The organism is Enterobacter cloacae, assembly GCF_013375935.1.
GTDB lineage: Bacteria > Pseudomonadota > Gammaproteobacteria > Enterobacterales > Enterobacteriaceae > Enterobacter > Enterobacter pasteurii.
Map to the genome: position 1 here is coordinate 2,065,096 of NZ_CP056117.1, position 55,784 is coordinate 2,120,879.

The following is a 55,784-nucleotide window of genomic DNA, read 5'->3' on the forward strand; positions in this document are numbered from 1 at the left end:
GCACGAAGACGCCGAGCTGGGCGTGGCCGCGCACTGGAAGTATAAAGAGGGCACCTCCGGCGGCGCTCGCACTGGTCACGAGGATCGTATCGCCTGGCTGCGTAAGCTGATTGCGTGGCAGGAAGAGATGGCCGACTCCGGCGAAATGCTCGACGAAGTGCGCAGCCAGGTCTTCGACGATCGCGTCTACGTCTTTACTCCGAAAGGGGACGTGGTTGACCTGCCGGCTGGCTCCACGCCGCTTGATTTTGCTTACCACATCCACAGCGACGTGGGGCACCGCTGCATCGGCGCGAAAATTGGCGGGCGCATCGTCCCGTTCACTTACCAGCTGCAGATGGGCGACCAGATTGAAATTATCACCCAGAAGCAGCCGAACCCAAGCCGCGACTGGCTTAACCCGAACCTGGGCTATGTCACCACCAGCCGCGGGCGCTCCAAAATTCACGCCTGGTTCCGTAAGCAGGATCGGGACAAAAATATCCTCGCCGGTCGCCAGATCCTGGACGACGAGCTGGAGCATATCGGGATTAGCCTGAAAGAGGCGGAGAAATTCCTGCTGCCGCGCTACAACTTCAACGAGCTGGACGAGCTGTTGGCGGCGATTGGCGGTGGTGATATCCGGCTGAATCAGATGGTGAACTTCCTGCAGGCGCAGTTCAACAAGCCAAGCGCGGCAGAGCAGGACGCGGCCGCGCTGAAGCAGCTGCAGCAAAAAACCTACGCCCCACAGCAGCGCAGCAAGGACAATGGCCGCGTGGTGGTCGAAGGGGTCGGAAACCTGATGCACCATATCGCCCGCTGCTGCCAGCCGATTCCGGGTGACGATATTGTCGGCTTTATCACTCAGGGGCGCGGGATCTCGATACACCGCTCCGACTGCGATCAGCTTGCCGAACTGCAGTCGCACGCGCCGGAACGCATCGTGGAAGCGGTCTGGGGGGAGAGCTACTCTGCCGGCTACTCGCTGGTGGTCCGCGTCACTGCCAACGACCGCAGCGGTCTGCTGCGCGACATCACGACCATTCTCGCCAACGAAAAGGTCAACGTGCTGGGCGTAGCCAGCCGCAGCGATACCCGCGAGCAGCTTGCCACCATCGATATGACCATCGAAATTTATAACCTGCAGGTGCTGGGCCGCGTGCTCGGCAAGCTGAACCAGGTGCCGGATGTGATTGACGCGCGCCGTCTGCACGGCGGTTAATCCCACGCTTCTGTAGGCCGGGTAAGGCGAGGCCGCCGCCCGGCATTTTTTTATCAGGACAGAACTATGACTCAAATCGACCGCCTGCTTGGCATCATGAAACGTCTTCGGAACCCGGAAAACGGCTGCCCGTGGGACAAAGAGCAAACTTTTGCCACCATCGCCCCGTATACCCTTGAAGAAACCTATGAGGTGCTGGACGCGATTTCCCGCGAAGATTTCGACGACCTGCGCGGGGAGCTGGGCGATCTGCTGTTCCAGGTAGTGTTCTACGCGCAGATGGCGCAGGAAGAGGGCCGCTTTAACTTTGACGATATCTGCGCCGCCATCAGCGACAAGCTGGAACGGCGTCATCCGCATATCTTTGGCGATGCCACCGCTGGCAACAGTACCGAAGTGCTGGCGCGCTGGGAGCAGATCAAAAGCGCCGAGCGCGCGGAAAAATCCCAGCACTCGGCGCTGGACGATATTCCCCTGAACCTGCCCGCGCTGATGCGCGCGCATAAAATTCAAAAGCGCTGTTCGGCGGTAGGGTTTGACTGGACCTCCCTCGGCCCGGTGCTGGAAAAAGTGCATGAAGAGATCGACGAAGTGATGCACGAAGCGCAGCAGGCCGTGGTGGATGAAGCAAAACTGGAAGAGGAGATGGGCGATCTGCTGTTTGCGACCGTCAACCTTTCGCGCCATCTCGGCGTAAAAGCGGAAACCGCGCTGCAAAAAGCGAACGTGAAATTCGAACGACGCTTCCGTGAAGTGGAGCGGATTGTGGCCTCGCGCGGCCTCGAAATGAGCGGCATTGACCTCGATGCAATGGAAGAAGTGTGGAAGGAAGTAAAACGCCAGGAACATGATCTCTAACGGAATTTTGCGATCAAGCGCAATTTGTGTGATTTTTTAAATGACAAGCGCTTGATTTGCGTCAAAAACATTTACCCAAAAGGGGCTATTTTCTCACTCCTTATGTTTGTCATGGCCTGGGAAGGAGACGGAGAATGAAAGTTTGTGGCGCTCGCCGTGTTCGGGTATACTACTTTCCCGTCCTGGTTATTCCATCGTTTCACCCTAACTTCTCAGGTTCAGCATGACAACGAACTATATTTTTGTGACCGGCGGGGTCGTATCCTCTCTGGGTAAAGGCATTGCCGCAGCCTCCCTCGCAGCCATTCTTGAAGCCCGTGGCCTCAATGTGACCATGATGAAACTGGATCCGTATATTAACGTCGATCCTGGCACCATGAGCCCAACCCAACACGGGGAAGTGTTCGTTACTGAAGACGGCGCTGAAACCGATCTGGATCTTGGCCACTACGAGCGTTTCATCCGTACCAAAATGACCCGTCGTAACAACTTTACGACTGGCCGTATCTACTCTGACGTTCTGCGTAAAGAGCGCCGTGGTGACTACCTGGGCGCAACCGTGCAGGTTATCCCCCACATCACCAACGCCATTAAAGAACGTGTTCTTGCCGGTGGCGAAGGGCATGACGTTGTGCTGGTTGAAATCGGCGGTACCGTTGGGGATATCGAATCCCTGCCGTTCCTCGAAGCGATTCGTCAGCTGGCGGTAGATATTGGTCGTGAGCACGCGCTGTTCATGCACCTGACGCTGGTGCCTTACATGGCGGCAGCGGGTGAAGTGAAAACCAAACCGACCCAGCACTCTGTTAAAGAGCTGCTTTCCATCGGTATTCAGCCTGACATCCTGGTTTGCCGTTCCGATCGCGCGATTCCGGCGAACGAACGTGCGAAAATTGCATTGTTCTGTAACGTGCCTGAAAAAGCCGTTATTTCAATGAAAGATGTCGATTCCATTTATAAAATCCCGGGCCTGTTGAAATCACAGGGTCTGGACGATTATATTTGTAAACGATTCAGCTTGAACTGTCCGGAAGCTAACCTGTCTGAATGGGAACAGGTGATTTACGAAGAAGCCAATCCGGGCGGTGAAGTGACTATCGGTATGGTCGGTAAGTACATTGAACTGCCGGACGCCTATAAGTCAGTTATCGAAGCGCTGAAGCACGGTGGTCTGAAGAATCGCGTCTCCGTTAACATCAAGCTGATTGATTCGCAGGATGTTGAAACGCGCGGCGTCGAAATTCTGAAAGATCTGGACGCTATTCTCATCCCTGGCGGCTTCGGCTACCGTGGTGTTGAGGGCAAGATCGCCACTGCACGCTATGCGCGTGAAAACAATATTCCATACCTCGGGATCTGCCTGGGTATGCAGGTTGCGCTGATTGAATTTGCGCGCAACGTAGCGGGAATGGAAAACGCGAACTCTACGGAATTTGTGCCAGACTGTAAGTACCCTGTAGTGGCGCTGATTACGGAATGGCGCGACGAAGACGGTAACGTCGAAGTCCGTACCGAGAAGAGCGATCTGGGTGGCACCATGCGTCTTGGCGCACAGGCCTGCCAGCTGTCCGACGATAGCGTGGTTCGCAAGCTTTACGGCGAGCCGGTCATCACCGAGCGCCATCGTCACCGCTATGAAGTCAACAACATGTTGTTGAAACAAATTGAAGCGGCGGGTCTGCGTGTTGCTGGCCGCTCCGGGGACGATCAGTTAGTCGAGATCATCGAGGTGCCTAACCATCCGTGGTTCGTTGCCTGCCAATTCCACCCGGAATTTACTTCAACGCCGCGTGACGGACATCCGCTGTTTGCAGGCTTCGTGAAAGCCGCCAGCGAGTACCAGAAGCGCCAGGCGAAGTAAAAAAAGTTAGAACGGCAACGCGTACCCCTGGTACGCGTTGTTTGTCTGGAGTTTTAGTTTAACTTGTACTGAGGAAAATCTAATGTCCAAAATCGTTAAAGTCATCGGTCGTGAAATCATCGACTCCCGTGGTAACCCGACCGTTGAAGCCGAAGTTCATCTGGAAGGTGGTTTCGTCGGTATGGCAGCTGCTCCATCAGGTGCTTCTACTGGTTCCCGCGAAGCGCTGGAACTGCGTGACGGCGACAAATCCCGTTTCATGGGCAAAGGCGTACTGAAAGCGGTTGGCGCTGTTAACGGTCCTATTGCTCAGGCTATCGTTGGCAAAGATGCCAAAGATCAGGCTGGCATCGACAAGATCATGATCGATCTGGACGGTACTGAAAACAAATCTAACTTCGGTGCGAACGCAATCCTGGCGGTTTCCCTGGCGAACGCCAAAGCAGCAGCGGCTGCTAAAGGTATGCCACTGTTCGAGCACATCGCTGAACTGAACGGCACCCCAGGCAAATACTCCATGCCTGTACCAATGATGAACATCATCAACGGTGGTGAGCACGCAGACAACAACGTTGATATTCAGGAATTCATGATTCAGCCAGTTGGCGCGAAAACCCTGAAAGAAGCAGTACGTATGGGTTCTGAAGTGTTCCACAACCTGGCTAAAGTTCTGAAAGCTAAAGGCATGAACACTGCCGTTGGTGACGAAGGTGGCTACGCGCCAAACCTGGGTTCTAACGCAGAAGCACTGGCTGTTATCGCTGAAGCGGTTAAAGCAGCAGGCTACGAGCTGGGCAAAGACATCACTCTGGCGATGGACTGCGCAGCATCTGAATTCTACAAAGACGGTAAATACGTTCTGGCTGGCGAAGGCAACAAAGCGTTCACCTCCGAAGAGTTCACTCACTTCCTGGAAGACCTGACCAAACAGTACCCAATCGTTTCTATCGAAGACGGTCTGGACGAGTCTGACTGGGATGGTTTCGCATACCAGACCAAAGTACTGGGCGACAAAATCCAGCTGGTTGGTGACGATCTGTTCGTAACCAACACCAAGATCCTGAAAGAAGGCATCGAGAAAGGCATCGTTAACTCCATCCTGATCAAATTCAACCAGATCGGTTCTCTGACCGAAACCCTGGCTGCGATCAAAATGGCGAAAGACGCTGGCTACACCGCTGTTATCTCTCACCGTTCTGGCGAAACTGAAGATGCAACCATCGCTGACCTGGCTGTAGGTACCGCAGCAGGCCAGATCAAAACTGGTTCTATGAGCCGTTCTGACCGCGTTGCTAAATACAACCAGCTGATTCGTATCGAAGAAGCGCTGGGCGAAAAAGCACCATACAACGGTCGTAAAGAGATCAAAGGTCAGGCATAAGCCTGAGCTTTCGTTTCAATAAAAAAACCCGCTTCGGCGGGTTTTTTGTTTTCTATAACAGAAGCGGCAGCGTCGCGCTGGCCGTTTGCTGACTCACCTCGCCGTAACGGCCGTCAATGGCAATAAGGGAGGTGGTAAGCAGCTCGATCAGCAGCATGACCCCAACTTTGGCATTGAGCGCGCCCGCGCTCAGCGGCCCCTCTGGTTTTGCCGCAACCAGCTGCATATCGCTCAGGGAAGCCAGCGGGCTGCGCGGCGTATTGCTGAGCGCCAGCACCTGCACGCCGCGCTTGCGGGCAAGCTTCACGACGTGGAGTAAATCGCGGGTTGAGCCCGAACTTGAGATAGCGACCACCAGCGTCTCGTCTGAGAGCGTTGCCGCATTCATGGCCGCGCGATGCATATCGCTGAACAGCTGCGCGGGTTTGCCCAGCCGCAACAGCTTGTAATGCAGATACTCACCAAGGATCGCGCTGGCGGCCACCCCGTAAATCTGTACCGACCGCGCCTGATGCAGCGCCTGCGCGGCCTTTTCCAGCAGCGCTCTGTCGAGCAGCCGGGCCGTATCCTGCAGGGCCTGCACCGACTCATCCACTACGTTATCAATTTCATCCCCGGCCTGACGAGCGGGCTGGCCCTGCTGAATATCCAGCGCCAGCGCCATTTTAAATTCGTTATATCCCTTACAGCCGAGCGTCCGGCACAGGCGCGTCACGCTGGCCTCGCTGGTCTGACTTTCGCGCGCCAGCTCGGTGATCGTCAGGTACAGCACACGGGCAGGATCGCTGAGAACAAACTCCCCCAGTTTCTGTTGCGTAGGGCTATACCCGGAAGCCTCCTGGCGTAACTTCAGCAGCAGGTTTTCATGGTCTGACATGCTAGATCCTTAATGCGTTTCTCTGCCGACTAGTGTGGCGGAAAGCAGGGGAGGGATGCCAGTGATTTCGAAAAAGTATGATCCTCCCCCTGTTTTTTGATGATAATTTTCACTTTATATTATTTATATGGTAAAAATTTTCATCATTACACCAGGGGATGAAAAAAATGATGCAAATGTTCAGCGGAGCTTCTTCCGGCGGATGGTTTGAAAAAGCGCAGCGCTTCGGCAAATCCTTTATGTTGCCCATCGCCGTTTTGCCGGCGGCGGGGCTTTTACTGGGAATTGGCGGAGCGTTGTCAAATCCCAATACCCTTACGGCCTATCCCTTCTTAAACGTTGGCTGGCTTCAGGCCATCTTCACCATCATGAGCAGTGCGGGGTCGATTGTGTTTGCGAACCTTTCCGTGCTGTTCGCCGTTGGGGTTGCCGTCGGGTTAGCTAAAAATGATAAAGGCACGGCGGGTCTGGCGGCTCTGCTCGCGTTTCTGGTAATGAACGCCACCATCAACGCCCTGCTGATCCTGACCGGAAAGCTGGCCCCGGAAAATCCGGGGGCCGTGGGGCAGGGGATGACGCTGGGCATTCAGACGCTGGAAACCGGCGTGTTTGGCGGCGTGGTGATTGGCCTTGTGACCTGCGCGCTGCACCATCGGTTTAACAAAATCGCGCTTCCGCAATTTCTGGGCTTCTTTGGCGGCTCGCGCTTTGTGCCGATTATCAGCTCGCTGGCGGCGATACTCGTCGGGGCCCTCATGACCGTCGTCTGGCCGCATTTCCAGAAGCTGATCTTTGGCCTCGGCGGACTGGTAGATGCCACCGGCTATCTGGGCACCCTGCTGTACGGCTTCATCCTGCGCATGCTTGGCCCGTTTGGCCTGCACCACATCTTTTATTTGCCGTTCTGGACCACCGCGCTCGGCGGCAGTGAAATCGTCAACGGCCATCTGGTAGAGGGCACGCAGCGGATCTTCTTCGCCCAGCTCGCCGACCCGAGCACGCAGCACTTCTATGAGGGCACGTCGCGCTTCATGTCCGGGCGCTTTATTACGATGATGTTTGGCCTGCTCGGTGCCTGCCTTGCGATGTACCACACGGCAAAACCAGAGAATAAAAAGCGCGTAGCGGGGCTGCTGCTTTCAGCGGCGTTAACCTCTTTCCTGACGGGCATTACCGAACCCATCGAGTTCTCATTCCTGTTTATCGCGCCGGTGCTTTACGTCATTCATGCGCTGTTTGACGGTCTGGCATTTATGCTGACGCACGTGCTGCACATCACCATCGGACAGACGTTCTCCGGCGGCTTCATTGACTTCGTGCTGTTCGGCATTCTTCAGGGGGAGGCTAAAACCAACTGGATGTTCGTCCCGCTGGTGGGCGTGCCGTGGTTCTTCCTTTACTACTTCACCTTCCGCTATCTGATCAACCGCTTTGATTTCGCCACGCCGGGCCGTGAAAAGGAGGCGGTGGCTGACGCGAATACCTTGCCGCAAAGCGAGCGCGCCGCGGCGGTGATAGCCGGGCTTGGCGGCAGAGAAAACCTGGATGACGTTGATTGCTGCGCCACGCGCCTTCGCGTCACGGTAAGGGATGGTAGCAAAGTCAGTGAAGCGGTACTGAAGGCAACCGGCGCGCGCGGCGTCATCGTGCGCGGTAACGGGGTTCAGGTCATTTATGGCCCGCACGTCACAATTATCAAAAACGAAGTGGAAGAGATTTTATCGTAATGAAAACCGTACTGGATACCCTGAAGGGAAAGCTGGTCGTCTCCTGTCAGGCGCTGGAAAACGAACCCTTACACAGCCCGTTTATTATGTCCCGAATGGCGCTGGCGGCGGCGCAGGGCGGTGCCGCCGGGATCCGCGCCAACAGCGTGGTGGACATCGAGGCCATCAAAGGGCTGGTCTCGCTGCCGGTCATCGGCATTATCAAGCGGGACTACCCGGGGAGCGAGGTGTTTATCACCGCGACGATGAAGGAGGTGGATGAGCTGATGGCGGTCGCGCCGGAGCTCATCGCGCTGGATGCCACCGCCCGCAGGCGTCCCGGCGGGGAGTCTCTGGAAGCGCTGATCGCGCAGGTTCGCGACCGTTACCCTTCGCTGCTGCTGATGGCAGATATTTCCTCCGTGCAGGAGGCCGTGACCGCGCAGGCGCTTGGGTTTGACTGCATCGGGACCACGCTTTACGGCTATACGGCGGAAACGGCGGGCCATTCGCTTCCGGAGAATGACTGCGCGTTCCTGAAAGCGGTGCTGGCAGCCGTTTCGGTTCCGGTGATTGCCGAAGGCAACGTGGACACCCCCGAGCGTGCGGCAAGATGCCTGGCGCTAGGGGCGCATACGGTCGTTGTCGGGGGCGCGATCACCCGGCCACAGCAAATTACCGGGCGTTTTATGGCGGCGATAGGCGCGCAAAGCACCGATGGAGCATGACCATCCGGCAGGGATCTGCGATACTTATCGTTTATCCCCTTAACTGAGATGACTATGCAGTACCCGATTAACGAGATGTTCCAGACCCTGCAAGGCGAGGGTTACTTTACCGGCGTTCCCGCTATTTTCATTCGCCTGCAGGGATGCCCGGTTGGCTGTGCCTGGTGTGACACCAAACATACGTGGGATAAACTCGCCGATCGGGAAGTGTCGCTGTTTAGTATCCTGGCGAAAACCAAAGAGAGCGATAAGTGGGGCGCGGGCAGTGCAGAAGATCTGCTTGCCATTATTGGTCGCCAGGGCTGGACGGCGCGTCACGTGGTGATCACCGGTGGTGAACCGTGCATTCACGATCTGATGCCGCTTACCGACCTGCTCGAAAAAAACGGCTATAGCTGCCAGATCGAAACCAGCGGCACCCATGAAGTGCGCTGCTCCCACTCAACCTGGGTAACGGTGTCGCCAAAGGTTAACATGCGCGGCGGCTATGACGTGCTGTCTCAGGCGCTGGAGCGTGCTGATGAGATTAAGCATCCCGTGGGGCGCGTGCGCGATATCGAAGCGCTGGATGAACTGCTGGCGACGCTGAAGGACGAAAAGCAGCGGGTTATCGCTTTACAGCCGATCAGCCAGAAAGACGATGCAACCCGCCTGTGCATTGAAACCTGCATCGCCCGCAACTGGCGGCTGTCGATGCAGACGCACAAATATCTGAACATTGCCTGATACTGCCGTGGCCCCGCCTATCGCGGGGCTTTTGATGGTGGCAGTAAGGCCCAGGTCACTACGGCCGACCCAAGGCAAATCGCACTGTTGAACAGTAAGGCATACTGCGCGGCGCTGGCCGTTCCCACCGGCAGCCATAGCGCGTACAGCGATGCGGTGACCGCGATCCCCATCGCTCCGCCCAGGGAACTGCCCATCTTATAGATCCCAGAAGCCACACCCACCTTGTTTTCAGGGGCATTCATCACCGCCGTGTCCGTTGAGGGCGTGGCGTAACACCCGAGCCCCAGCCCGAATAAAATATTGCTCAGAAAAACGGTGACAATGTAGACCTCTTTGCTTAAGAAGGTGCATGAAATCAGCGTAATACCCGTTGCGGTCAGCAGCGGTCCAGTCATCATCGGCAGCCTGGCGCCATAGCGCTGAAGCAGTTTTTCACCCACCCGGATCATCGCCAGCACGGTTACCAGATACCCCAGCGTCATCATGCCGGTCTGTAGCGGTGACAGATGATGGCCGTGCTGCAGCCAGATGCTGGCGATCATCATGGTGCCAATGCAGCCGTTGAGCAGGAAATTTGAGAATACCGAGGCGCTGTAGGCCCGGTTTTTAAACAGGGCAAAGTCGATCAGCGCCGCATCGCCTTTGCGTCGTCCGGTAATGACAAAGCACATCAACGCAGTCACGGCTCCACACAGCACGAGAAGCGATAAGCTACTGCTCCACCCCCAGGCGTGTCCTTTGCTTATAAACAGATTGAATAGCACCAGCATAAGGACAAAGCTGGCCAGGCCGCTGATATCCAGCTTGTGTTGACCTGCATCGGGACTGCGGCTTTCCGGGGTGGCGCGGATAAGCAATAGCGCGGCCAGGGCTACCGCCATCGATAAAATAAAAATCCAGCGCCAGCCCAGCGTGGTAGCGATGGCGCCTCCGACAAACGCGCTCAGGCCGCTCCCGCCCCATGAACCGATAACCCAGAAGCTGATGGCGCGCTGGCGTGCTTTACCTTCATACCAGGTCTTAATTAGCGCCAGCGTGGCGGGCATGATGCAGGCCGCTGACAGGCCCTGAATTGCCCTTCCCAGCAGAAACAGGACGGGCTCCCAGGAAATGAACAGCAGGCCGCTCCCAATAATGCTCAGGATCAGGCCAATTACGGTCAGGCGCATGCGGCCAAACTTATCGGCAAACCCACCGCAGGCCACGACAAAACAGCCGCTGAACAGCGCGCTCAGGCTGACGGCCAGCGTAAGGGTTTCGAGGGCAATATCGAGGCTATTCTGCATGGCCGGAACAACGTTGATAACCGACTGGGCAAACAGCCAGAATGTCAGAACGCTCATGACGATACCCGCCAGCAGCCGATCGTTACCGGCGTAGGCGGATGTGCCTGTCAGGGAAACGGTACTCATAATGCAGCCCTCCCGGGAAGGTGCGAATCAGCGCAGATAGCGTTCGGTCAGTGCGGCCCAAAGCGCCGCGCCGGTAAGGAGAATCGTGTCGTTAAAGTCGTAGCCCGGGTTATGTACCATGCAGCGGTCAGGCTCATCCCCGGCGCCAAGGGTGAAATAGCATCCGTTTGGATTTTTCTCGAGCATAAAGGCAAAGTCCTCGCTGCCCATAAACGCGTTAACCTCCGCGACCGCATCCTGACCGAACAGATCGGTGGCGACGCTGCGCACCATCTCATTGGCTTGCGGATTGTTTTTCAGCACCGGGCTGCCGTTAACGTGACGGATGGTGGCCGTCGCATTGAAGCTTTCCGCCTGTGCAACGGCAATATCATGGATGCGCTGTAGCACGGTCTGCCGCACGCTTTCGTCCAGCGTGCGCACGGTCAGCTTCATCAATACTTTGTCGTTGATAATGTTGGGCGCGTGCCCGGCCTGAATGCTGCCTACGGTAACGACGGCAGGCTGAAAAGGGGTGATATTGCGTGAAACAATTGACTGCAAAGCGATGGTGATATGACAGGCAACCAGGGTAGCGTCAACCGTATGTTCCGGCACCGCACCGTGACCACCCACGCCGTTAACCTCAATATGAAGGGTGTCGGAAGAGGCCATCATGGCGCCATCGCGCAGACCAATTTTTCCGAGGGGCTGTGACGGCATATTGTGCAGGCCAAAAATATGGTCGCAGGGGAACAGGTCAAACAGACCGTCCTCTACCATAACGCGTCCACCATACAGAAGCTCCTCCGCGGGCTGAAAAATAAGGTGTAGCGTGCCGTTAAAATTGCGGGTGCGTGCCAGGTACTCCGCTGCATACAGCAGCGTAGTGGTGTGGCCATCATGGCCGCAGCCGTGGAATTTACCCTCAACGGTACTGCTCCATGCCTTGCCGCTGTTTTCCTGCATTGGCAGTGCATCCATATCGGCACGCAGGCCCAGGCGCCCGTGTCCGTTCCCCACCTTCAGCGTGCCGACCACGCCGGTTTTCGTCAGGCCGCGATGGACCTCATACCCCCATTCCTGGAGCAGCGCCGCAACGCGATCGCTGGTGTTATGCTCCTCAAAACCCGTTTCAGGGTGCTGATGAAAATAGCGGCGTAATTCCGTGAACCTGGCTTCGTTGCCACGCAGGGCTTCAATAATTGGATGTGTCATTTTTGTTATCCTTTTTCTGCCAAACGGTGATAATTTCGAGTCTATGACGATCGTACCGCCTGAAAATGCACTTTTTTGTTGTAAAGCGACGGTTTTGTTTTGATTGTTTTTCATACAATTCAGTTATGACAAAAAAGAGCAGGTCATTATTTGTCTTTGGTGAGGGATAAGATGGAGCAGCGGGGAGATGAATTTTGGGTAGAGATTCAGGACATTCGCCACTGCGTGGTGGATGAAGGCGATACGCTAACGCTGCTCTGGGTGCTGGAAGGGCGGGCAGAGCTGAGCACCGATGCGGGACGTGAAGTGCTGGAGGCCAATTCCCTTACCATCATAAACCGTCACCGGCGCTGGCAGTTTACGAGCGAAACGGCAAACGTCACCCTGCGCGTAACCCTTTCCGGGCGCTGGGTCGTCCAGCTCTGCAAAGATTTTTTTGCCCATGATTATGCGGTACCGGTTGAAGCCGGAGGCGTCTGGCCCCAGTGCGATGCGCTTCGCGATCTGTTGCGCCAGCTTCTTGTGGTCACGCTCATCAACGATCCGCGCCGCTACCGGCTGGAGGCGTACCGCTGGCTGAGCGAGATTTTGCTGCTGCTGACCAGCCGCTTTCAGCAGCCCGCCCGTTTGGCGCCCCGTGAACGTTCCACCGCGCACAGCAGGCGCATCGCCCGGGTAATAGAGCGGATCGATGCCAGCTATTCCCGCCGTATTACGCTTGCGGAAATCGCCGCGAGTGAATACGTCTCTGAAGCCTGGCTCTCTCGTCTCTTTCGAAAGGAGGTGGGGATCGGCTTCATGCAGTACATCACCACCCTGCGGCTGGAAAAGGCGGCTGACGCCCTCCGTCTGACGAATCGGCCGCTGCACCAGATTGCGCTTGAGCAGGGTTTCGCCAGCACGCGTATGATGAGCGATCGGTTTCGGCGCGTTCACAATATGTCCCCGGGCGAGTTTCGTAAGACCCGACGCCAGCACCCGGAGGCCGCGCGCGCACGTGCGGACGGGCGTGAGCAGCGCTATCCGGTGGCGGTGGATAAGCTGTTTAGCCTGCTCAATGACCCGGTGACGCGCGGCTGGGGAGCCTCGCCGCTCGTCGTTCATCCGCAGCAGGAGCAGAGGCTGGATCTTGAGCAGCTTAAACCTCTCTCCACCTCGCTGCGCCGTATGCGGGTGGTCATTACCCTGCGTGAGCTCGACGATTTGCTGCGTGAGGACGTTCGTCATAGTCTTGAGGAGATAAACAAGGCCATTCCCATTGAGGGAATTGATATCGCCGAGCCTTTTCTAAGCAGCCGTCTGTTTGCCACCGGCTGGGATGACCCGCAGATGGCGGGCTACGCCTGCTGGTACAATCTGCATCAGCTCTTCACCTGGCTGGCAAAAAAGCGGTGGACGGTGCTGCTGCACACCGGCGTAACGACCCGTCGCGATCTTCTTACCCGCTTTTTACAACAGTCAGTCAATCATTTTTCGCCAGAGATCGCCGCGGGCTGGCACTTCGTCATGCACTGGTCATCACAGGCGAGTGAGGAGACCCGGGAGCAGGTCTGGCTGGCGCAGCGTGAGGTAATACAAACCTTTCTTCCGCAGGCAAAGTTTGGCTTATGGCACCGGTTTGCCCCCGTCAGCGCGGGCGTGGGCGACGACCCCCTGTTCCGTTCAGCCATCCTGATGCAGGCCGATTTTCTTGCCTGTTCCGCCGATGCCAACGAGCTTCTCGATCCCGCGCAGCCGGAGCCTGCCGATCTCTCCTCGACGGAAAATTACCCGATACTGAAGATCCGCCAGATCCTCGCCGCCCTTCGCCTGCACAAACGTTCGCTTCCAGTCTGGCTTCTCTCCTGGAATACCCTCACCGGAAGCACGCGGGCGACAAACGGCTGGTTTTTTCGGGGGGCGCTGCTGATGCAGAACCTGCTCGGGCTTTCGGAGCTGGTCTGGCTGGCGGGATTCTGGCTAAATTCGGGTCTTCAGGGGGAAGCCCGTGCGAACAACACCATCGATACATCAAGCCTGGCGCTACAGTATAACCACGGCCTGCCGCGTCCGGTTTACTGGGTGCTCTGGCTCTGGCAGCGCCTGCGGGGCGAGGTGCTGGTCAATGACGGGCGAGTTCTGCTTACGCGACATCTGAATGGCTACCAGCTGTTGCTGCGTAACGTGGTGGTTTTTAATCCGCTGCTTTCCAGTGAAGAAGCCTTCATCCAGCGTTTTCGCCAGCAGTATCATTTACACCTGAAGGGAATGCGCGGGAAATGGCGCATTAAATGCCATCTTTTCGATCGGTATAACGGGGCGCTCTATCCTTTGCTTGAAGGCGTCGGCAGCGAAAGCGGCCCTGACGAAGAGGTGTGGTGCTGGATAGGGCATAAAGCGCGTCCAACGCTTTCCGTACGCGATGAACGCCTTTATGACGGCTGGCAGCTGACTGAATTACTGGAGAGTAACGCGCTGGTGCTCTACGAGTTTACGCCGATCGTGTCTCGTGAAGACGACGCGGAGGAGATTCACTCCCCGTGGTAGATGCAGCCTGCCGTGCAGGTCTCTTTGATCATCACCGCGCTCAGCAGCGGCACCAGCGGCTTCATCTGATCCCAGATCCATTTCGCCAGCACTTCGCTGGTCGGATTTTCAAGGCCCGGGATCTCATTCAGATAGAAGTGGTCAAGACGATCGTAGGTTGGCTTAAACGCGGCTTTCAGTTCGGCGAAGTCCATGATCCAACCGGTATGGGGATCGACTTCACCCGTAATCTCAAGACGCACCATGAACGAGTGCCCATGCAGGCGGCCACATTTATGCCCGGCAGGAACGTGCGGAAGGTGGTGTGCGGCTTCGAAGGTGAAATCTTTAAACAGTGTGGTGGACATCATAGCTCTCAGGAATGCGGAAAAAACCGCCGCATAGTACCGGAAAGCACAATTTTTATCATTAACTAAAACGGCTCTGAACGTCTCGCGCACCGTATTCAGAGCGTTTATGGATGTTTTTTGTTGTATATCATGCAGTTATTTAATCACTTTTATCGTTAAGAACGATAGCTAAAACAGGTTAGTCCATTTGGTTATTTATTATTTCCAACCCTTCTTTAATTGTTATTATCCCCGCCGTTAACCTTATCTTCAGTTTGGATTTATTCGCTTAAAGTCCGCTTTGCTACTGGAACATAACGACGCATGACAACACAGGCCCCACCTTCAAATTTGCTTCCCCTGAACCCGGAGCAGCTGGCGCGCCTACAGGCCGCGACATCCGATTTTTCACCTACCCAGCTCGCCTGGGTCTCCGGCTATTTCTGGGGAATGCTAAACCAGCAGCCGGGCGCCGTGGCTGGCGTACCGCCAGCTGCCGTTGAAATTCCTGCCATCACGCTTATCTCTGCTTCGCAGACGGGTAATGCCCGCCGCGTGGCCGAAGCGCTGCGTGATGACCTGCTCGCCGCGAAGCTGAACGTAAACCTGGTGAACGCCGGGGATTATAAATTCAAACAAATCGCGTCAGAAAAGCTGCTGGTGGTGGTTGCCTCGACGCAGGGAGAAGGTGAGCCTGCGGAAGAGGCCGTCGCGCTGCATAAGTTCCTGTTCTCGAAAAAAGCGCCAAAGCTTGAAGGCACCGCGTTTGCCGTGTTTGGCCTCGGCGATACGTCCTATGAATTTTTCTGCCAGTCCGGTAAAGACTTCGACAGCAGGCTGGCGGAGCTGGGCGCTGAACGCCTGCTGGACCGCGTGGACGCTGATGTGGAATACCAGGCTGCCGCCGCTGAATGGCGCGCGCGCATCGTTGAGGTGCTGAAAGCCCGCGTGCCGAAAGAGACCCCGGCGCAGGCCGCCGTTACCGCAGCCGGCACCGTCAACGCGATCCACTCCAGCCCATACACCAAAGAGGCACCGCTGACGGCGAGCCTGTCGGTGAACCAGAAAATCACGGGCCGCGATTCGGAAAAAGACGTGCGCCATATCGAAATCGATCTCGGCGAGTCCGGCCTGCGTTACCAGCCCGGCGATGCGCTGGGCGTCTGGTATCAGAACGATCCGGCGCTGGTGCAAGAACTGGTCGAGCTGCTGTGGCTGAAAGGCACGGAGCCGGTTCAGGTGGAGGGCAAAACGCTGCCGCTCTCCGAAGCGCTCCAGTGGCATTTTGAACTGACGGTGAACACCGCCAACATCGTTGAAAACTACGCCACCCTAACCCGCAGCGAGTCCCTCCTGCCGCTGGTTGGGGATAAGGCGAAGCTGCAGCATTACGCGGCGACAACGCCGATTGTCGACATGGTGCGTTTCTCTCCGGCACAGCTGGACGCCGACGCGCTGATCGGCCTGCTGCGCCCGCTCACGCCGCGCCTTTATTCCATCGCCTCCTCGCAGGCTGAAGTGGAAAACGAAGTCCACGTCACCGTCGGGGTGGTGCGTTACGATATCGAAGGCCGCGCGCGTGCGGGTGGGGCATCGAGCTTCCTGGCCGACCGCGTGGAAGAAGAGGGCGACGTGCGCGTCTTTATCGAGCATAACGATAACTTCCGCCTGCCGGCGAACCCGGAAACGCCGGTCATTATGATTGGCCCCGGCACCGGCATTGCACCGTTCCGCGCCTTTATGCAGCAGCGTGCGGCAGACGAGGCGCCGGGCAAGAACTGGCTGTTCTTCGGCAACCCGCACTTTACGGAAGATTTCCTCTACCAGGTTGAGTGGCAGCGCTATGTGAAAGAGGGCGTGCTGACCCGCATCGATCTGGCCTGGTCCCGCGATCAGAAAGAAAAAGTATACGTACAAGACAAACTGCGCGAACAGGGCGCAGAGCTGTGGCGCTGGATCAATGACGGTGCCCACATTTATGTCTGCGGCGACGCCAGTCGTATGGCGAAGGACGTCGAGCAGGCGTTGCTGGAAGTGATTGCCGAATTCGGCGGTATGGATGCCGAAGCGGCGGATGAATTTTTAAGTGAGCTGCGCGTAGAGCGCCGTTATCAGCGAGATGTCTACTAATGAGCGAAAAACACCCTGGCCCACTGGTGGTCGAAGGCAAACTGTCTGATGCCGAGCGCATGAAGGTAGAGAGCAACTACCTGCGCGGTACCATTGCCGAAGATTTAAATGACGGTCTGACCGGCGGCTTTAAAGGCGACAACTTCCTGCTGATCCGCTTCCACGGCATGTATCAGCAGGACGACCGCGATATCCGCGCCGAACGTGCTGAACAGAAGCTGGAGCCGCGTCACGCGATGCTGCTGCGCTGCCGTCTGCCGGGTGGGGTCATCACCACGACACAGTGGCAGGCGATCGACAGGTTTGCCCAGGACAATACCATTTACGGCAGCATACGTCTGACCAACCGTCAGACCTTCCAGTTCCACGGCATTCTGAAGAAGAACGTGAAGCCGGTTCACCAGATGCTGCACTCCGTTGGCCTGGACGCGCTGGCGACCGCCAACGACATGAACCGTAACGTGCTGTGCACCTCGAACCCGTACGAGTCCGAGCTTCACGCGCAAGCCTATGAGTGGGCGAAGAAGATCTCCGAGCACCTGCTGCCGCGCACCCGCGCCTATGCGGAGATCTGGCTCGATCAGGAGAAAGTCGCGACCACGGACGAAGAGCCGATCCTCGGCCAGACCTACCTGCCGCGTAAGTTTAAAACTACGGTGGTGATCCCGCCGCAGAACGATATCGATCTGCACGCCAACGACATGAACTTCGTGGCGATTGCCGAAAACGGCAAGCTCATCGGCTTTAACCTGCTGGTGGGCGGCGGCCTGTCCATCGAGCACGGTAACAAGAAGACCTACGCCCGTACCGCGAGCGAATTCGGCTTCCTGCCGCTGGAGCACACGCTGGCCGTGGCGGAAGCGGTGGTTACTACCCAGCGCGACTGGGGGAACCGTGCCGACCGTAAAAACGCGAAAACCAAGTACACGCTTGAGCGCGTGGGCGTAGAGACCTTCAAGGAAGAAGTGGAGCGTCGCGCGGGGATCAAGTTTGAGCCGATCCGCCCTTACGAATTCACCGGTCGCGGCGATCGCATTGGCTGGGTGAAAGGCATCGATAATAACTGGCACCTGACGCTGTTTATCGAAAACGGACGTATTCTGGATTACCCGGGCCGTCCGCTGAAAACCGGCCTGCTGGAAATCGCGAAGATCCACAAAGGCGAATTCCGCATTACCGCTAACCAGAACCTGATCGTGGCCAGCGTGCCGGAAAGCGAAAAGGCGAAAATTGAGGCGCTGGCGCTCGAGCACGGGCTGATGAATGCGGTGAAGCCGCAGCGTGAAAACTCGATGGCCTGCGTCTCGTTCCCGACCTGCCCGCTGGCGATGGCCGAAGCAGAGCGTTTCCTGCCGTCGTTCACCGATAAGGTGGAGGCGATTCTGGAAAAACACGGCATTCCGGACGAGCATATTGTTATGCGCGTTACCGGCTGTCCAAACGGCTGCGGGCGCGCGATGCTCGCCGAGCTGGGGCTGGTGGGGAAAGCGCCGGGTCGCTACAACCTGCATCTGGGCGGCAACCGCATCGGCACGCGTATTCCGCGTATGTTCCGCGAGAACATCACCGAGCCGGAAATTCTCGATTCCATCGACGTGCTTGTCGGGCGCTGGGCAAAAGAGCGCGAAGCGGGTGAAGGCTTCGGCGACTTTACGGTGCGTGCGGGCATTATTCGCCCGGTGCTCGATCCTGCAAGGGATTTCTGGGAGTAACCACGAGAGGTAATTATGTCCGTACTCGATCTAAACGCCCTTAATGAACTGCCAAAAGTCGAACGTATTCTGGCACTGGCAGAAACCAACGCCCGGCTGGAAAAGCTCGACGCCGAAGGGCGCGTGGCCTGGGCGCTGGAAAACCTGCCGGGTGACTATGTGCTCTCCTCGAGCTTTGGCATTCAGGCGGCGGTAAGCCTGCATCTGGTGAATCAGATCCGTCCGGACATACCGGTGATCCTCACCGATACCGGCTACCTGTTCCCGGAAACCTACCAGTTTATCGACGAGCTGACGGACAGGCTCGGGCTGAACCTGAAGGTCTACCGCGCGACGGAAAGCGCGGCCTGGCAGGAGGCGCGTTACGGCAAGCTGTGGGAGCAGGGTGTTGAGGGCATTGAGAAATACAATGAGATCAACAAAGTCGAGCCGATGAACCGCGCGCTGAAAGAGCTGAACGCCCAGACCTGGTTTGCCGGCCTTCGCCGCGAGCAGTCCGGAAGCCGCGCGACGCTACCGGTGCTGGCGGTGCAGCGCGGCGTGTTTAAAGTGTTGCCGATTATCGACTGGGACAACCGGACGGTGTATCAGTACCTGCAAAAACACGGTCTGAAATACCATCCGCTGTGGGATCAGGGCTATTTGTCGGTCGGTGATACCCACACCACGCGTAAATGGGAACCGGGGATGGCGGAAGAAGAGACGCGATTCTTTGGGCTCAAGCGCGAGTGCGGGCTGCACGAAGGGTAATTCCTTATCCACCCCCTCACCCTAACCCTCTCCCCAAAGGGGAGAGGGGATCGCCCGGAGCCGTCTTTTCTCCCTCGCCCCTTTGGGGAGAGGGTTGGGGTGAGGGGAAAATACCGCTCTACGCTTTCCCCGCTTTCGCCAGCTCCTTCACCAGCGGCAGCATTACTTTCACCACGTCGCGGCTGCGGTGTTCAATCCGCTGCGGCAGCGCGCTGTCTATATGCTGTTGATTATCCAGCCTCACATCATGCCAGCTGGTTCCGTCCGGGAACGCTTTTGATTTGCTGCGCTGCTGATAGCCATCTTTTTTGCCCAGCGCCCAGTTGGTCGCCTCGACGTAAAGCACCGGAATACCGGCTTTATCAAACACTTCCCCGTCATTACAGCAGCCAGTGCCTTTTGGATAATCCGGATTACCGCCCGGGTTTGTCGCGGCATAAACGCCGTGCGCACGGGCAAGCGCCAGCGCGCGGTCGCGGGTGAGTTTACGCACGCTGCTCGGCGTGCTCTGTCCGCTGTTAAAATAGAGCTTATCGCCGACGATCAGATTATCGAGGTTAATCACCAGCAGCGTATTTTTCTTCTCCTCAGCGCTCATGCGTTTAAGGAGATTCTCAGCACCGAGTTTGCCCTCTTCTTCGCCGCTGGTTGCCACAAAGCGGATACCGTATTTCGTCGGGATATTCTTCAGACGTTCGGCCAGCTCAAGCATCACCCCCAGCCCCGCCGCATTGTCGTCCAGCCCCTGTAGCGTCAGCCCGCCGAGGTTATTATCGCTGTCGGCATCGCTCAGCGGGGCGTAGGTATCAAGGTGCGCCATAATAATAATCTGCTCAGCCGCTTTCCCTTCGTGCGCCGCAATCACCGTGCTGCCGGTCACGTTGTGCCAGTTCTGCGTATTATTGCGTGAGGTATAGATATAGCGGCTATGGAAAGTGCGAATATCGCTCTGATAGCCCATCAGAGCAAACTGCTGGCGAATATAGTCTGCGGAGAGCATTTCGGCAGGCGTGCCGGTCATGCGGCCCGGAAAGACCGTCGCAATATGCCGCGCCTGCATACTGGCTATTTCACCGTAAGACTGATTTTTTGCCTGAGCCGGAAGAATAAAGCAAACGCCGAGCGCCAGGGCTGCACATCGGTGGCGCATTGCGGAAAACATAGTGAGCCCTTAAAAAACAGAGCAAAATTTTAACCCGCTTAGTATGAAACTGTGACCGGGCAGACACAATTTGAATTGCTCTTAAATGCCCGAAATTTCGCGTGTTAAGCACTTTTTGATATTTGCTTTTTCACGGCGTTATTCCATTGAGTAACTACTCATTCCAATTCGTAATTTCATTCGATCTAAGCCGCCCCCTATAGTCCCCTTATTCCTGATTGTTAGTGAGTTGTTGCCTGTGGACTATCTCCCCCTTTTTGCCGCCCTGAAAGACCGACCGGTACTGGTTGTCGGTACGGGCGAAATTGCCGATCGCAAAATCGCGTTTCTGCAACGCGCCGGGGCGCAGGTGCTGAATGTTGAAGAGGCGGACTTTGACGAGTCTCAAATCGACGGCGTGGTGCTGGTTATTGCGGCAACCGAAAATCGTCAGCTTAACCAGCGCATCTCCGGTGCCGCACAGGCCCGTCACCGTCTGGTGAACGTGGTGGACGACCAGCCGCTGTGCTCGTTTATCTTCCCGTCGATTGTTGACCGCTCGCCGCTGCTGGTGGCGATCTCCTCCGGCGGCACTGCGCCGGTGCTGGCGCGGGTGCTGCGGGAAAAAATTGAAGCGCTGCTGCCGACCAGCCTCGGCCGCATGGCGGAGAAAGCCAGCTACTGGCGCAACCATCTGAAAACGCGTCTGACCAGCGTGACGGAGCGCCGTCGCTTCTGGGAACGTATGTTCCGCGGCCGCTTTGCCAGCCTGATGCATGCCGGTAACGAGACGGCGGCGCAGCAAATTCTCGAGGACGAACTGGATAACCCCGGCAGCGGCGGCGGGGAGATCGTTCTGGTAGGTGCCGGGCCGGGCGATGCCGGGCTGCTGACCCTGCGCGGGTTGCAGGTATTGCAGGATGCGGACGTGGTGTTTTACGACCACCTGGTTACCGACGGCGTGCGCGAGCTGATCCGCCGGGATGCGGAGCAAATTTGCGTCGGCAAACGCGCCGGGGAGCACTCCGTGGCGCAGCACGATACCAACCAGATGCTGATTGCCGCTGCGAAAGCGGGCAAGACCGTGGTGCGCCTGAAAGGGGGGCGACCCGTTTATTTTCGGTCGCGGAGGCGAAGAACTCCAGGCGGCCGCCGAGGCGGGCGTGCCGTTCCAGGTGGTGCCCGGCATCACGGCGGCGTCAGCCGTGACGGCCTACGCGGGTATTCCGCTGACCCACCGCGATTACGCCCAGAGCGTCACCTTTGTGACCGGGCACTACAAAGCCGACAGCACGCCGTTTGACTGGTCGCATCTTGCCCAGAGCCGACAAACCCTGGCGATTTATATGGGCACGATGAAAGCGGCGGATATCAGCGAACAGCTTATTCAGCACGGTCGCGAAGCGACGACGCCGGTTGCCGTCATCTCTCGCGGCACGCGCGTCGATCAGCACGTCGCCATCGGCACGTTACAAAACCTTGCAATCCTGGCGAAAGATGCCCCTATGCCCGCCCTGATCGTGGTGGGAGAGGTGGTGCAGCTGCACGACACCCTCGCCTGGTTCCAACACACAACCGATACGGAAGGCTTTGGTTCTTCTGTTATAAATTTGGCTTAAGGAACGGTTATGGACCAAAAACGACTTACTCACCTGCGGCAGCTCGAAGCGGAAAGTATCCATATTATCCGCGAAGTGGCCGCCGAGTTCTCTAACCCGGTGATGATGTACTCCATCGGTAAAGATTCCAGCGTCATGCTGCACCTGGCGCGTAAAGCGTTTTACCCGGGTACGCTGCCGTTCCCGCTGCTGCACGTGGATACCGGCTGGAAATTCCGCGAGATGTATGAATTCCGCGACCGTACCGCCAAAGCCTACGGCTGCGAGCTGCTGGTGCATAAAAACCCGGAAGGGGTGGCGATGGGCATTAACCCGTTCGTGCACGGCAGCGCCAAGCATACCGACATCATGAAAACCGAAGGGCTGAAGCAGGCGCTGAATAAATACGGTTTTGATGCCGCCTTCGGCGGCGCGCGCCGCGACGAAGAGAAATCCCGTGCGAAAGAGCGTATCTACTCCTTCCGCGACCGCTTCCACCGCTGGGACCCAAAAAACCAGCGTCCGGAGCTGTGGCACAACTACAACGGCCAGATCAACAAGGGCGAAAGCATCCGCGTCTTCCCGCTCTCCAACTGGACCGAGCTGGATATCTGGCAATACATCTATCTGGAAAATATTGAGATCGTTCCGCTGTATCTGGCCGCCGAGCGCCCGGTGCTGGAGCGCGACGGCATGCTGATGATGATCGACGACGATCGCATTGATTTACAGCCGGGCGAGGTAATCAAAAAACAGATGGTCCGTTTCCGTACCCTCGGCTGCTGGCCGCTGACCGGCGCGGTGGAGTCCAGCGCGCAGACGCTGCCGGAAATTATCGAAGAGATGCTGGTGTCGACCACCAGCGAGCGACAGGGGCGCGTGATTGACCGCGACCAGGCCGGCTCCATGGAGCTGAAGAAACGTCAGGGTTATTTCTAAGGAGCCGCCATGAACACGACTATTGCCCAACAAATTGCCGATGAAGGCGGCGTGGAAGCTTATCTGCACGCCCAACAGTACAAAAGCCTGCTGCGTTTTCTGACCTGCGGCAGCGTTGACGACGGCAAAAGCACCCTTATTGGCCGCCTGCTGCACGACACGCGTCAGATTTACGAAGATCAGCTCTCTTCCCTGCACAACGACAGCAAGCGTCACGGTACTCAGGGCGAAAAGCTGGACCTGGCGCTGCTGGTGGACGGCCTGCAGGCGGAGCGCGAGCAGGGCATCACCATCGATGTGGCCTATCGCTACTTCTCTACCGAGAAGCGCAAATTTATTATCGCCGACACGCCGGGGCACGAGCAGTACACCCGCAACATGGCGACCGGCGCGTCCACCTGCGACCTGGCGATCCTGCTGATCGACGCGCGCAAGGGCGTGCTGGATCAAACCCGTCGTCACAGCTTTATCTCCACGCTGCTGGGGATCAAACACCTGGTGGTGGCGGTGAACAAAATGGATCTGGTGGACTACAGCGAAGCGCGGTTCGACGAGATCCGCCAGAGCTACCTGACCTTTGCCGAACAGCTGCCGGGCAGCCTGGATATCCGCTTCGTGCCGCTGTCGGCGCTGGAAGGGGATAACGTTGCCTCCCAGAGCGCAAACCTGCCCTGGTACAGCGGTCCGACGCTGTTGGATGTGCTGGAGACCGTTGAGATCCAGCGCGTGGTGGATACTCAGCCGATGCGCTTCCCGGTGCAGTACGTTAACCGTCCTAACCTCGATTTCCGCGGCTTCTCGGGCACCCTTGCCTCCGGCTCGGTGAAGGTGGGGCAGCGCGTGAAGGTGCTGCCGTCCGGCGTGGAATCGGCCATTGCCCGTATCGTCACCTTTGACGGCGATCTGGAAGAGGCCGGGGCAGGCGAAGCGGTGACCCTGGTACTGAAGGACGAGATTGATATCAGCCGCGGCGATCTGCTGGTCGACGCGCGGGAGACGCTGGCGGCAGTGCAGGGCGCGGCCGTGGATGTGGTATGGATGGCAGAACAGCCGCTGACCGCAGGCCAGAGCTACGACATCAAAATCGCCGGCAAGAAAACCCGCGCCCGCGTTGACGGCATTCAGTTCCAGGTGGACATCAACAACCTGACCCAGCGCGAGGTGAGCGAACTGCCGCTGAACGGCATTGGGCTGGTGGATCTCACCTTCGACGAACCGCTGGTGCTGGATCGGTATCAGCAGAATCCGGTAACGGGCGGGATGATCTTTATCGACCGCCTGACGAACGTCACCGTCGGTGCCGGGATGGTTCGTGAGCCAAACGCGCAGGCTACCGTGGCCTCTGAGTTCAGTGCCTTTGAGCTTGAGCTGAACGCGCTGGTGCGTAAGCACTTCCCGCACTGGGGCGCACGCGATCTGCTGGGAGGCAAGTAATGGCCGCCCATGATGAGAACGTCGTCTGGCATCCTCATCCGGTCACCGTCGCCCAGCGCGAACAGCTCCACGGCCACCGTGGGGTTGTGCTGTGGTTTACCGGGCTGTCCGGCTCCGGTAAATCGACGGTGGCGGGCGCGCTGGAAGAGGCGCTGCATCAGCAGGGCGTGAGCACCTACCTGCTGGATGGTGACAACGTGCGCCACGGCCTGTGCAGCGATTTGGGCTTCAGCGATCAAGACCGTAAAGAGAATATCCGTCGCGTAGGGGAGGTGGCCAGCCTGATGGCGGAGGCCGGGCTGGTGGTGCTGACGGCGTTTATCTCGCCGCACCGCGCCGAGCGCCGGATGGTGCGCGAGCGCGTCGGCCAGGAGCGCTTTATCGAAGTGTTTGTCGATACGCCGCTGGAGATCTGCGAAGCGCGCGATCCGAAAGGGTTGTACAAAAAAGCCCGCGCGGGGGAACTGCGAAACTTCACCGGCATCGACTCGGTTTACGAAGCGCCTGAATCCCCTGAGATTCATCTGGAAGGTCAACAATTGGTAACAAATTTAGTAAGCCAATTATTAGACCTGCTCAGACGGGACGATATTATCAGATCCTGAGACGGTATCGTTCGGGAGCTGTCTTCCCGAACGATGAGTCACGGTCACAGGATTAGCTATGCGCAACAGTGAAAACTACATGATTACCACCGGGTCGGAGCCGTTATCCGCCGACGACGAGACGACCTGGTCCTTCCCCGGGGCGATTGTCGGCTTCGCGGCGTGGTTAATGGCGCTGGGCATCCCGTTTTTACTCTACGGTGGTAACACCCTCTTCTTCTTCCTCTATACCTGGCCCTTCTTCCTGGCGCTGATGCCCGTTGCGGTCGTGGTAGGCGTTGCGCTGCACTCCCTGTTTAACGGCAGGCTCCTGTATAGTACGGTTATCACTATCGCCACCGTTGTGGTCATCTTCGGCCTGCTGTTTTTATGGCTGATGGGCTAACTTACGACATAATTAAAACCCCGCAGTAGAGTCCAGCGGAAAGTTATGGGATGATGATGCCGTTTTTTCAGGGGGCAGGATGGGTAAACTAACGCTGCTGTTGCTGGCTTTGCTGGTCTGGCTGCAATATTCGCTGTGGTTCGGTAAGAACGGGCTCCACGACTATAGCCGGGTAAGCGATGACGTCGCGGCACAGCAGGCAACAAACGCCAAACTTAAGGCGCGTAACGATCAACTTTTTGCTGAAATTGATGACCTCAATGGCGGCCAGGAGGCGATTGAGGAGCGCGCACGCAACGAACTCAGTATGACTAAGCCGGGCGAAACGTTTTATCGTCTGGTTCCGGATGCGTCTAAACGCAATCAGGGCTCCGCACAAAACAATCGATAATCAGGCCCAGGATTACGACATGGCAGCAACTTTTTCGGACGTCTGTGCCGTGGTGCCGGCCGCAGGTTTTGGCCGGCGCATGCAGACAGAATGTCCAAAGCAGTATCTCTCAATCGGTGATAAAACGATCCTCGAGCACGCCGTGGCGACGCTGCTGGCGCATTCTCGGGTGAAGCACGTTGTTATTGCCATCAGCCCCGGCGACGTGCGTTTTGCGCAGCTTCCGCTGGCAAACCATCCTCAGATTACGGTTGTTGACGGCGGTACCGAGCGGGCCGACTCCGTCCTGGCGGGCATTCAGGCTGCCGGAAACGCGCAGTGGGTGCTGGTTCACGATGCCGCGCGCCCCTGTCTGCATCATGACGATCTGTCGCGTCTGCTGGCGCTGAGCGAAACCAGCAAAGTGGGCGGCATTCTGGCGGCCCCGGTGCGTGACACCATGAAGCGTGGCGAACCGGGCAAGCCGGCGATCGCGCATACCGTCGAGCGCGTCGATTTATGGCACGCGCTGACGCCACAATTTTTCCCCCGCGAATTACTCCACGACTGCTTAACGCGTGCGCTTAAAGAAGGTGCGACCATTACGGACGAAGCCTCGGCGCTGGAGTATTGCGGTTTTCACCCCGAACTGGTTGAAGGGCGCGCTGATAATATAAAAGTGACGCGCCCGGAAGATTTACGGCTCGCGGAATTTTATCTTACCCGTACGACCCATCAGGAGAAGGCATAATGCGTATTGGACACGGTTTTGATGTACACGCCTTTGGAGGCGAAGGCCCAATTATCATTGGCGGCGTGCGCATTCCTTACGAAAAAGGTCTGCTGGCGCATTCTGATGGCGACGTAGCGCTGCATGCGCTCACCGACGCGCTGCTGGGCGCCGCCGCGCTGGGCGACATCGGCAAGCTGTTCCCGGACACCGATCCCGCTTTTAAGGGCGCGGACAGCCGCGAACTGCTGCGCGAAGCCTGGCGCCGTATTCAGGCCAAAGGCTACACCCTCGGCAACGTTGACGTGACGATTATCGCCCAGGCGCCGAAAATGCTGCCGCATATTCCGCAGATGCGCGTGTTTATCGCCGAAGATCTGGGCTGCCATATGGACGCCGTTAACGTTAAAGCGACCACCACGGAGAAGCTGGGCTTTACCGGCCGCGGTGAAGGCATCGCCTGTGAAGCCGTGGCGCTGCTGGTAAAGGCGGCCAAATGACGGATTTCGACAATCTGACGTACCTGCACGGTAAGCCGCAGGGCAATGGCCTGCTGAAGGCCAGCCCGGAAGATTTCGTGGTGGTGGAAGACCTTGGATTTGAGCCAGACGGCGAAGGCGAGCACATCCTGGTGCGGATCCTGAAAAACGGCTGCAACACCCGATTCGTGGCCGATGCGCTGGCAAAATTCCTCAAAATCCATGCTCGCGAGGTGAGCTTCGCCGGGCAGAAAGATAAGCACGCCGTCACCGAACAGTGGCTCTGCGCCCGCGTGCCCGGCAACGGGATGCCCGATTTAAGCCAGTTTGAGCTTGAGGGCTGTAAGGTGCTGGAGTACGCCCGCCACAAGCGCAAGCTGCGCCTGGGCGCCCTGAAAGGCAACGCGTTTACCCTGGTGCTGCGCGAAGTAACCGACCGCGAAGACGTTGAAAAACGCCTGAAGGCTATCGGTGAACGCGGCGTGCCGAACTACTTTGGCGCGCAGCGCTTCGGCATCGCTGGCAGCAATTTGCAGGGCGCGCTGCGCTGGGCGCAAAGCGATGCGCCGGTGCGCGACAGGAATAAACGCAGTTTTTGGTTGTCGGCGGCCCGCAGCGCGTTGTTTAATCAGATGGTGAGCGAACGGCTGAAAAAACCGGACGCGAATCAAGTTGTTGTCGGCGATGCGCTACAATTAGCGGGACGCGGAAGCTGGTTTGTGGCAACGGCCGAAGAGATGGCCGATGTCCAGTCGCGCGTGGACGCTAAAGCGCTGATGATTACCGCAGCCCTGCCGGGCTCCGGCGACTGGGGAACCCAGGGCGAGGCGCTTGCCGCCGAGCAGTCAGCGGTGGCGGATGCGCCGGAATTACAATCCTTGCTGGTGCGGGAAAAGGTTGAGGCGGCACGCCGTGCGATGCTGCTCTACCCGCAACAGCTGAGCTGGAACTGGTGGGATGACGTAACCGTCGAGTTACGCTTCTGGCTGCCGGCAGGTAGCTTTGCCACCAGTGTTGTCAGGGAACTTATCAACACGTCGGGTGATTATGCGAATATTGCTGAGTAACGATGACGGGATCCACGCGCCAGGTATTCAGACGCTGGCGAAACACCTCCGCGACTTTGCGGACGTGCAGGTCGTGGCTCCCGATCGTAACCGCAGCGGCGCGTCTAACTCATTGACGCTGGAGTCTTCACTTCGCACCTTTACCTTTGAGAATGGCGATATTGCCGTGCAGATGGGGACGCCGACCGACTGCGTATTTCTGGGCGTGAATGCGCTGATGCGCCCGCGACCGGATGTTGTGGTCTCCGGCATCAATGCCGGGCCAAATCTTGGCGATGATGTGATTTACTCCGGTACCGTGGCCGCGGCGATGGAAGGCCGTCACCTGGGGTTCCCGGCGCTGGCGGTCTCGCTAAACGGCCACACGCACTATGACACCGCCGCCGCGGTGACCTGCTCAATTCTCCGCGCGCTTGGCCGCGAGCCGCTGCGTACCGGACGCATCCTCAATATCAACGTGCCGGATCTCCCCCTGAATGAAATTAAGGGGATCCGCGTCACGCGCTGCGGCAGCCGCCATCCCGCCGATCAGGTCATTCCGCAGCAGGATCCGCGGGGCAACACCCTGTACTGGATCGGCCCTCCGGGAGATAAATGCGATGCGGGGCCAGACACTGACTTCGCCGCGGTGGACGAAGGCTACGTTTCCGTTACGCCACTGCACGTGGATTTAACCGCCTATAGCGCGCATGATGTGGTGTCGGACTGGTTAGATCGGGTCGGAGTGAACGCGCAATGGTAAGTAAACGTGTACAAACTCTTCTGGAACAACTACGCGCTCAGGGGATCGCGAATGAGCAGGTGCTGAACGCGCTCGCTCAGGTTCCCCGTGAGAAGTTTGTAGATGAGGCGTTTGAACACAAAGCGTGGGAAAACGTGGCGCTGCCCATCGGGCAAGGCCAGACGATTTCGCAGCCCTACATGGTGGCGCGCATGACGGAGCTTCTGGAGCTAACGCCGGAATCCCGCGTGCTGGAAATTGGCACCGGTTCAGGCTATCAAACCGCGATCCTGGCCCATCTTGTGCACCATGTCTGTTCCGTTGAGCGGATTAAAGGCCTGCAGTGGCAGGCGCGTCGTCGCCTGAAACAGCTTGATTTACATAATGTATCGACACGTCACGGTGATGGATGGCAAGGTTGGCAGGCTCGCGCCCCGTTTGATGCCATCATCGTAACGGCTGCCCCACCTGAAATTCCCGTGGCGCTTCTGTCGCAGCTGGATGAAGGGGGGATCCTTGTTTTGCCCGTGGGGGATGAGCAGCAGCTTTTAAAGCGCGTTCGTCGACGCGGCGGCGAGTTTATTATCGATACCGTAGAAGCCGTGCGCTTTGTGCCCCTGGTTAAGGGCGAACTGGCCTGAGACTCGGATTTTTCCAGGGTTATTAAGGCAAATTCAGCGTATGGTGTGGCGCGATAGGTTCGTGCCATCACGGTTATTTTTAAGTCACTGGTAGTTAACACATTCCTGGGGGATAAATGAGCGCGGGAAGCCCAAAATTCACCATCAGCCGTGTTGCGGCATTATCACTGGTTTCGCTCTGGCTGGCAGGCTGCACAAGTTCTAATAACGCGCCTGCGCCCGTCAGTTCCGTCAATGGAACCAGCGGCTCGGGTAACACGTCCAGCGGAATGTTGATCACGCCTCCGCCTAAAATGGGGACGTCGGCGGCGCAGCAAACACCACAGATCCAGCCAGTTCAGCGTCCGGTCACGCAGCCTACACAGATTCAGCCAGTGGAACAGCCTGTTCAGACCGAAAATGGCCGCATAGTGTATAACCGCAAGTATGGGAACATTCCGAAAGGTAGCTATACCGGCGGCAGCACCTATACCGTGAAGCGCGGCGATACGCTGTTCTATATCGCCTGGATCACCGGGAACGATTTCCGCGATCTGGCACAGCGAAACAACGTCCAGGCCCCGTATGCTCTGGAAGTCGGGCAAACGCTTCAGGTTGGCAACGCAACGGGTACACCGCTCACGCCAGGGAACACCGTTTCGGCCGCTGACGTGACCGCGCAAAATAACAGCGTTACTCCTGCACAAAAAACCACCACGGCAGTTGCTTCACAACCTGTAATTACGTATTCTGAGGATTCAGGTGATCAGACTGCTAACAAAATGTTGCCGAATAATAAAGGTACTGCGACTGTTGTCACAGCACCGACTACGGCACCTGTGGTTAGCTCTACTGTACCGACTGCAAGCAGTCAGAATGCCAGCTCGTCAATCAACACCTGGCGCTGGCCAACTGACGGCAAGATTATCGAGAACTTCGCTACCTCTGAGGGTGGGAACAAAGGGATCGATATCGCAGGCAGTAAAGGACAGGCAATCATCGCGACCGCTGACGGACGCGTTGTCTATGCCGGTAACGCACTGCGCGGTTACGGTAATCTTATTATCATCAAACATAATGATGATTACCTGAGTGCCTACGCCCATAACGACACGATGCTGGTCCGGGAACAACAAGAAGTTAAGGCGGGGCAAAAAATCGCTACCATGGGTAGCACCGGAACCAGTTCTACACGCTTGCATTTTGAAATTCGTTACAAGGGGAAATCCGTAAACCCGCTGCAGTATTTACCGCAGCGATAAATTGACGGGGCATGCCAGCCAGGGTGTCTCGTTCAGGGATCACGGGTAGGAGCCACCTTATGAGTCAGAATACGCTGAAAGTTCATGATTTAAATGAAGACGCGGAATTTGATGAGAACGGAGCAGAGGCTTTTGACGAAAAAGCCTTAGTAGAAGAGGAACCCAGTGATAACGATTTAGCTGAAGAAGAGCTGTTATCGCAGGGTGCCACACAGCGTGTGCTGGACGCGACTCAGCTTTACCTTGGGGAGATTGGTTACTCCCCACTGCTAACGGCCGAAGAAGAAGTCTATTTCGCACGTCGTGCTTTGCGTGGTGATGTTGCCTCGCGTCGTCGCATGATCGAAAGTAACCTGCGACTGGTCGTGAAAATTGCCCGCCGTTACGGCAATCGTGGTCTGGCTCTGCTGGATCTGATTGAAGAGGGCAACTTAGGTCTCATCCGCGCAGTTGAGAAGTTTGACCCGGAACGCGGGTTCCGTTTCTCAACCTACGCGACCTGGTGGATTCGTCAGACCATCGAACGGGCAATTATGAACCAGACCCGTACGATTCGACTGCCGATTCACATCATCAAAGAGTTGAATGTTTATCTGCGTACCGCGCGCGAGTTGTCCCATAAGCTGGACCACGAGCCAAGCGCGGAAGAGATTGCAGAGCAACTCGACAAACCGGTTGATGACGTAAGCCGCATGCTGCGTCTCAACGAGCGCATTACCTCCGTTGACACCCCGCTGGGTGGCGACTCCGAAAAAGCGCTGCTGGACATCCTGGCCGATGAAAAAGACAACGGCCCGGAAGACACCACGCAGGACGATGACATGAAACAGAGCATCGTCAAATGGCTGTTCGAACTGAACGCCAAACAGCGTGAAGTGCTGGCACGTCGTTTCGGTTTACTGGGGTATGAAGCTGCGACACTGGAAGACGTCGGCCGCGAAATTGGCCTGACCCGTGAACGTGTTCGTCAGATTCAGGTAGAAGGTCTGCGTCGCCTGCGTGAAATTTTGCAGGGGCAAGGTCTGAATATCGAAGCGCTGTTCCGCGAATAAGCAACCTTTCGTCAAAAAAGGCCCGTCGTGAGACGGGCCTTTTTCTTATGCGCTACGGCTGCGCCGTTTCATGCAGCAGACGCCAGGTTATCACCGCGCCTTCCTGATTAAGCACGGCGGTTGACCAGCGCACGTTTACCGGCTGATCCGGGCGGGTCTGCGTTTCACGGTAATGAAGTACCGCGCCGTTGTCCCAGGTTTGTCGCGTGGTAAGCTCGTCAATCACGATCTTCAGGCCGGGGCGGCTACCGCCCTGGCTCGTAAAGAAAGCCGTCAGCCCCGCGTAGTCCAGGTGAGCGCCGCCTGGGGTAACCATTAAAAAATCCTGCCGGAAACGGGCAAGCAGGGCGTCATAATCCCCTTCGCTGCGGCTTAACCAGCTTTCTATTGCGACGTGCGCGTCGATAATCTCTTTCTCAAAGTGGGTCACGGTTTCTCCTTCGTCATCATTTTGCCGATCAGGGCCGCAAACTGCTTGCGTTCATCAGCCGTCAGCCGTCCCAGGAACGCTTCATCCACGCCGTAACTTACCGGTTGGGAGCGTTCAAGCAGCGCCTCGCCTTCAGGGGTCAGAAAGACAAACCGGCGGCGTTTGTCCGCGGGATCGTGCTCGCGTTTTACCAGCCCACGCTTCTCCATGCGGCTAAGCATTTCCGCCAGCGTCGCTTTCGTGCTGACCGCCACTTCGGTTAACGCCACCTGTTCAATGCCCGGGTGCTCGGCAATTGAGCGCATAACCGCGTACTGCGGCTTGGTCAGCTCCGGTAAGGCATGCTGCCACTGCGCGGTATGCTGTTGAAAAAGCTGACGTAACAGGTGAAACGCTTCTTGTCTCAGTTCCATGAACGCTCCGGTGGAAAAATTCTCCCTCTATGATAGCCCCTATTGCGCTGGATTATAACGCGGCGATTTTTAGCAATTAGTGTGATCGTGTACGAACAATCTTGTCAGAAAAACGTTGGGGGAGTACTTTAATGATAATGTTCGTGTACGAACAAATTCATTGAGGTGCTGAATGCGATTAATAGTGGGAATGACGGGGGCGACGGGCGCGCCGCTGGGCGTGGCGTTGCTGCAGGCGCTGCGGGAAATGCCGGAGGTCGAAACCCATCTGGTGATGTCGAAGTGGGCAAAAACAACCATTGAGCTGGAAACGCCGTTTACCGCGCAGGATGTTGCTGCCCTGGCAGACGTTGTCCACAGCCCGGCCGATCAGGCTGCCACCATTTCTTCCGGCTCGTTTCGCACCGACGGCATGATCGTTATCCCGTGCAGCATGAAAACGCTGGCGGGGATCCGCGCGGGCTATGCCGAAGGGCTGGTAGGCCGTGCGGCAGACGTTGTGCTGAAAGAGGGACGCAGGCTGGTGCTGGTTCCCCGCGAAACGCCGCTTAGCACTATTCATCTGGAGAATATGCTCGCGCTTTCCCGCATGGGCGTGGCGATGGTGCCGCCCATGCCTGCCTATTACAACCACCCGCAAACCGCTGATGACATCACCCAGCACATCGTGACCCGCGTTCTGGACCAGTTTGGTCTGGAACACAAAAAGGCGCGCCGCTGGAACGGTCTGCGGGAGGCAAAACATTTTTCACAGGAGAATCACGATGGCATTTGATGATTTGAGAAGCTTTCTGCAGGCCCTCGACGCGCAAGGGCAACTGCTGAAAATTGAGGAACAGGTGAACGCCGAGCCGGATCTGGCGGCAGCCGCCAACGCGACCGGACGCATTGGCGACGGGGCTCCCGCGCTGTGGTTTGACAATATCCGCGGGTTCACCGATGCCCGGGTAGTGATGAATACCATCGGCTCCTGGCAAAACCACGCCATCTCTCTGGGGCTGCCCCCAAACACGCCGGTGAAAAAGCAGATTGATGAATTTATCCAGCGCTGGGATAAATTCCCCGTTACGCCTGAGCGGCGCGCGAATCCGGCATGGGCGGAAAATACGGTGGACGGTGAAGATATCAACCTGTTCGATATTTTACCCCTGTTCCGTCTGAACGACGGCGACGGCGGTTTTTATCTCGATAAAGCGTGCGTTGTCTCGCGCGATCCGCTCGACCCGGATAACTTCGGCAAGCAGAACGTCGGGATCTACCGCATGGAAGTGAAGGGCAAGCGCAAGCTCGGCCTGCAGCCGGTGCCGATGCACGATATCGCGCTGCATCTGCACAAGGCGGAAGAACGGGGCGAAGATCTGCCCATTGCCATTACCCTGGGTAACGATCCGATCATCACCCTGATGGGCGCCACGCCGCTGAAATACGATCAGTCCGAGTACGAAATGGCCGGCGCGTTACGCCAAAGCCCGTATCCGATTGCCACCGCGCCGCTCACCGGGTTCGACGTGCCGTGGGGGTCGGAAGTGATCCTGGAAGGAGTGATTGAGAGCAGAAAACGTGAAATTGAAGGGCCGTTCGGCGAGTTTACCGGGCACTATTCTGGTGGACGCAACATGACGGTCGTGCGCATTGATAAAGTCTCCTATCGCACCAAACCCATTTTCGAATCTCTCTACCTGGGGATGCCGTGGACCGAGATTGACTATCTGATGGGGCCGGCCACCTGCGTGCCGCTCTACCAGCAGCTGAAGGCGGAATTCCCGGAAGTGCAGGCGGTGAACGCCATGTACACCCACGGGCTGCTGGCGATCATCTCCACTAAAAAGCGTTACGGCGGGTTTGCCCGCGCCGTCGGGTTACGCGCCATGACCACCCCACACGGCCTGGGCTACGTGAAAATGGTGATCATGGTGGATGAAGATGTCGATCCGTTCAACCTGCCGCAGGTGATGTGGGCGCTGTCATCGAAGGTGAACCCGGCAGGGGATCTGGTGCAGTTGCCGAACATGTCGGTGCTGGAGCTTGACCCCGGATCCAGCCCGGCGGGGATCACTGACAAACTGATCGTTGATGCCACCACGCCCGTTGCCCCGGACAACCGTGGCCACTACAGCCAGCCGGTACAGGATCTCCCTGAAACCAAAGCCTGGGCCGAGAAGCTGACCGCGATGCTGGCGGCACGTCAATAAGGAGGAAAAGATGATTTGTCCACGTTGTGCCGATGAGCATATTGAAGTGATGGCAACATCACCGGTGAAGGGTGTCTGGACGGTATACCAGTGCCAGCACTGTCTTTATACCTGGCGCGATACCGAGCCGCTGCGCCGCACCAGCCGGGAGCACTATCCCGAAGCGTTCCGCATGACGCAGAAGGATATTGACGAGGCGCCGCAGGTGCCAACGGTTCCACCGTTGCTATAAGCAAAACGGCAACTTACGTTGCCGTTTTCGTGCTTACACCCTCTTCCGTGGAAGAGGGATGGGTAATGGCGTCAGCGGAGCCTTAAACCAGGCTCTTCAGCCGATAAATCCACTCCAGCGCCTGGCGCGGGGTGAGTGAATCCGGATCGAGGTTCTCCAGCGCTTCAACGGCCGGAGAGGTCTCTTCTGGCTGCGCCAGCAGCGACATCTGCGTGCCATCGATCTGCGTTGCCGCCGCATTCGGTGACAAGCTTTCCAGCTCGCGCAGCTTCTGACGCGCGCGTTTAATAACCTCTTTCGGCACGCCCGCCAGCGCGGCAACGGCCAGACCATAACTCTTGCTTGCCGCACCGTCCTGCACCGTGTGCATAAAGGCAATCGTATCGCCGTGCTCCAGCGCATCAAGGTGGACGTTAGCCACGCCTTCCATTTTCTCCGGAAGCTGCGTCAGTTCGAAGTAGTGGGTGGCGAAGAGGGTCAACGCTTTGATCTTATTCGCCAGACTTTCCGCACAGGCCCAGGCCAGAGACAGGCCGTCATAGGTGGAGGTACCGCGTCCCACTTCGTCCATCAGCACCAGGCTGTTCTCTGTCGCGTTATGCAGGATGTTGGCGGTTTCGGTCATCTCCACCATAAAGGTTGAGCGACCGCTTGCCAGATCGTCCGCCGCCCCCACGCGGGTGAAGATACGATCGATTGGCCTAATCTCCACCTTCTGTGCCGGAACGTAGCTGCCGATATAGGCGAGCAGGGCGATAAGCGCCGTCTGGCGCATATAGGTACTTTTACCGCCCATGTTAGGGCCGGTAATGATCAGCATTCTTCGCTGCGGTGAAAGGTTAAGCGGATTGGCAATGAACGGTTCATCCAGTACCTGTTCAACCACCGGGTGTCGGCCTTCGGTAATGCGAATCCCGGGTTTGTCGGTAAAGGTCGGACAGGCGTAATTCAGCGTCTCGGCGCGTTCGGCCAGGTTCACCAGAACATCCAGCTCCGCCAGCGCGGCGGCACTAAGCTGCAGGTCCGCCAGGTGCGGCATCAGCATGTCGAACAGCTCGTCATACAGCTGTTTTTCCAGCGCCAGCGCTTTCCCTTTCGAGGTAAGCACTTTGTCCTCGTACTCTTTCAGTTCGGGGATAATGTAGCGCTCGGCATTTTTCAGCGTCTGGCGACGAACGTAGTGAATAGGCGCCAGGTGGCTCTGCCCGCGGCTGATTTGAATATAGTAGCCGTGCACCGCGTTATAGCCCACCTTCAGGGTGTCGAGCCCCAGACGCTCACGTTCGCGGATTTCCAGCTTATCCAGATAGTCCGTTGCGCCATCGGCCAGCGCGCGCCATTCGTCCAGCTCTTCGTTGTAGCCCGGAGCGATGACGCCGCCATCGCGTACCAGAACCGGAGGCGCGTCTATGATAGCGCGTTCAAGCAGTTCGCGAAGCTCGGTAAACTCGCCCATCGTCTCGCGCAGCTTCTGCACCGGCGCGCTGTCGACCTCGCCCAGCTGAGCGCGCAGTTCCGGCAGCTGCTGGAAAGCGTGGCGCATACGGGCCAGATCGCGCGGGCGCGCGGTGCGCAGCGCCAGGCGCGCCAGGATACGCTCAAGATCGCCCACCTGGCGCAGCACCGGCTGCAGCTCGGTATAACGATCCTGTAAAGCGGCGATGGTTTGCTGACGGCTGATAAGCGTTTCGGTATTGCGAACCGGCATATGCAGCCAGCGCTTGAGCATACGGCTGCCCATCGGGGTAACCGTGCTGTCGAGAACCGACGCCAGCGTGTTTTCCACGCCGCCAGCGAGGTTTTGCGTGATCTCAAGGTTACGGCGCGTGGCGGCATCCATGATGATGCTGTCCTGCTGGCGCTCCATGGTAATCGAACGGATATGGGGCAGGGCGGTACGCTGCGTATCTTTGACATACTGCAACAGGCAGCCCGCCGCACACAGCCCGCGCGGCGCGTTTTCTACGCCAAAGCCAATCAGGTCCCGCGTGCCGAATTGCAGGTTCAGCTGCTGGCGCGCGGTATCAATTTCGAACTCCCACAGCGGACGGCGGCGCAGGCCGCGGCGGCCTTCAATCAGAGCCATTTCCGCGAAATCCTCGGCATATAGCAGCTCTGCCGGGTTGGTGCGCTGAAGTTCGGCCGCCATGGTCTCACGGTCGGCAGGTTCACTCAGGCGAAAACGACCGGAGCTGATGTCCAGCGTGGCGTAGCCAAAGCCTTTACCATCCTGCCAGAGCGCCGCCAGCAGGTTATCCTGGCGCTCCTGCAACAGGGCTTCATCGCTGATGGTACCCGGCGTGACGATGCGCACCACTTTGCGCTCGACCGGCCCTTTCGAGGTCGCCGGGTCGCCAATTTGTTCGCAGATAGCGACGGACTCGCCCTGGTTAACCAGCTTCGCCAGGTAGTTTTCAACCGCGTGATGCGGAATGCCCGCCATGGGTATCGGCTCGCCTGCCGACGCACCGCGTTTCGTCAGGGAAATGTCGAGCAGCTGAGACGCACGTTTCGCATCGTCATAAAACAGCTCGTAAAAATCGCCCATGCGGTAAAAGAGCAGGATTTCCGGATGCTGCGCTTTCAGCTTCAGGTACTGCTGCATCATTGGCGTGTGGGCGTCGAAATTCTCAAGTGTGCTCATAAAATCCTGGTGTCCATGTTCTTAAATTTCAATGAGTTGTATTTTTTGTTGTCTGGTTACATATCCGCTCATTGGAACTCATGAATCCTGCGTTTCATTCATCGATGTATGGCGACCATGATAACGAAGTCTGTATGGCAGGAAAACAGCAGGGAAGGGCTCATTCTGTAAAATGCGTACCTCATTCCATCCTTGTAGCTAATCCGGCACTCAAGGTGCTGTCGCGCTGTACAGCGTTAATCCACGCATACATCGCATTTAGCGTCCGTTTCTCGTTATTACGTTCATCCCGCGGGTGAATATACTTTAAAAAGAGACCCGACTATTAAATATTGCGATTTACTGTAAATCAGGTCCTTATCCGCGTCATTAATGTTCTGTCGGGAACAGGTAAATGCGGAAGGAAAAAGTGATAACCCCCTGCTTTGACAAGGGTTGACTGCAGAGTATAATTACACTTCACCCCGGCAGTTAACAATTCTGTTTATCGTAAGCGAGCGGCATATGTTCTGGATAATTAACGATAAAATTAAATTTTGTCCAGAGAGAAATTTGCTGATTTCGTTGACCCGTCCTGACTTAAATGTAATTCTGACAACCCCTGCCAGCCGTTGTCTTAACCTTCTTTTAGAATCATTTCCAGAAGTCGTTACGCAGAAATACTTCTTTGATAAAGTCTGGGGCGAGGACGGCATGCTGGTTCCGGCAAATACGCTTTATCAGAATATCTCTATAATTCGACGCGGGCTCCGGACCACAGGAGAGACGGACGATACGCTGGTGGCGACGGTGCCGAGAAAAGGATTCCAGATAGAGAAAAATGTCAGGGTAACCCGCGTTGACACGGACTGTGTTGATGACGGAAAAAAAGCGGCAGCGACGATAGTGGAAACCTCTCCGGTTGAAACAAAGGATAAACCTGTCGAAAATATTTCCGTTATGCCGGGTGGAAAGAAAAAACAGCGTCAATTACGCCAGTATATTTTCCCGACAGCTTTAATGGTAATCGCGTTTTGCGCCGGTTTCTTTGCGTTTCAATACCTTTTACATGATAACCCGGAAAAAGATTTTTTCAGGGATTATCCAATTACTCTTACACAGAACGGCTGTCATTTTTCATCGCAAAACGATGATATTCGTGGCGTCGGCAACTTCAGGCGATTTATAAAAATCATTTTAGACACGGGGCTTGATTGTAAAAAATATCCGTGGGTCTATTTTTCCTCATCCAGCCATGCTCCGGCGCTTTCCGTTCTTGCTTGCAGAAAACCCTTTGAAATAAAAGCAAATGCCGGATGTATTTCGCTCTATTTTAGAGGACATCTCTGATGACCAAAAAGGCAACCGTTCTGTTGTTTCTGGTATTCTTCCTCGCTGGCGCACTGGCCGCATGGCTATACCGTCTACACCAGCAAAACAGTGAAAATACGGAGGCCTGTTCAGCGTCAATCGTCGTCTATCATGAGGATGTTCGTGCTAACCTGACGATGGACTTCATGTACACGATGAAGAAGCAGACTGGCGTCATTGCGCTAAGCGGAGCCTATTATAAAAATGACAAGCTTGCTGGCGTTATCCGCAGAGATGTCTCCTATGTATGGACAGAAAATAAAGACTCATTCCATTTTACATCGGTAAATATACATGACATTAATGGTCAGCAAACCGCGCCAAATGAGATTATGAATGAAATTCTCCCTGACTTCTTTCTGTATCCAAAGAAAAACCTGAATTATTCCATTACGCAGCAGGGGCCCCGTGGGTTTATGTTTTCTGTCGGAAAACGCCCTATTTTTTACTGCTCTCGCTGAACGACATGGCCGGGATGTCCATCATCCGACTCTTTAATGAGTTCGATAATTATCTTACCCGGCCCGACCTCCACCCGAACCTGCGAATGGGTTAAAAAGCCTGCTTTTTCGAGCCAGTCCCCTTTCAGATTCAGGGCTGCGTGTACGCTGTAACGCGTTGGGATCTTGGTTTTACGATCTTCATGACGCTTTCTGAAATAACCCACTTTTAAGTGGCGATACGGTTTGGTGATAGCCATTCCTTGCATAGATCCTCCGGTAACTGTTGGCAACGTGTGTTCAGACTGCCTGTATAAAATAACAGTAAAAACGCGTCAGGAAAGAGCGAAGACTGGAAGGCGCCTTCAGAAAACAGAATGCAACGACTGAAATCCCATTCTTAAAATGGTATTCTGAATGCGTGTTATTGAGGGGGGATGAAAATGGCGGGGAAACGCATTGCGCGCGAAAAAGAGACGATCGCGAAAATGATCGCCCTGTATGAAAAAAACTGTCTGCAGGCGGTAAAGGATGAGGGCCATTATCAGGCGCTGAATGCCTATGCGGATAAGCGCCTGGATAAATGCGTCTTTGGTGAGGAAAAACCCGCCTGCAAACAGTGCCCGGTGCACTGCTATCAGCCCGCCAGACGTGAGGAGATGAAGCAGGTGATGCGCTGGGCGGGGCCACGAATGCTATGGCGTCATCCGATTCTGACTCTTCGCCACCTTATTGACGATCGCCGTCCGGTTCCGGAACTGCCTGAAAAGTATCGACCCAAAAAATAGGCGCTTCAGCGCCGCAGCGGGCGGCAAATCACGCTCAGCGCGACCGCGCTGCACAGTGGAAACACCGCCAGCAGCAGCCACGGGTAAATGGCCTCCGTCGAGGGCACCAGCGCCTTGTCCAGCAGGCTGCCTAAACCTAAATTCCCCACCAGCACCGCGATGCCGCCGGCGGTTGAGAGTGCGCCATAGTGCGCTCCAAGCGTTGACTCCTCGGCAAAGCGCGGGATCAAATCTTTAGCCGACGGCACCAGCAGCATTTGTCCGAGCGTCAGCAGCGTGACAAGGCTTGCAGAGGGCAGCAGGCGCAGCCAGCCTTCCGGTGGCTCCGTCGCGGCAAAGAGCGCCACGCTTGCAAACGAGGCGGAAAGCAGCAAAAAGCCCACCGGTAAGATCCGGACCGCGCCGACGTTTCGGGCGAAACGGGCAAGGGGCAACTGCAGAACAATAATCAGCACCGAGGCCAGCATAAACAGCGGCCCCAGATCTTTTTCGTTCCCGCCGGCGCGCTGGATCTCCACCGGCAGCGCCAGATAGAGCTGGTTATAGCTTAACAGCCACGAACTGTAGGCGATGATAAAGGCGACGAAACGCGGCTGGCGGAACGTCGTCCACCAGGGCAGAATTTTCAGCGGCTTCGTGCTGCGGTGCGCCGCGGGCAGGCAGAAAAAGAGCACCACGAGCGCAACGATAAATATTCCCGCCCCCGCGAGCGCAACCTGGCGGAAACCCAGCCCCGTCAGCAGCGCACCCATCACCGGGCCAAGCACGGCGCCGAGTTCCCCGCATACCGCAAACAGCGCAAACCACTCCGCGCGGCTGCGTTTACCCTTTGCCTCACTTTGCGTTCCCGCTTTTGCCAGCAGGGCCTCTATCGACGGTGAGAACAGCGCGCCGCCAACGCCCGTCAGACAGGCCCCCAGAATGATGGGCCACAGGGATTGCCCAAAGGCCAGCAGTAAATAACCCACCACGCGGACGATGCAGCCGCTGAGGATCACGCTCTTCGCGCCAAACCGGTCTGAAAGCGCGCCGCCAACAATAAACATCCCCTGCTGGGAAAAGGTGCGCAGCCCAAGCACCAGCCCAATCAGCCCGCCGGAGAGCAGCATATCGTCACGCAAGAAGATCGCCAGGAAGGGGACGACCGCGTAAAAGCCAATGTTAAACACGAACTGGCTGCCCAGCAGAACGGGCGGCCAGAGCGTGGTGGCAGTGCGAAGGGGCATCATTTTAATTCACCCTACACGATGAAATGTATGTGTTTTTTCCCGTGGAAAGGGGAGATCTCGATTTTGGTTTTGACTCTGAAGACGTCCCAGAGCAGCTCCTCGGATAAGATCTCCTGCGGGGTGCCTGTCGCCACGATTTGCCCTTTCTGCATCACGATCAGCGAATCGCAAAACATAGACGCGTGGTTGAGATCGTGAATGGCCACGATGCTGGTCACCGGCAGCTCGCTGATGAGATGCATAAGCTGTATCTGATGATGAATGTCCAGGTGGTTAGTCGGTTCATCCAGCAGAATTTCGGTTGGCGCTTGCGCCAGCGCGCGGGCGATATGCACCCGCTGACGCTCGCCGCCGGATAAGCTCAGCCAGCCCTGTTCGCTGCGGTCCAGCATATCCACGCGTTGCAGGGCGGCAGTGACGGTTTCGTCGTCCTGCGCGCTCCAGTTTGAGAAGGGCGAATGGTGGGGAATACGCCCCAGCCTGACCACGTCACGCACGCGCATGTTGGCATCGGTCATCCCGTGCTGTTCAACAAACGCCACGCGGCGCGCCAGCTGCTTTTTGGCAATACGGGCAATGTCCTGTCCGTCCAGCGTGACGCGTCCGGCATCCGGGCGACGCAGGCCCGCCAGAATGCGCAGCAGAGAGGATTTGCCGCAGCCGTTAGGACCAAGCAGACCCACCGTTTCGCCCCGGGAAACCGTCAGCGAAACATTATTCACAACGATCTTTTTACCTACCTTCCAGGTGATGTTGTCGGCGCAGATGCTCATTACTTATTCCTTGAGCGGTAGATAATAACGGCGAAGAACGGTACGCCAACCAGCGCGGTGACGACCCCAACCGGCAGGCTTTGCGGTGCAATCAGCATCCGCGAGGCAATGTCGGCCAGCACCATCAGGATCGCCCCCGCCAGCGCGCTGGCAATCAGCAGCGTGCGGTGCAGCGGCCCGAAGAGAAAACGCATGACGTGCGGCACGACCAGCCCCACAAAACCAATCGAGCCCGCCATGCTGACGATGGTCGCGGTGATGAGGGCGGTGGTGGTAAATAAGGCCAGGCGCACCCAGGGCACCGCAATGCCCAACGAGGCGGCGGCATCATCACCAAAGGTAAAGGCGTCCAGCGCGCGGGAATAGTAAAGGCAGACGGCAAGACCCGCCAGCACGACCACCAGCGCCAGCTGGAATTCCGGCCAGCGGACGCCGCTAAAGCTGCCCAGCAGCCAGAACATGACGTCGCGCGCCTGCTGCGCGCTGGCAGAGGTGCTGATGGTATAGGCGGTAATGGCGTTAAACAGCTGGGAAGCGGCCACGCCCGCCAGTATGGTGCGCTCATTGCCGCCGCGCGCGCCGTTCGTCAGGAAGGCGACGAAGGCAAAGGCCGCAAACGCGCCGGCAAACGCGCCCGCAGAGAGCGATACCGCCCCGGTGCCAAGACCCAGTACCACGACCGACACCGCTCCGGTTGAGGCCCCCGCCGACACGCCGAGCACGTAAGGCTCCGCCAGCGCGTTCTTCAGCAGGCTTTGCAGCACGGCGCCGCAAATGGCTAAGCCGGCCCCGCAGCACGCGGCCACCAGCGCGCGGCTGAGGCGAAAGTCCCAGATGACGCTCTCATAGATGCGGTTGAGGGGAACGTCGGTCAGCCCCAGCTTATTGCCGATGGCGTAAAACACGTTATTCAGCGGGATAGCGAGCTCACCGACGCTGACGCCAAGGGCGATGACAAGAAACAGCAGCGCCACGGCGAGCAGGCATGATGTGGTCAGGAGCACGCCCTGCCGCATCTGGAGTACGACTGAGGACATCAGTTCAGTCCCAGTTTTCTGAGCTGTTCACCGACCTGCTCGGCACCGTAAAGCGTGCGGATCGTCGGGTTCATGGCCTGGCCGTCCATCACCACAATGTGGCCCTTCTTCACCGCGTCCAGCTGGCTGACGGCAGGATCGCTTTTCAGGAATTTAATTTTTTCTTCGGCGTTGTCCAGCGCCCAGCGGTTACGATCGAGGCTTGAAACCACAATCACGTCCGGGTTAGCGGCAATAATGCTTTCCCAGCCCACGGTCGGCCATTCGGTCTCGGAGGTAATGGCGTTGTGGCCGCCCAGCACGTTAGCAATAAACCCGGAGGCGCTGTTTTTACCGCCTACATAGGCGTCAGCCGAAGGCGAGGAGCTTGAGAACCAGAAAACAAAGGAGAGGTCTTTTTTGTTTTTGCCAAATTCGTGGCGCAGGTCCGCCTCACGCTTTTTAAAGTCGGCGATCACGGCCTGGCCGCGCGCTTCCACGTTGAAAATCTTAGCAAAATCTTCAATCTCTTTATAAAGGTAGGTCATGTCCCACAGCTTCTGGCGGCTGCCGTACATGTCGCCTGCGGCTTTTTTAGTGGCGCACATGCCCGGGGACAAGTAGCTGTTTACCCCAACGGTTGCCAGATCTTCACGCTTTGCGACCTTACTTTCTGGCCCGAGCAGCAGCGGTAGTTGTGCAGGTACAAAGTCAGGGTTTTGCGCAAGGATGGATTCCAGCGTAGGAATTTCAACGGTGAGCGTTTTGATTTTGGCGTTCTGCCCGGCCAGCTGCGGCAGCACTTTGGTCGGCCAGAAGGCGCTGGCTTTCACCTTATCTTCCAGACCCAGCAGCAGCAAAATCTCAACGGTGTTCTGCCCCAGGGCCACGACGCGCTCGGGCGCGCGGGTAAACGTCTCTTTATAGCCGCAGTTTTCAATGGTCAGTGGATACGTCGTTGCCAGAGCCGAGCTGACCGACGCAACCGCCAGGCCTAACGCGCAGAGAACCTTTTTCATTAAACGCTACCCTTCACAAGAATTGTTTGATGCAAATGAAACGCATTATTAAGGCGGAATTTTATACAGAGGAAAATATATTGTGTCAATGTGGGACAATTACGCAGGGTGATAAAAGGCGATGCCGGAAGGCACCGCCGGGACAGGGGTTAAGTGAGGCTCTCTTTATCAATTCCCAGCCGCTTCATGCGCGAGAGCAGGGTGGTGCGCTTCAGCCCGAGCCGTTGCGCCGCGCCTTTCGGCCCGGCCACCACGCCGTTGGTCTCCCTGAGCACGCGCAAAATAAGCTGATATTCATCCTCTCCCTCCTTCGCAACCTCGGTTGCGGCCACGGTCGTTTCCGCAAGAGAAACCTCCGGCAGGGACAGCTGAAGCACGTTCCCGCGCGTCAGCAGCACCGCGCGCTCGATGACGTTTTCCAGCTCGCGCACGTTGCCCGGCCACTCCATTGCCGAGAGGGTGCGTAGCGTTTCGGCAGGGATACTGTCGATATTCCGCCCCATCCGGCGGGCAATCTTCGCGGTAAAGGCTTTCACCAGCAGCGGAATATCTTCCGGGCGCTCGCGCAGCGGCGGCAGGCAGATCGGGAACACGTTCAGGCGATAGTAGAGATCGCTTCTGAACTCACGGTCTGCGACCATTTTTTTCAGATCGCGGTTGGTGGCGGCAATCAGGCGCACGTCGGTCTGGATCAGCTTGTTGCTGCCCAGACGCTCAAACTCCTGCTCCTGCAGCACGCGCAGCAGCTTGGGCTGGAGCTCCAGCGGCATATCGCCCACTTCGTCGAGGAACAAAGAGCTTTTATCCGCCAGCTCAAAACGGCCCAGCCGCTGGCTGCTGGCGCCGGTAAAGGCACCGCGCTCGTGGCCGAACAGGTCGCTTTCCAGTAAGCCAGCAGGCATCGCCGCGCAGTTCATCTTCACCATCCGGCGGCTGTTGCGGTTGCTCAGGTTGTGGATCGCCCGGGCAATCAGCTCTTTCCCGGTGCCGGTTTCACCGAGGATCAGCACCGTGCTGTCGCTTTGCGCCACCATCTCCACCTGCTTGAGCACGCTGTACATGGCATCGCTGCGCCCGATGATTTCGCCAAACTCGCTGTCCACGTTGTTGAGCTGCTCGGTCAGCGCCAGGTTCTCGTCCACCAGCCGCTCCTTCAGGCGGTGGATCTCCTGATAGGCGAGGGCATTATCCAGGGCGATGGAGATACGCTCGGCAATCTGGCGCAGCAGCTTGAGGTTGGCGGTGGTAAATACCGCCTCGTCGCACTGCGCCAGTTTGAGCACGCCGAGCATGGTGTTGCCGGACATCAGCGGCAGCAGGCACAGGGTCTGGATCTTATTGCCCCAGGTGTTGAACAGCATGCGCTCGTACGGCGCCAGCGGATCCTGCTCGCTGAGATTCAGCAGCAGGATCTCTTTGCTTTTAAATACCCGCTCAGAAAGAGTGCCCGCTTCGTCCACCTCGCTCTGCTCGTGCGCCGGATTAGCCTCATCGAGGTAGTGGGTGGAATAGATGTTGAGCTTGCCTTTACGGTTCCCGCGCAGCGCAATGCTGATGGCGTCGATCTTGAAGTAGTGGTGGATCTCTTTGGCGACCTCGCTGACCAGCTCATCCATATCGAGCCGCGACAGAACGGCATTGGTGATCGCCACCAGAATGCGGAAGTTATCGCGCTCGCGGCTCAGCAGGTCGTAATCCACGTTATTGGTGACGCGGCTTTGGATCTGCTCGGCGACGACGGCCACAATCTGGGTAAAGGTATGCAGGCGCTCGTACTCCGCCTCGCTCCAGGGCTGGTCGGTATTGCGGATAAACTCGCAGCCGCCAAAAATATGCCCCTCCACCGCCAGCGGCAGCATGCTGTAGTGGCCGAACGGGTGGTAAAGGTTGCTCTCTGCAAGCTTAGGCCAGGCCTGGCGGAACTGGTCAAAGTTGCAGTGCAGGGCTTCCGGGCGGGAGAGGATACGGCGCACCGGGCCGTGCGCCAGGAACGTTTCATCTTCATACTCGAAGACCTTGCCGTTATCACGCGTTGAGAAATAGCTCGCGCGCTGGGTTGCGCTATGCCAGAGCACAATGGCGGCGCTGTCCGCCAGCGCGGATTGCCTGACCAGCCGCGTCAGGGCATCGCTCAGCGCGCCGAGATCGGGCTGTTGTAAAAGAGTGCGCGTGATGTCAAACAGGCCCTGCTGTCCAAGATCGCTCATCGGTGTATACGGCATTGTTGCTTTCCAATAGAAACTGGCAAAAAGAGACGTTCGGCGCTGACCGCTATTGATGCGGTCTAGCAAATTCGGGGTAACGGTTCAGCGTGCGGCAGATCCAGCGTGCGCTTCACGCCGTAAAGCCCGGTCAGGCGCACCCCTTTGCGCTCAACCACTTCACCTATGATGGCGGCCTCTTTCCCTGAAGGATGCGCACGCAGCTTCTCCAGCACGGCTTCGGCAGCCTGGCGCTCCACGCCGATCAGCAGCTTGCCCTCGTTGGCAAAGTTCAGCGGGTCGAGCCCCAGCAGTTCGCACAGGCCGCGAACGGCAGGCCTGACGGGCAGGCTGCGCTCGTTAAGCTCGATACCACAGCCACTGCTGGCGGCAAACTCATGCACCACGGCATTCACGCCGCCGCGGGTGGCATCGCGCAGCGCTTTCACGCCGGGAACGGTCCGCAGCGTCTGGATCAGCGGCGTGAGTACCGCGCAGTCGCTGCACAGCTCGCCGTCCAGCCCCAGGCCTTCGCGCAGGTTAAGGATCGTCGCGCCGTGACAGCCCAGCGTGCCGGTCACCAGCAGCACGTCGCCCGCGCTGAGCCGCTGCGCGCCCCAGTGAACGTCGGCGGGAATCGCCCCCATTCCGGCGGTGTTGATGAACAGCTTATCAGCCGCGCCGCGTTGCACTACCTTGGTATCCCCGGTGACGATGGCGATACCCGCCTCGCGGGCGGTGTGCGCCATGCTGTTCACCACCGCCGCGAGCGTCTCCATCGCCAGACCTTCTTCGAGGATAAACCCGCAGGAGAGGTAGCGGGGGATCGCCCCGCTGACGGCCACGTCGTTGGCCGTGCCGCAGACGGCGAGCTTGCCGATATCGCCGCCCGGGAAGAACAGCGGGTCAATCACGTAGCTGTCGGTGGAGAACGCCAGCCGGTCGCCCTGGGCGGTGAGCGTTGAGAGCGCGATGCGCGCCTGATCCTCCTGCTCGGCGAGCCAGGGGTTATTAAAGGCTTCCATGAACAGCCGGTTAATCAGCTGCTGCATCGCCTGTCCACCGCTTCCGTGCGCCATTTCCACCGTGTTCATGCTTCACACTCCTGGTTGCGATATTGATACCACGCGGCGCATGCCCCTTCGGAGGAGACCATCAGCGCGCCAAACGCGGTTTGCGGGTTACAGGCGTTGCCGAATAACGGGCAGTGATGAGGTTTGCACCTGCCGGTGAGCACGTCGCCGCAGCGGGCGCGGGGATCGTCACACACCTGCTGCGGCCGCGGGCGGAAGTGCATTTCGGCATCAAAGGCGTGATACGCGGGCGTCAGGCGCACGCCGGAGTTGGCAATCAGCCCCAGCCCGCGCCACTCGCTGTCGCCCTCAACGCTAAACGCGTCGGCTATTGCCCGCTGCGCCCGTATATTTCCCGCATCGGGCACCACGCGGCGATACTGATTTTCTACCGCGCTCAGGGCTGCTATTTTCTGCTCAACCAGCATGGTCACGCCTTGCAGTAGATCAAGCGGTTCGAAACCAGCCACCACTAACGGACGATTGTACCGTTCGGCGATAAAACCGTAGGCTTCTGTGCCAATCACCATGCTGACGTGGCCCGGGGCCAGAAACGCGTCAATGCCGTTATCCGGCGCCTCCAGCAGGCTGCGCAGCGTGGGGATGAGGGTGATGTGCTGACAGAAAAAGAAAAAGTTAGTGACGTGGCGGGCCTTCGCCTGCTGAAGGGTGATGGCGGTTGCGGGCATGGTGGTTTCAAAACCCAGCCCGAAGAAGACGACCTTGCGGTCGGGGTTATTCATGGCAAGCGTCAGGGCGTCCATCGGCGAGTAGACGATCCGCACGTCCGCGCCGCGCGCCTTCGCCTGGAGCAGCGAGCCATTTTTCCCCGGTACCCGCATGGCGTCGCCAAAGGTGCAAAAAATCACGCCGGGCCGGCTGGCGATGTCGATACAGCTGTCGATGCGGCCCATCGGCAGAACGCACACCGGGCAGCCGGGGCCGTGGATAAACTCGATATTCTCCGGCAGCAGCTGGTCGAGGCCAAATTTAAAGATGGCGTGCGTATGTCCGCCGCACACCTCCATGATCCGCAGCGGCCTCTCCTGGGTGTAGTCCAGCAGCGCCGCGCGCGCTTTCAGGCGCTCGATAAGCTGTAGCACCTGCTCCGGCGAGCGGTATTCATCAACGTAACGCATATGCTAGCGCTCCTCGCCGTACAGCAGGGCGCCCACGTCCGGCTCGACGTCGAACATATTCTGCAGGGCGTCCAGCGTGTCGCGGGCTTCTGCTTCATTAATCACGCTCATGGCAAACCCCACGTGCACCAGCACCCGCTGGCCGAGGCGCGAGGCCCCCGCTTCATCGTGGCTGCCCACCAGCGTCAGATCCACGTCGCGCAGAATGCCGCAGACCTCCACTTTGGCCTGATTCCCGTCAATGGAATGGATTTGTCCGGGTACGCCTATGCACATCGTTCACTCTCCAGCCAGTCCAGCCAGGCGTCCATCCCGTCGCCGCGCGTGGCGGAGACCAGCAGGATATGAATGTCCGGATTTACCTCCCGCGCGTAGGCCAGACAGGTATCCACGTCGAAATTCAGGTACGGCAGCAGGTCGACCTTGTTCAGCAGCATGACGGAGGCGGCGGCGAACATGTGCGGGTACTTCAGCGGCTTGTCCTCCCCTTCGGTAACGGAGAGTACCGCCACTTTATGCCGTTCGCCGAGATCGAAGCTTGCCGGGCACACCAGGTTACCGACGTTTTCAATAAACAGGATGCCGTTCTCAGCCAGCGGCAGGCGCGGAGCGGCGTCGGCAATCATCTGCGCGTCCAGATGGCAGCCTTTGCCGGTGTTAACCTGAATCGCCGGGGTGCCGGTTTCGCGGATGCGCGCCGCGTCGTTAACGGTTTGCTGATCGCCTTCAATCACCGCGCAGGAGACGCGTTCGTTCAGGCGCCTGAGGGTTTCGGTCAGCAGGGTCGTTTTACCGGAGCCGGGGCTGGAGACCAGGTTCAGCACCAGCTGTTTGCGCGCGGCAAAGCGCGCGCGGTTGCGGGCGGCGAGCCGGTTATTTTTGTCCAGCACGTCGATCTCTACCTCCAGCATCTGGCGCTGGCTCATGCCCGGTGCGTGAGTGCCCGCTTCGCCGTGGCCGTAGTGCAGGTCGCCCGCGGCGGAACGCTGCGGCGCAAAGGTAATACCGGTCAGGGGCGCCGCAGGGCGCGGGGCAGGGGAAAAGGGGGCGGAGCGAAACGCGGAGTGAGGACGATGTTCATCCCCTTCTATATACAGGTTGCCTTCGGCGCAACCGCAGGTACTACACATACATTACTCCTTCTCGATTTCGAGGCGTTGGATCTGCATCCCGTCATCCGCCACGATGCGTAGCCCGGCGCTCTGGCACTGCGGGCAGCGCTGCACCTTTGAAGACAGCAGCGTGACGTACTGTTGGCACTTCTCGCACCAGCACTCCGCCTGCTGCTCGTCGATATGCAGCTCGCAGCCTTCTGCCAGCGTGCCGCGGCACACCAGTTCAAAACAGAAGGTCAGGGCGCTGGTCTCGACGCAGGAAAACGCGCCGACCTTCAGCCAGACGCCGGTCACGCGCTTCGCGTGGTTCAGTACCGCCTGCTGTTCGATAAGTTCGAGTGCCCGCTGGCAGAGGGTGATTTCGTGCATGACGCCTCCTTAATGAATTGCCCGTTCAATGCAATAACGGTGCCAGCTTGATTTCCGTTACGGCGTGACGATGTCAACGCTGTCGAAATGACACGTCGACACGGCGGCAGTGACAGCATCTTTGTAAATAAAACTTATATAAATCAATCAAATAAAAACTGGCACGGAATCTGCTATACAGCCGCTATCTCCATTAACCGGATACCTTTTATGACTATTTGGGAAATTAGCGAAAAAGCGGATTACATCGCGCAACGTCATCAGCAGCTTCAGGAGCAGTGGCACCTGTACTGCAATTCACTGGTCCAGGGGATCACGCTGTCGAAGGCCCATCTGCACCACGCCATGAGCTGCGCGGCACAGGGAGACATGCGCTTCGTGTTATTCGGCCACTTTACGATTTACGTCACCCTGGCGGACATCTTCAACAGCCACACGATTGAGTACTACGTTGAGACGAAAGAGGGCGACAGGCACTGCATCGCCCGGGCGCAGCTGATGGCGGACGGCATGGTGGACGGTCACGTCAGCAACCGCGATCGCCAGCAGGTGCTGGAGCACTATCTGGAGAAGATCGCGCCGGTTTACAACGGCCTCTATCACGCCGTTGAGCATGATTTGCCGATCAACCTGAAACAGCTGATCGACGGAAAATCCGCGGCGAACGTGGCCTGAAAAGCGAGTGTCGAGAAGTGTCGATAAGACAGCTTTTTCGTCAAAAATGACCATCACCAGAGGATGACCCGGTGAACCGTTTTGTAATTGCTGACTCGACGGTCTGTATTGGCTGTCGAACCTGTGAGGCGGCGTGTTCGGAAACGCACCGCCAGCACGGGCTACAGTCCATGCCGCGCCTGCGCGTCATGCGTAATGAGAAAGAGTCTGCGCCGCAGCTCTGCCACCACTGTGAAGATGCCCCGTGCGCGGGCGTCTGTCCGGTAAACGCTATTACCCGCGTCGATGGCGCGGTGCAGCTGAACGAAAGCCTGTGCGTGAGCTGCAAGCTGTGCGCCATCGCCTGCCCGTTCGGCGCCATTGAATTTTCCGGCAGCCGTCCGCTGCACGTTCCGGCGAACGCCAATACCCCGAAAGCGCCGCCTGCGCCACCGGCTCCGGCACGGGTGAGCACGCTGCTCGACTGGGTTCCGGGCGTGCGGGCCGTTGCGGTGAAGTGCGACCTGTGCAGCTTCGATGAGCAGGGTCCGGCCTGCGTGCGGACCTGCCCGACGAAGGCGCTCATTCTGGTCAACATTCGCGATATTGCCCGCACCAGCAGGCGCAAGCGCGAGCTGACCATTAATACCGACGTCGGCGATCTGTCGCTGCTGCGGGCGCTTAACGAGGGGGCGAAATGAACGCAATATTCATGATTAACAGCGCCGTGGCGTACTTCACCGCTGCTGCGGTGCTGGCGTTACTGTTCTCTTTCCATAAAACCCTGAGCGGCTGGATCGCCGGTATCGGCGGGGCGGCGGGCAGCCTGATGACGCTGGCGGCGGGCGCGGTGGTGTTACTCGGCGGTCAGACCGCCGAAGCCGTGATTCCGCTCGTTCGCCATGCCGTTCAGCTTACGCCGCTGAACGCCGTCTGGCTGGTGACCTTTGGCCTGTGCGGGCTGTTTATCAGCCTGTTTAATATTGACTGGCACCGTCATCAGCACACCAGAGTGAACGGCCTGCTGGTAAACCTGCTGATGGCGGCGGTCTGCACCGTTATCGCCAGCAACCTCGGCGCGCTGGTGGTGATGGCGGAGATCATGGCGCTGTGCGGCGTGTTCCTGACCGGATGCAGCGCCTCCGGCAAGCTGTGGTTTGCGCTCGGCCGCCTCGGCACGCTGCTGCTGGCCGTAGCCTGCTGGCTGGTGTGGCAGCGTTTCGGCACCCTGGATTTTGCCGCGCTTAACGGCCAGCCGCTGGGGAACGACGTCTGGCTGCTCGGCGTGGCGGGCTTCGGCCTGCTCGCCGGGATCATCCCCCTGCACGGCTGGGTGCCGCAGGCGCACGCCAGCGCCTCTGCGCCGGCCGCGGCGCTGTTCTCCACCGTGGTGATGAAGGTCGGCCTGTTCGGCATGCTGACCATCACGCTCACCGGCGGCCTGCCGCCGCTGTGGTGGGGCGTGGTGCTGCTGATTGCGGGCATGGTTACCGCGTTCGTCGGCGGGCTGTACGCCCTGATGGAGCACAACATTCAGCGCCTGCTGGCGTACCACACCCTGGAAAACATCGGCATCATCCTGCTCGGAATGGGCGCGGGCGTGACCGGGCTGGCGCTCGGCCAGCCGGCGCTGATTGCCGCCGGGTTTATCGGCGGTCTGTATCACCTCATCAACCACAGCCTGTTTAAAAGCACCCTGTTCCTCGGGGCGGGTAGCGTCTGGTTCCGCACCGGCCATCGGGATATCGAAAAGCTCGGCGGCATCGGCAAAAAAATGCCCGTCATTTCGCTTGCGATGCTGGTCGGGCTGATGTCGATGGCCGCGCTGCCGCCGCTGAACGGCTTTGCCGGGGAGTGGGTGATCTATCAGTCGTTCTTCGCGCTCGGCCAGGGCGACGCGTTTATCGCCCGTCTGCTGGGGCCGCTGCTGGCGGTTGGCCTGGCGATTACCGGCGCGCTGGCGGTGATGTGCATGGCGAAGGTCTACGGCGTTACCTTCCTCGGCGCGCCGCGCACGCGGGAAACGGAAAACGCCAGCTGCGCGCCGGTGCTGATGGCCACCAGCGTGGTGGCGCTGGCGCTGTGCTGCATTGCGGGCGGGGTTGCCGCGCCGTGGCTGCTGCCGCTGCTGGGCCACGCCATTCCGCTGCCGCTGGCGACGGCGCATACCGGCGTCTCCCAGCCGATGATGGCGCTGCTGCTGGTTGCCGCACCGCTGCTGCCGTTTGTCCTGATGCTGTTCTTCAAACGCGACCGTCTCGCCTCCCGCTCGCGCGGCGCGGCGTGGGCCTGCGGTTACGAACACGAGCAGTCGATGGTCATTACCGCTCACGGTTTCGCCATGCCGGTGAAGGAGAACTTTGCCGCCGTTCTCAAGCTGCGCCACTGGCTTAACCCGCAGGGCCGGGTGCCGGGCTGGCAGAATGCCGCCGTGCCCGTGCTGTTCCGCCGTCTGGCGCTGATCGAGCTGGCGGTGCTGGTGGTGATTGTGATTTCCCGAGGAGCCTGACATGAGTCTGTTACTGGCATTACTTCAGGCGCTGGTGCTGTTCGCCGCTGCGCCGCTGCTTTCCGGGGTGAGCCGCGTGGCGCGCGCCCGGATGCACAACCGTCGCGGGCCTGGCGTGCTCCAGGAGTACCGCGACCTCTTCAAGCTGCTCTCCCGCCAGAGCGTGGCGCCGGACGCCGCAGGCTGGGTCTTCCGCCTGACGCCGTTCGTGATGGTCGGCGTGATGCTGACCATCGCCACCGCGCTGCCGGTGGTCACGGTAGGCTCGCCGCTGCCGGCGCTCGGGGATCTGATTACGCTGATTTACCTCTTCGCCATCGCCCGCTTCTTCTTTGCGATTGCGGGCCTGGACACCGGGAGCCCGTTTACGGGCATCGGCGCCAGCCGCGAGGCAATGCTCGGCGTGCTGGTTGAGCCGATCCTGCTATTGGGGCTGTGGGTCGCCGCGCAGGTTGCTGGCTCAACCCACATCAGCTTTATCACCCATACCGTTTACCACTGGCCGGTGGACCGCTCCGTTCCGCTGGTGCTGGCTCTGTGCGCCTGCGCGTTCGCCACCTTTATCGAGATGGGCAAGCTGCCGTTCGATCTCGCGGAGGCGGAGCAGGAGCTACAGGAAGGGCCGCTCACCGAGTACAGCGGCTACGGCTTTGCGGTGCTCAAGTGGGGCATCAGCCTCAAGCAGCTGGTGGTATTGCAGATGTTCCTCGGCGTCTTTTTCCCGTGGGGGCAGATGACGCATTTCTCCGCAGGCGGCCTGATCCTGGCCGTGGTGGTTGCCGCACTCAAGCTGCTTATCGGCGTGCTGGTGATTGCCCTGTTTGAAAACAGCATGGCGCGCCTGCGCTTTGTCGCGACCTCGCGCATCACCTGGGCCGGTTTTGGTTTTGCATTTTTAGCGTTCGTCTCCTTGCTGGTGGCGTGATTAAAGAGAGTATTTATGTCTGAAGAAAAGAAAGGTCAGCAGTATCTCGCCGCGCTGCATCAGGCTTTCCCCGGCGTGGTGCTGGAGGAGTCCTGGCAGACCAAAGACCAGGTAACCGTCACCGTGAAGGTGAACTATCTGCCGGAAGTGGTGGAGTTTCTTTACTACCGGCAGGGCGGCTGGCTGTCGGTGCTGTTCGGCAACGACGAGCGCCAGCTGTGCGGCAGCTATGCGGTGTACTACGTGATGTCGATGGAGCAGGGCGAGAAGTGCTGGCTTACCGTGCGCGTCGAGGTCGACCCGAACAAGCCGGAATACCCCTCCGTGACGCCGCGCGTGCCTGCCGCCGTCTGGGGCGAGCGCGAAGTGCGCGACATGTACGGCCTGGTGCCGGTCGGCCTGCCGGACGAGCGCCGCCTGGTGCTGCCGGACGACTGGCCGGACGAGCTCTACCCGCTGCGCAAGGACAGCATGGACTACCGCCAGCGTCCGGCTCCGACCACCGACAGCGAAACCTACGAGTTCATCAACGAGCTGGGCAGCAAGAAGAACAACGTGGTGCCGATCGGCCCGCTGCACGTCACCTCTGACGAACCGGGCCACTTCCGCCTGTTCGTTGACGGCGAGAACATCATCGACGCCGACTACCGCCTGTTCTACGTCCATCGCGGCATGGAAAAGCTGGCGGAAACCCGCATGGGCTACAACGAGGTCACGTTCCTCTCTGACCGCGTGTGCGGCATCTGCGGCTTTGCCCACAGCACCGCCTACACCACCTCGGTGGAGAACGGCATGGGGATCGTGGTGCCGGAACGCGCGCAGATGATCCGCGCCATTCTGCTGGAGGTAGAGCGCCTGCACTCGCACCTGCTGAACCTCGGCCTGGCCTGCCACTTCGTTGGCTTTGACTCCGGGTTTATGCAGTTCTTCCGCGTGCGCGAAGCGTCAATGAAGATGGCGGAGATCCTCACCGGGGCGCGTAAAACCTACGGCCTGAACCTGATCGGCGGGATCCGCCGCGACCTGCTGAAGGATGACATGGTCCAGACCCGCCAGCTTGCCCAGCAGATGCGCCGCGACGTGCAGGAGCTGGTGGATATGCTGCTCAGCACGCCAAACATCGAGCAGCGCACCGTGGGCATCGGCCGTCTTGACCCGGAAATTGCCCGCGACTTCAGCAACGTTGGCCCGATGGTGCGCGCCAGCGGTCACGCCCGCGACACCCGTGCCGATCACCCGTTCGTCGGCTACGGCCTGCTGCCGATGGAAGTGCACAGCGAGCAGGGCTGCGACGTTATCTCCCGCCTGAAGGTGCGCATCAACGAGGTGTTCACCGCGCTTAACATGATCGACTTTGGCCTGGACAACCTGCCGGGCGGCCCGCTGATGGTGGAGGGCTTCACCTACATTCCGAACCGCTTTGCGTTGGGCTTTGCCGAAGCGCCGCGCGGGGACGACATCCACTGGAGC

At 58.2% G+C, this 55,784-nt stretch carries 54 protein-coding genes and 1 pseudogene (2 of these 55 only partly in view); 35 read left to right on the top strand and 20 right to left on the bottom strand.

Going from position 1 to position 55,784, the window contains the following annotated elements:
- The 4 genes from relA to eno all read left to right on the top strand — a co-directional run.
- On the top strand, nt 1-1,204 hold the 3' portion of the coding sequence (gene relA, locus HWQ14_RS09775) for a GTP diphosphokinase (RefSeq protein ID WP_148421191.1). The gene continues 1,028 nt to the left of window position 1, outside the view; the window shows 1,204 of its 2,232 coding nt (coding positions 1,029-2,232); its start codon lies beyond the left edge, outside the window; its stop codon occupies nt 1,202-1,204.
- A gap of 66 nt (nt 1,205-1,270) precedes the next feature.
- Nucleotides 1,271-2,062, top strand: a complete 792-nt coding sequence (mazG, locus tag HWQ14_RS09780; RefSeq protein WP_176609596.1) for a nucleoside triphosphate pyrophosphohydrolase — start codon at nt 1,271-1,273, stop codon at nt 2,060-2,062.
- A 223-nt stretch (nt 2,063-2,285) separates the two neighbouring features.
- Complete coding sequence (gene pyrG / locus HWQ14_RS09785) at nt 2,286-3,923, top strand: glutamine hydrolyzing CTP synthase (RefSeq protein ID WP_003862718.1); 1,638 nt, start codon at nt 2,286-2,288, stop codon at nt 3,921-3,923.
- Between the two features lie 82 nt (nt 3,924-4,005).
- Nucleotides 4,006-5,304 carry a phosphopyruvate hydratase gene (gene eno / locus HWQ14_RS09790; RefSeq protein WP_006811784.1) on the top strand — a complete coding sequence of 433 codons (1,299 nt, stop codon included), beginning with the start codon at nt 4,006-4,008 and terminating at the stop codon, nt 5,302-5,304.
- Nucleotides 5,305-5,356: 52 nt separating this feature from the next.
- On the opposite strand, the gene HWQ14_RS09795 is transcribed toward eno, so the two are convergent.
- Complete coding sequence (locus tag HWQ14_RS09795; protein ID WP_148421197.1) at nt 5,357-6,181, bottom strand: MurR/RpiR family transcriptional regulator; 825 nt, start codon at nt 6,179-6,181, stop codon at nt 5,357-5,359.
- Between the two features lie 167 nt (nt 6,182-6,348).
- Here HWQ14_RS09795 and HWQ14_RS09800 point away from each other — a divergent pair, with 167 nt between their 5' ends.
- Genes HWQ14_RS09800 through queE form a run of 3 tightly spaced genes read left to right on the top strand, consistent with a single transcriptional unit; the run spans nt 6,349 to nt 9,341 of the window.
- A complete protein-coding gene (locus tag HWQ14_RS09800; RefSeq protein WP_176609597.1) occupies nt 6,349-7,908 on the top strand; it encodes a PTS transporter subunit EIIC in 1,560 nt (519 codons plus the stop codon).
- Nucleotides 7,908-8,615: an N-acetylmannosamine-6-phosphate 2-epimerase gene (locus HWQ14_RS09805; RefSeq protein ID WP_176609598.1), complete on the top strand. Its 708-nt coding sequence runs from the start codon at nt 7,908-7,910 to the stop codon at nt 8,613-8,615. The genes HWQ14_RS09800 and HWQ14_RS09805 overlap by 1 nt, the downstream gene beginning before the upstream one ends.
- A gap of 54 nt (nt 8,616-8,669) precedes the next feature.
- The gene (gene queE, locus HWQ14_RS09810) at nt 8,670-9,341 is read left to right on the top strand and encodes a 7-carboxy-7-deazaguanine synthase QueE (protein WP_148421203.1); all 672 of its coding nucleotides are present in this window, start codon (nt 8,670-8,672) and stop codon (nt 9,339-9,341) included.
- 17 nt (nt 9,342-9,358) lie between these two features.
- On the opposite strand, the gene HWQ14_RS09815 is transcribed toward queE, so the two are convergent.
- Both HWQ14_RS09815 and HWQ14_RS09820 read right to left on the bottom strand, forming a co-directional pair.
- A complete protein-coding gene (locus tag HWQ14_RS09815) occupies nt 9,359-10,756 on the bottom strand; it encodes an MFS transporter (protein WP_176609599.1) in 1,398 nt (465 codons plus the stop codon).
- A 27-nt stretch (nt 10,757-10,783) separates the two neighbouring features.
- Entirely contained in the window at nt 10,784-11,953 is a 1,170-nt protein-coding gene (locus HWQ14_RS09820) for a M20 aminoacylase family protein (protein WP_176609600.1), read from the bottom strand.
- A 171-nt stretch (nt 11,954-12,124) separates the two neighbouring features.
- Here HWQ14_RS09820 and HWQ14_RS09825 point away from each other — a divergent pair, with 171 nt between their 5' ends.
- Entirely contained in the window at nt 12,125-14,479 is a 2,355-nt protein-coding gene (locus HWQ14_RS09825) for a helix-turn-helix domain-containing protein (RefSeq protein WP_176609601.1), read from the top strand.
- Here HWQ14_RS09825 and queD read toward each other — a convergent pair.
- Nucleotides 14,464-14,829: a 6-carboxytetrahydropterin synthase QueD gene (gene queD, locus HWQ14_RS09830; RefSeq protein WP_176609602.1), complete on the bottom strand. Its 366-nt coding sequence runs from the start codon at nt 14,827-14,829 to the stop codon at nt 14,464-14,466. The two genes, HWQ14_RS09825 and queD, sit on opposite strands and share 16 nt — an antisense overlap.
- Before the next feature lie 303 nt (nt 14,830-15,132).
- Between queD and cysJ the strand changes: the two genes are divergently transcribed.
- Genes cysJ through cysH form a run of 3 tightly spaced genes read left to right on the top strand, consistent with a single transcriptional unit; the run spans nt 15,133 to nt 19,400 of the window.
- Complete coding sequence (gene cysJ, locus HWQ14_RS09835) at nt 15,133-16,938, top strand: NADPH-dependent assimilatory sulfite reductase flavoprotein subunit (RefSeq protein ID WP_176609603.1); 1,806 nt, start codon at nt 15,133-15,135, stop codon at nt 16,936-16,938.
- Complete coding sequence (gene cysI / locus HWQ14_RS09840; protein WP_176609604.1) at nt 16,938-18,650, top strand: assimilatory sulfite reductase (NADPH) hemoprotein subunit; 1,713 nt, start codon at nt 16,938-16,940, stop codon at nt 18,648-18,650. The genes cysJ and cysI overlap by 1 nt, the downstream gene beginning before the upstream one ends.
- Before the next feature lie 15 nt (nt 18,651-18,665).
- A complete protein-coding gene (cysH, locus tag HWQ14_RS09845) occupies nt 18,666-19,400 on the top strand; it encodes a phosphoadenosine phosphosulfate reductase (RefSeq protein ID WP_176609605.1) in 735 nt (244 codons plus the stop codon).
- Nucleotides 19,401-19,518: 118 nt separating this feature from the next.
- Here the strand turns inward: cysH and HWQ14_RS09850 are convergent, their stop codons facing one another.
- On the bottom strand, nt 19,519-20,562 hold the full coding sequence (locus HWQ14_RS09850) for an aminopeptidase (protein WP_176609606.1): 1,044 nt from the start codon (nt 20,560-20,562) through the stop codon (nt 19,519-19,521).
- A gap of 238 nt (nt 20,563-20,800) precedes the next feature.
- Here HWQ14_RS09850 and cysG point away from each other — a divergent pair.
- The 11 genes and pseudogenes from cysG to HWQ14_RS09905 all read left to right on the top strand — a co-directional run bounded on the left by cysG (nt 20,801) and on the right by HWQ14_RS09905 (nt 29,510).
- Nucleotides 20,801-22,160 (top strand): annotated as a pseudogene (gene cysG / locus HWQ14_RS09855) (siroheme synthase CysG).
- Between the two features lie 9 nt (nt 22,161-22,169).
- Nucleotides 22,170-23,078 (top strand): sulfate adenylyltransferase subunit CysD, encoded by a 909-nt coding sequence (cysD, locus tag HWQ14_RS09860; protein ID WP_006811770.1) that lies wholly within the window; start codon nt 22,170-22,172, stop codon nt 23,076-23,078.
- A 9-nt stretch (nt 23,079-23,087) separates the two neighbouring features.
- Entirely contained in the window at nt 23,088-24,512 is a 1,425-nt protein-coding gene (gene cysN / locus HWQ14_RS09865) for a sulfate adenylyltransferase subunit CysN (protein WP_176609607.1), read from the top strand.
- Complete coding sequence (gene cysC / locus HWQ14_RS09870) at nt 24,512-25,117, top strand: adenylyl-sulfate kinase (protein WP_176609608.1); 606 nt, start codon at nt 24,512-24,514, stop codon at nt 25,115-25,117. The genes cysN and cysC overlap by 1 nt, the downstream gene beginning before the upstream one ends.
- 58 nt (nt 25,118-25,175) lie before the next feature.
- Nucleotides 25,176-25,502 carry a DUF3561 family protein gene (locus tag HWQ14_RS09875; protein ID WP_176609609.1) on the top strand — a complete coding sequence of 109 codons (327 nt, stop codon included), beginning with the start codon at nt 25,176-25,178 and terminating at the stop codon, nt 25,500-25,502.
- Nucleotides 25,503-25,581: 79 nt separating this feature from the next.
- A complete protein-coding gene (ftsB, locus tag HWQ14_RS09880; RefSeq protein ID WP_003862095.1) occupies nt 25,582-25,893 on the top strand; it encodes a cell division protein FtsB in 312 nt (103 codons plus the stop codon).
- A gap of 19 nt (nt 25,894-25,912) precedes the next feature.
- Nucleotides 25,913-26,623, top strand: a complete 711-nt coding sequence (gene ispD / locus HWQ14_RS09885) for a 2-C-methyl-D-erythritol 4-phosphate cytidylyltransferase (protein ID WP_176609610.1) — start codon at nt 25,913-25,915, stop codon at nt 26,621-26,623.
- Entirely contained in the window at nt 26,623-27,102 is a 480-nt protein-coding gene (gene ispF / locus HWQ14_RS09890; protein WP_176609611.1) for a 2-C-methyl-D-erythritol 2,4-cyclodiphosphate synthase, read from the top strand. The genes ispD and ispF overlap by 1 nt, the downstream gene beginning before the upstream one ends.
- Nucleotides 27,099-28,148 (top strand): tRNA pseudouridine(13) synthase TruD, encoded by a 1,050-nt coding sequence (truD, locus tag HWQ14_RS09895; protein ID WP_148421227.1) that lies wholly within the window; start codon nt 27,099-27,101, stop codon nt 28,146-28,148. The genes ispF and truD overlap by 4 nt, the downstream gene beginning before the upstream one ends.
- Nucleotides 28,129-28,890, top strand: a complete 762-nt coding sequence (gene surE, locus HWQ14_RS09900) for a 5'/3'-nucleotidase SurE (protein WP_148421230.1) — start codon at nt 28,129-28,131, stop codon at nt 28,888-28,890. Before truD ends, surE begins: the two co-directional genes overlap by 20 nt.
- The gene (locus HWQ14_RS09905) at nt 28,884-29,510 is read left to right on the top strand and encodes a protein-L-isoaspartate(D-aspartate) O-methyltransferase (RefSeq protein ID WP_148421232.1); all 627 of its coding nucleotides are present in this window, start codon (nt 28,884-28,886) and stop codon (nt 29,508-29,510) included. Before surE ends, HWQ14_RS09905 begins: the two co-directional genes overlap by 7 nt.
- A 94-nt stretch (nt 29,511-29,604) precedes the next feature.
- Here HWQ14_RS09905 and HWQ14_RS23240 read toward each other — a convergent pair whose 3' ends face one another.
- The gene (locus HWQ14_RS23240) at nt 29,605-29,745 is read right to left on the bottom strand and encodes a peptidase (protein WP_245166448.1); all 141 of its coding nucleotides are present in this window, start codon (nt 29,743-29,745) and stop codon (nt 29,605-29,607) included.
- On the opposite strand from HWQ14_RS23240, the gene nlpD reads away from it, so the two are divergent.
- Both nlpD and rpoS read left to right on the top strand, forming a co-directional pair.
- Nucleotides 29,678-30,751, top strand: coding sequence for a murein hydrolase activator NlpD (gene nlpD, locus HWQ14_RS09910; protein ID WP_227009715.1), 1,074 nt, complete (start codon nt 29,678-29,680; stop codon nt 30,749-30,751). The two genes, HWQ14_RS23240 and nlpD, sit on opposite strands and share 68 nt — an antisense overlap.
- Before the next feature lie 59 nt (nt 30,752-30,810).
- A complete protein-coding gene (gene rpoS / locus HWQ14_RS09915) occupies nt 30,811-31,803 on the top strand; it encodes an RNA polymerase sigma factor RpoS (RefSeq protein WP_176609613.1) in 993 nt (330 codons plus the stop codon).
- 52 nt (nt 31,804-31,855) lie between these two features.
- Here the strand turns inward: rpoS and HWQ14_RS09920 are convergent, their stop codons facing one another.
- Entirely contained in the window at nt 31,856-32,233 is a 378-nt protein-coding gene (locus HWQ14_RS09920; protein ID WP_176609614.1) for a DUF4440 domain-containing protein, read from the bottom strand.
- Entirely contained in the window at nt 32,230-32,646 is a 417-nt protein-coding gene (locus HWQ14_RS09925) for a MarR family winged helix-turn-helix transcriptional regulator (RefSeq protein WP_148421238.1), read from the bottom strand. The genes HWQ14_RS09920 and HWQ14_RS09925 overlap by 4 nt, the downstream gene beginning before the upstream one ends.
- A 172-nt stretch (nt 32,647-32,818) precedes the next feature.
- Here HWQ14_RS09925 and HWQ14_RS09930 point away from each other — a divergent pair, with 172 nt between their 5' ends.
- The 3 genes from HWQ14_RS09930 to HWQ14_RS09940 are packed head-to-tail and all read left to right on the top strand — an operon-like array spanning nt 32,819 to nt 35,070.
- Nucleotides 32,819-33,421, top strand: coding sequence for a non-oxidative hydroxyarylic acid decarboxylases subunit B (locus tag HWQ14_RS09930; RefSeq protein ID WP_148421240.1), 603 nt, complete (start codon nt 32,819-32,821; stop codon nt 33,419-33,421).
- Complete coding sequence (locus tag HWQ14_RS09935) at nt 33,411-34,838, top strand: non-oxidative hydroxyarylic acid decarboxylases subunit C (protein WP_176609615.1); 1,428 nt, start codon at nt 33,411-33,413, stop codon at nt 34,836-34,838. Before HWQ14_RS09930 ends, HWQ14_RS09935 begins: the two co-directional genes overlap by 11 nt.
- A 10-nt stretch (nt 34,839-34,848) precedes the next feature.
- Complete coding sequence (locus HWQ14_RS09940) at nt 34,849-35,070, top strand: non-oxidative hydroxyarylic acid decarboxylases subunit D (protein WP_148421244.1); 222 nt, start codon at nt 34,849-34,851, stop codon at nt 35,068-35,070.
- A gap of 82 nt (nt 35,071-35,152) precedes the next feature.
- Here HWQ14_RS09940 and mutS read toward each other — a convergent pair whose 3' ends face one another.
- Nucleotides 35,153-37,714 (bottom strand): DNA mismatch repair protein MutS, encoded by a 2,562-nt coding sequence (mutS, locus tag HWQ14_RS09945; protein ID WP_176609616.1) that lies wholly within the window; start codon nt 37,712-37,714, stop codon nt 35,153-35,155.
- A gap of 504 nt (nt 37,715-38,218) precedes the next feature.
- On the opposite strand from mutS, the gene HWQ14_RS09950 reads away from it, so the two are divergent.
- Both HWQ14_RS09950 and HWQ14_RS09955 read left to right on the top strand, forming a co-directional pair.
- Nucleotides 38,219-39,043 (top strand): winged helix-turn-helix domain-containing protein, encoded by an 825-nt coding sequence (locus tag HWQ14_RS09950; protein WP_176609617.1) that lies wholly within the window; start codon nt 38,219-38,221, stop codon nt 39,041-39,043.
- Nucleotides 39,043-39,525, top strand: a complete 483-nt coding sequence (locus tag HWQ14_RS09955; protein WP_176609618.1) for a hypothetical protein — start codon at nt 39,043-39,045, stop codon at nt 39,523-39,525. The genes HWQ14_RS09950 and HWQ14_RS09955 overlap by 1 nt, the downstream gene beginning before the upstream one ends.
- Here the strand turns inward: HWQ14_RS09955 and HWQ14_RS09960 are convergent.
- On the bottom strand, nt 39,510-39,773 hold the full coding sequence (locus HWQ14_RS09960) for a SymE family type I addiction module toxin (protein ID WP_176609619.1): 264 nt from the start codon (nt 39,771-39,773) through the stop codon (nt 39,510-39,512). The genes HWQ14_RS09955 and HWQ14_RS09960 overlap by 16 nt on opposite strands.
- Nucleotides 39,774-39,947: 174 nt before the next feature.
- Here HWQ14_RS09960 and HWQ14_RS09965 point away from each other — a divergent pair, with 174 nt between their 5' ends.
- Nucleotides 39,948-40,292 (top strand): nitrous oxide-stimulated promoter family protein, encoded by a 345-nt coding sequence (locus tag HWQ14_RS09965; protein ID WP_176609620.1) that lies wholly within the window; start codon nt 39,948-39,950, stop codon nt 40,290-40,292.
- 5 nt (nt 40,293-40,297) lie between these two features.
- Here the strand turns inward: HWQ14_RS09965 and HWQ14_RS09970 are convergent, their stop codons facing one another.
- The 10 genes from HWQ14_RS09970 to hypA all read right to left on the bottom strand — a co-directional run bounded on the left by HWQ14_RS09970 (nt 40,298) and on the right by hypA (nt 50,226).
- Nucleotides 40,298-41,518 (bottom strand): MDR family MFS transporter, encoded by a 1,221-nt coding sequence (locus HWQ14_RS09970; protein ID WP_063158999.1) that lies wholly within the window; start codon nt 41,516-41,518, stop codon nt 40,298-40,300.
- A 14-nt stretch (nt 41,519-41,532) separates the two neighbouring features.
- The gene (locus HWQ14_RS09975) at nt 41,533-42,294 is read right to left on the bottom strand and encodes an ABC transporter ATP-binding protein (protein WP_176609621.1); all 762 of its coding nucleotides are present in this window, start codon (nt 42,292-42,294) and stop codon (nt 41,533-41,535) included.
- Nucleotides 42,294-43,331 carry a FecCD family ABC transporter permease gene (locus HWQ14_RS09980; RefSeq protein ID WP_176609622.1) on the bottom strand — a complete coding sequence of 346 codons (1,038 nt, stop codon included), beginning with the start codon at nt 43,329-43,331 and terminating at the stop codon, nt 42,294-42,296. The genes HWQ14_RS09975 and HWQ14_RS09980 overlap by 1 nt, the downstream gene beginning before the upstream one ends.
- Nucleotides 43,331-44,329, bottom strand: coding sequence for an ABC transporter substrate-binding protein (locus HWQ14_RS09985; protein ID WP_176609623.1), 999 nt, complete (start codon nt 44,327-44,329; stop codon nt 43,331-43,333). Before HWQ14_RS09985 ends, HWQ14_RS09980 begins: the two co-directional genes overlap by 1 nt.
- Nucleotides 44,330-44,478: 149 nt before the next feature.
- On the bottom strand, nt 44,479-46,551 hold the full coding sequence (flhA, locus tag HWQ14_RS09990; protein WP_176609624.1) for a formate hydrogenlyase transcriptional activator FlhA: 2,073 nt from the start codon (nt 46,549-46,551) through the stop codon (nt 44,479-44,481).
- A gap of 62 nt (nt 46,552-46,613) precedes the next feature.
- Complete coding sequence (hypE, locus tag HWQ14_RS09995; protein WP_148421276.1) at nt 46,614-47,624, bottom strand: hydrogenase expression/formation protein HypE; 1,011 nt, start codon at nt 47,622-47,624, stop codon at nt 46,614-46,616.
- Nucleotides 47,621-48,742 (bottom strand): hydrogenase formation protein HypD, encoded by a 1,122-nt coding sequence (gene hypD, locus HWQ14_RS10000; protein WP_176609625.1) that lies wholly within the window; start codon nt 48,740-48,742, stop codon nt 47,621-47,623. The genes hypE and hypD overlap by 4 nt, the downstream gene beginning before the upstream one ends.
- A 3-nt stretch (nt 48,743-48,745) precedes the next feature.
- On the bottom strand, nt 48,746-49,018 hold the full coding sequence (locus HWQ14_RS10005) for a HypC/HybG/HupF family hydrogenase formation chaperone (protein ID WP_176609626.1): 273 nt from the start codon (nt 49,016-49,018) through the stop codon (nt 48,746-48,748).
- On the bottom strand, nt 49,009-49,872 hold the full coding sequence (gene hypB / locus HWQ14_RS10010; RefSeq protein ID WP_176609627.1) for a hydrogenase nickel incorporation protein HypB: 864 nt from the start codon (nt 49,870-49,872) through the stop codon (nt 49,009-49,011). The genes HWQ14_RS10005 and hypB overlap by 10 nt, the downstream gene beginning before the upstream one ends.
- 3 nt (nt 49,873-49,875) lie before the next feature.
- Nucleotides 49,876-50,226 (bottom strand): hydrogenase maturation nickel metallochaperone HypA, encoded by a 351-nt coding sequence (gene hypA / locus HWQ14_RS10015; RefSeq protein ID WP_148421284.1) that lies wholly within the window; start codon nt 50,224-50,226, stop codon nt 49,876-49,878.
- A gap of 210 nt (nt 50,227-50,436) precedes the next feature.
- Here hypA and hycA point away from each other — a divergent pair, with 210 nt between their 5' ends.
- The 5 genes from hycA to hycE all read left to right on the top strand — a co-directional run.
- Nucleotides 50,437-50,901 carry a formate hydrogenlyase regulator HycA gene (hycA, locus tag HWQ14_RS10020; protein ID WP_148421286.1) on the top strand — a complete coding sequence of 155 codons (465 nt, stop codon included), beginning with the start codon at nt 50,437-50,439 and terminating at the stop codon, nt 50,899-50,901.
- A 71-nt stretch (nt 50,902-50,972) separates the two neighbouring features.
- Nucleotides 50,973-51,581 (top strand): 4Fe-4S dicluster domain-containing protein, encoded by a 609-nt coding sequence (locus tag HWQ14_RS10025; protein WP_148421288.1) that lies wholly within the window; start codon nt 50,973-50,975, stop codon nt 51,579-51,581.
- A complete protein-coding gene (gene hycC, locus HWQ14_RS10030) occupies nt 51,578-53,389 on the top strand; it encodes a formate hydrogenlyase subunit 3 (protein ID WP_176609628.1) in 1,812 nt (603 codons plus the stop codon). Before HWQ14_RS10025 ends, hycC begins: the two co-directional genes overlap by 4 nt.
- Nucleotide 53,390: 1 nt before the next feature.
- On the top strand, nt 53,391-54,314 hold the full coding sequence (locus HWQ14_RS10035; RefSeq protein ID WP_176609629.1) for a respiratory chain complex I subunit 1 family protein: 924 nt from the start codon (nt 53,391-53,393) through the stop codon (nt 54,312-54,314).
- Nucleotides 54,315-54,329: 15 nt separating this feature from the next.
- Nucleotides 54,330-55,784 carry the 5' portion of a formate hydrogenlyase subunit HycE gene (hycE, locus tag HWQ14_RS10040; protein WP_176609630.1) on the top strand. The gene runs 255 nt beyond the window's last position, so the window shows 1,455 of its 1,710 coding nt (coding positions 1-1,455); it begins with the start codon at nt 54,330-54,332; its stop codon lies beyond the right edge, outside the window.

What these genes read in the sequence shown, in the direction of transcription:
- HWQ14_RS09825 (WP_176609601.1), top strand. Translation starts at nt 12,125, where the DNA reads ATGGAGCAGCGGGGAGATGAATTTTGGGTAGAGATTCAGGACATTCGC.
- HWQ14_RS09940 (WP_148421244.1), top strand. Translation starts at nt 34,849, where the DNA reads ATGATTTGTCCACGTTGTGCCGATGAGCATATTGAAGTGATGGCAACA.
- cysJ (WP_176609603.1), top strand. Translation starts at nt 15,133, where the DNA reads ATGACAACACAGGCCCCACCTTCAAATTTGCTTCCCCTGAACCCGGAG.
- truD (WP_148421227.1), top strand. Translation starts at nt 27,099, where the DNA reads ATGACGGATTTCGACAATCTGACGTACCTGCACGGTAAGCCGCAGGGC.
- rpoS (WP_176609613.1), top strand. Translation starts at nt 30,811, where the DNA reads ATGAGTCAGAATACGCTGAAAGTTCATGATTTAAATGAAGACGCGGAA.
- HWQ14_RS09800 (WP_176609597.1), top strand. Translation starts at nt 6,349, where the DNA reads ATGATGCAAATGTTCAGCGGAGCTTCTTCCGGCGGATGGTTTGAAAAA.
- HWQ14_RS09975 (WP_176609621.1), bottom strand. Translation starts at nt 42,294, where the DNA reads ATGAGCATCTGCGCCGACAACATCACCTGGAAGGTAGGTAAAAAGATC.
- HWQ14_RS09965 (WP_176609620.1), top strand. Translation starts at nt 39,948, where the DNA reads ATGGCGGGGAAACGCATTGCGCGCGAAAAAGAGACGATCGCGAAAATG.
- HWQ14_RS09875 (WP_176609609.1), top strand. Translation starts at nt 25,176, where the DNA reads ATGCGCAACAGTGAAAACTACATGATTACCACCGGGTCGGAGCCGTTA.
- HWQ14_RS09955 (WP_176609618.1), top strand. Translation starts at nt 39,043, where the DNA reads ATGACCAAAAAGGCAACCGTTCTGTTGTTTCTGGTATTCTTCCTCGCT.
- eno (WP_006811784.1), top strand. Translation starts at nt 4,006, where the DNA reads ATGTCCAAAATCGTTAAAGTCATCGGTCGTGAAATCATCGACTCCCGT.
- HWQ14_RS09930 (WP_148421240.1), top strand. Translation starts at nt 32,819, where the DNA reads ATGCGATTAATAGTGGGAATGACGGGGGCGACGGGCGCGCCGCTGGGC.
- ftsB (WP_003862095.1), top strand. Translation starts at nt 25,582, where the DNA reads ATGGGTAAACTAACGCTGCTGTTGCTGGCTTTGCTGGTCTGGCTGCAA.
- HWQ14_RS09905 (WP_148421232.1), top strand. Translation starts at nt 28,884, where the DNA reads ATGGTAAGTAAACGTGTACAAACTCTTCTGGAACAACTACGCGCTCAG.
- HWQ14_RS09815 (WP_176609599.1), bottom strand. Translation starts at nt 10,756, where the DNA reads ATGAGTACCGTTTCCCTGACAGGCACATCCGCCTACGCCGGTAACGAT.
- HWQ14_RS09980 (WP_176609622.1), bottom strand. Translation starts at nt 43,331, where the DNA reads ATGTCCTCAGTCGTACTCCAGATGCGGCAGGGCGTGCTCCTGACCACA.
- HWQ14_RS09960 (WP_176609619.1), bottom strand. Translation starts at nt 39,773, where the DNA reads ATGCAAGGAATGGCTATCACCAAACCGTATCGCCACTTAAAAGTGGGT.
- ispD (WP_176609610.1), top strand. Translation starts at nt 25,913, where the DNA reads ATGGCAGCAACTTTTTCGGACGTCTGTGCCGTGGTGCCGGCCGCAGGT.
- hypA (WP_148421284.1), bottom strand. Translation starts at nt 50,226, where the DNA reads ATGCACGAAATCACCCTCTGCCAGCGGGCACTCGAACTTATCGAACAG.
- cysC (WP_176609608.1), top strand. Translation starts at nt 24,512, where the DNA reads ATGGCCGCCCATGATGAGAACGTCGTCTGGCATCCTCATCCGGTCACC.
- HWQ14_RS09925 (WP_148421238.1), bottom strand. Translation starts at nt 32,646, where the DNA reads ATGGAACTGAGACAAGAAGCGTTTCACCTGTTACGTCAGCTTTTTCAA.
- HWQ14_RS10005 (WP_176609626.1), bottom strand. Translation starts at nt 49,018, where the DNA reads ATGTGCATAGGCGTACCCGGACAAATCCATTCCATTGACGGGAATCAG.
- hycA (WP_148421286.1), top strand. Translation starts at nt 50,437, where the DNA reads ATGACTATTTGGGAAATTAGCGAAAAAGCGGATTACATCGCGCAACGT.
- HWQ14_RS09850 (WP_176609606.1), bottom strand. Translation starts at nt 20,562, where the DNA reads ATGTTTTCCGCAATGCGCCACCGATGTGCAGCCCTGGCGCTCGGCGTT.
- mutS (WP_176609616.1), bottom strand. Translation starts at nt 37,714, where the DNA reads ATGAGCACACTTGAGAATTTCGACGCCCACACGCCAATGATGCAGCAG.
- HWQ14_RS09935 (WP_176609615.1), top strand. Translation starts at nt 33,411, where the DNA reads ATGGCATTTGATGATTTGAGAAGCTTTCTGCAGGCCCTCGACGCGCAA.
- cysD (WP_006811770.1), top strand. Translation starts at nt 22,170, where the DNA reads ATGGACCAAAAACGACTTACTCACCTGCGGCAGCTCGAAGCGGAAAGT.
- ispF (WP_176609611.1), top strand. Translation starts at nt 26,623, where the DNA reads ATGCGTATTGGACACGGTTTTGATGTACACGCCTTTGGAGGCGAAGGC.
- flhA (WP_176609624.1), bottom strand. Translation starts at nt 46,551, where the DNA reads ATGCCGTATACACCGATGAGCGATCTTGGACAGCAGGGCCTGTTTGAC.
- hypD (WP_176609625.1), bottom strand. Translation starts at nt 48,742, where the DNA reads ATGCGTTACGTTGATGAATACCGCTCGCCGGAGCAGGTGCTACAGCTT.
- queE (WP_148421203.1), top strand. Translation starts at nt 8,670, where the DNA reads ATGCAGTACCCGATTAACGAGATGTTCCAGACCCTGCAAGGCGAGGGT.
- HWQ14_RS09970 (WP_063158999.1), bottom strand. Translation starts at nt 41,518, where the DNA reads ATGCCCCTTCGCACTGCCACCACGCTCTGGCCGCCCGTTCTGCTGGGC.
- cysI (WP_176609604.1), top strand. Translation starts at nt 16,938, where the DNA reads ATGAGCGAAAAACACCCTGGCCCACTGGTGGTCGAAGGCAAACTGTCT.
- HWQ14_RS09950 (WP_176609617.1), top strand. Translation starts at nt 38,219, where the DNA reads ATGTTCTGGATAATTAACGATAAAATTAAATTTTGTCCAGAGAGAAAT.
- hypE (WP_148421276.1), bottom strand. Translation starts at nt 47,624, where the DNA reads ATGAACACGGTGGAAATGGCGCACGGAAGCGGTGGACAGGCGATGCAG.
- mazG (WP_176609596.1), top strand. Translation starts at nt 1,271, where the DNA reads ATGACTCAAATCGACCGCCTGCTTGGCATCATGAAACGTCTTCGGAAC.
- HWQ14_RS09805 (WP_176609598.1), top strand. Translation starts at nt 7,908, where the DNA reads ATGAAAACCGTACTGGATACCCTGAAGGGAAAGCTGGTCGTCTCCTGT.
- HWQ14_RS09985 (WP_176609623.1), bottom strand. Translation starts at nt 44,329, where the DNA reads ATGAAAAAGGTTCTCTGCGCGTTAGGCCTGGCGGTTGCGTCGGTCAGC.
- queD (WP_176609602.1), bottom strand. Translation starts at nt 14,829, where the DNA reads ATGATGTCCACCACACTGTTTAAAGATTTCACCTTCGAAGCCGCACAC.
- hypB (WP_176609627.1), bottom strand. Translation starts at nt 49,872, where the DNA reads ATGTGTAGTACCTGCGGTTGCGCCGAAGGCAACCTGTATATAGAAGGG.
- surE (WP_148421230.1), top strand. Translation starts at nt 28,129, where the DNA reads ATGCGAATATTGCTGAGTAACGATGACGGGATCCACGCGCCAGGTATT.
- HWQ14_RS09820 (WP_176609600.1), bottom strand. Translation starts at nt 11,953, where the DNA reads ATGACACATCCAATTATTGAAGCCCTGCGTGGCAACGAAGCCAGGTTC.
- HWQ14_RS09795 (WP_148421197.1), bottom strand. Translation starts at nt 6,181, where the DNA reads ATGTCAGACCATGAAAACCTGCTGCTGAAGTTACGCCAGGAGGCTTCC.
- cysH (WP_176609605.1), top strand. Translation starts at nt 18,666, where the DNA reads ATGTCCGTACTCGATCTAAACGCCCTTAATGAACTGCCAAAAGTCGAA.
- hycC (WP_176609628.1), top strand. Translation starts at nt 51,578, where the DNA reads ATGAACGCAATATTCATGATTAACAGCGCCGTGGCGTACTTCACCGCT.
- HWQ14_RS10035 (WP_176609629.1), top strand. Translation starts at nt 53,391, where the DNA reads ATGAGTCTGTTACTGGCATTACTTCAGGCGCTGGTGCTGTTCGCCGCT.
- cysN (WP_176609607.1), top strand. Translation starts at nt 23,088, where the DNA reads ATGAACACGACTATTGCCCAACAAATTGCCGATGAAGGCGGCGTGGAA.
- pyrG (WP_003862718.1), top strand. Translation starts at nt 2,286, where the DNA reads ATGACAACGAACTATATTTTTGTGACCGGCGGGGTCGTATCCTCTCTG.